The 57,671-nt window shown below is 65.2% G+C and carries 52 protein-coding genes and 1 pseudogene (1 of these 53 running past the window's edge); 23 read left to right on the forward strand and 30 right to left on the reverse strand.

Going from position 1 to position 57,671, the window contains the following annotated elements:
* The 4 genes and pseudogenes from CH291_RS27105 to phoU all read left to right on the forward strand — a co-directional run.
* A pseudogene (locus tag CH291_RS27105) lies at positions 1-151 on the forward strand (acyl-ACP desaturase); the annotation flags it as partial.
* 136 nt (positions 152-287) lie between these two features.
* The gene (gene dusB, locus CH291_RS03930) at positions 288-1,427 is read left to right on the forward strand and encodes a tRNA dihydrouridine synthase DusB (protein WP_068049864.1); all 1,140 of its coding nucleotides are present in this window, start codon (positions 288-290) and stop codon (positions 1,425-1,427) included.
* Positions 1,428-1,545: 118 nt separating this feature from the next.
* On the forward strand, positions 1,546-3,486 hold the full coding sequence (locus tag CH291_RS03935) for an LCP family protein (RefSeq protein ID WP_094639311.1): 1,941 nt from the start codon (positions 1,546-1,548) through the stop codon (positions 3,484-3,486).
* Between the two features lie 66 nt (positions 3,487-3,552).
* A complete protein-coding gene (gene phoU / locus CH291_RS03940) occupies positions 3,553-4,227 on the forward strand; it encodes a phosphate signaling complex protein PhoU (RefSeq protein WP_094639310.1) in 675 nt (224 codons plus the stop codon).
* A 137-nt stretch (positions 4,228-4,364) separates the two neighbouring features.
* Here phoU and pstB read toward each other — a convergent pair whose 3' ends face one another.
* From pstB to CH291_RS03970, 6 genes are all read right to left on the reverse strand, one after another.
* On the reverse strand, positions 4,365-5,141 hold the full coding sequence (gene pstB, locus CH291_RS03945) for a phosphate ABC transporter ATP-binding protein PstB (protein ID WP_032395896.1): 777 nt from the start codon (positions 5,139-5,141) through the stop codon (positions 4,365-4,367).
* A 37-nt stretch (positions 5,142-5,178) separates the two neighbouring features.
* Entirely contained in the window at positions 5,179-6,087 is a 909-nt protein-coding gene (gene pstA / locus CH291_RS03950; protein ID WP_068049866.1) for a phosphate ABC transporter permease PstA, read from the reverse strand.
* 3 nt (positions 6,088-6,090) lie between these two features.
* Positions 6,091-7,128, reverse strand: coding sequence for a phosphate ABC transporter permease subunit PstC (gene pstC / locus CH291_RS03955; protein ID WP_094639308.1), 1,038 nt, complete (start codon positions 7,126-7,128; stop codon positions 6,091-6,093).
* A gap of 87 nt (positions 7,129-7,215) precedes the next feature.
* On the reverse strand, positions 7,216-8,313 hold the full coding sequence (gene pstS, locus CH291_RS03960) for a phosphate ABC transporter substrate-binding protein PstS (RefSeq protein ID WP_094639307.1): 1,098 nt from the start codon (positions 8,311-8,313) through the stop codon (positions 7,216-7,218).
* 201 nt (positions 8,314-8,514) lie between these two features.
* Positions 8,515-9,420, reverse strand: a complete 906-nt coding sequence (mshD, locus tag CH291_RS03965) for a mycothiol synthase (RefSeq protein ID WP_094686784.1) — start codon at positions 9,418-9,420, stop codon at positions 8,515-8,517.
* Positions 9,421-10,182: a winged helix-turn-helix transcriptional regulator gene (locus tag CH291_RS03970; protein WP_068049874.1), complete on the reverse strand. Its 762-nt coding sequence runs from the start codon at positions 10,180-10,182 to the stop codon at positions 9,421-9,423.
* Positions 10,183-10,312: 130 nt separating this feature from the next.
* Here CH291_RS03970 and CH291_RS03975 point away from each other — a divergent pair, with 130 nt between their 5' ends.
* From CH291_RS03975 to CH291_RS03995, 5 genes are all read left to right on the forward strand, one after another.
* Positions 10,313-11,092 carry an LmeA family phospholipid-binding protein gene (locus tag CH291_RS03975; RefSeq protein WP_094686863.1) on the forward strand — a complete coding sequence of 260 codons (780 nt, stop codon included), beginning with the start codon at positions 10,313-10,315 and terminating at the stop codon, positions 11,090-11,092.
* A complete protein-coding gene (locus tag CH291_RS03980) occupies positions 11,089-11,508 on the forward strand; it encodes a thioredoxin family protein (protein ID WP_068049876.1) in 420 nt (139 codons plus the stop codon). The genes CH291_RS03975 and CH291_RS03980 overlap by 4 nt, the downstream gene beginning before the upstream one ends.
* Positions 11,509-11,760: 252 nt before the next feature.
* Complete coding sequence (locus CH291_RS03985; protein WP_068049878.1) at positions 11,761-12,249, forward strand: DUF4395 domain-containing protein; 489 nt, start codon at positions 11,761-11,763, stop codon at positions 12,247-12,249.
* 74 nt (positions 12,250-12,323) lie between these two features.
* Positions 12,324-13,160, forward strand: a complete 837-nt coding sequence (locus CH291_RS03990) for a sulfurtransferase (protein ID WP_068049880.1) — start codon at positions 12,324-12,326, stop codon at positions 13,158-13,160.
* Between the two features lies 1 nt (position 13,161).
* Entirely contained in the window at positions 13,162-13,467 is a 306-nt protein-coding gene (locus CH291_RS03995; protein ID WP_037194601.1) for a DUF1416 domain-containing protein, read from the forward strand.
* Between the two features lie 78 nt (positions 13,468-13,545).
* On the opposite strand, the gene CH291_RS04000 is transcribed toward CH291_RS03995, so the two are convergent.
* Positions 13,546-15,096 (reverse strand): cutinase family protein, encoded by a 1,551-nt coding sequence (locus CH291_RS04000; RefSeq protein WP_094686785.1) that lies wholly within the window; start codon positions 15,094-15,096, stop codon positions 13,546-13,548.
* Between the two features lie 405 nt (positions 15,097-15,501).
* On the opposite strand from CH291_RS04000, the gene CH291_RS04005 reads away from it, so the two are divergent.
* A complete protein-coding gene (locus CH291_RS04005; protein ID WP_068049905.1) occupies positions 15,502-16,122 on the forward strand; it encodes an FABP family protein in 621 nt (206 codons plus the stop codon).
* Between the two features lie 196 nt (positions 16,123-16,318).
* Here the strand turns inward: CH291_RS04005 and CH291_RS04010 are convergent, their stop codons facing one another.
* The 6 genes from CH291_RS04010 to CH291_RS04035 all read right to left on the reverse strand — a co-directional run bounded on the left by CH291_RS04010 (position 16,319) and on the right by CH291_RS04035 (position 24,520).
* The gene (locus CH291_RS04010) at positions 16,319-17,905 is read right to left on the reverse strand and encodes an amino acid ABC transporter ATP-binding/permease protein (RefSeq protein ID WP_082898824.1); all 1,587 of its coding nucleotides are present in this window, start codon (positions 17,903-17,905) and stop codon (positions 16,319-16,321) included.
* The gene (gene cydD / locus CH291_RS04015; protein WP_068049886.1) at positions 17,898-19,598 is read right to left on the reverse strand and encodes a thiol reductant ABC exporter subunit CydD; all 1,701 of its coding nucleotides are present in this window, start codon (positions 19,596-19,598) and stop codon (positions 17,898-17,900) included. The genes CH291_RS04010 and cydD overlap by 8 nt, the downstream gene beginning before the upstream one ends.
* Positions 19,595-20,632 carry a cytochrome d ubiquinol oxidase subunit II gene (cydB, locus tag CH291_RS04020; RefSeq protein ID WP_068049888.1) on the reverse strand — a complete coding sequence of 346 codons (1,038 nt, stop codon included), beginning with the start codon at positions 20,630-20,632 and terminating at the stop codon, positions 19,595-19,597. The genes cydD and cydB overlap by 4 nt, the downstream gene beginning before the upstream one ends.
* Positions 20,633-20,641: 9 nt before the next feature.
* A complete protein-coding gene (locus CH291_RS04025) occupies positions 20,642-22,189 on the reverse strand; it encodes a cytochrome ubiquinol oxidase subunit I (protein ID WP_094686786.1) in 1,548 nt (515 codons plus the stop codon).
* Between the two features lie 131 nt (positions 22,190-22,320).
* A complete protein-coding gene (locus tag CH291_RS04030) occupies positions 22,321-23,187 on the reverse strand; it encodes an aminodeoxychorismate lyase (protein WP_094686787.1) in 867 nt (288 codons plus the stop codon).
* A 34-nt stretch (positions 23,188-23,221) separates the two neighbouring features.
* Entirely contained in the window at positions 23,222-24,520 is a 1,299-nt protein-coding gene (locus CH291_RS04035) for a dicarboxylate/amino acid:cation symporter (protein ID WP_068049893.1), read from the reverse strand.
* A gap of 102 nt (positions 24,521-24,622) precedes the next feature.
* On the opposite strand from CH291_RS04035, the gene ygfZ reads away from it, so the two are divergent.
* The 3 genes from ygfZ (at position 24,623) to CH291_RS04050 (ending at position 26,849) form a co-directional block, all read left to right on the forward strand.
* Complete coding sequence (ygfZ, locus tag CH291_RS04040; RefSeq protein ID WP_068049896.1) at positions 24,623-25,753, forward strand: CAF17-like 4Fe-4S cluster assembly/insertion protein YgfZ; 1,131 nt, start codon at positions 24,623-24,625, stop codon at positions 25,751-25,753.
* Positions 25,750-26,385 carry an MOSC domain-containing protein gene (locus CH291_RS04045; protein ID WP_068049899.1) on the forward strand — a complete coding sequence of 212 codons (636 nt, stop codon included), beginning with the start codon at positions 25,750-25,752 and terminating at the stop codon, positions 26,383-26,385. Before ygfZ ends, CH291_RS04045 begins: the two co-directional genes overlap by 4 nt.
* A gap of 272 nt (positions 26,386-26,657) precedes the next feature.
* Positions 26,658-26,849 carry a DUF3073 domain-containing protein gene (locus tag CH291_RS04050; protein WP_082898823.1) on the forward strand — a complete coding sequence of 64 codons (192 nt, stop codon included), beginning with the start codon at positions 26,658-26,660 and terminating at the stop codon, positions 26,847-26,849.
* Between the two features lie 73 nt (positions 26,850-26,922).
* Here the strand turns inward: CH291_RS04050 and purM are convergent, their stop codons facing one another.
* The 10 genes from purM to purL form a co-directional block, all read right to left on the reverse strand.
* Complete coding sequence (purM, locus tag CH291_RS04055) at positions 26,923-28,023, reverse strand: phosphoribosylformylglycinamidine cyclo-ligase (protein WP_032376541.1); 1,101 nt, start codon at positions 28,021-28,023, stop codon at positions 26,923-26,925.
* A gap of 92 nt (positions 28,024-28,115) precedes the next feature.
* Positions 28,116-29,786: an ABC transporter ATP-binding protein gene (locus tag CH291_RS04060; RefSeq protein ID WP_094639296.1), complete on the reverse strand. Its 1,671-nt coding sequence runs from the start codon at positions 29,784-29,786 to the stop codon at positions 28,116-28,118.
* Positions 29,783-30,751, reverse strand: coding sequence for an ABC transporter permease (locus CH291_RS04065; RefSeq protein ID WP_094639295.1), 969 nt, complete (start codon positions 30,749-30,751; stop codon positions 29,783-29,785). Before CH291_RS04065 ends, CH291_RS04060 begins: the two co-directional genes overlap by 4 nt.
* Positions 30,751-31,791 carry an ABC transporter permease gene (locus CH291_RS04070; protein WP_176460326.1) on the reverse strand — a complete coding sequence of 347 codons (1,041 nt, stop codon included), beginning with the start codon at positions 31,789-31,791 and terminating at the stop codon, positions 30,751-30,753. Before CH291_RS04070 ends, CH291_RS04065 begins: the two co-directional genes overlap by 1 nt.
* A 56-nt stretch (positions 31,792-31,847) precedes the next feature.
* Positions 31,848-33,533, reverse strand: coding sequence for an ABC transporter substrate-binding protein (locus tag CH291_RS04075; protein WP_094639293.1), 1,686 nt, complete (start codon positions 33,531-33,533; stop codon positions 31,848-31,850).
* A gap of 116 nt (positions 33,534-33,649) precedes the next feature.
* A complete protein-coding gene (gene purF, locus CH291_RS04080; protein ID WP_068283319.1) occupies positions 33,650-35,212 on the reverse strand; it encodes an amidophosphoribosyltransferase in 1,563 nt (520 codons plus the stop codon).
* A gap of 126 nt (positions 35,213-35,338) precedes the next feature.
* The gene (locus CH291_RS04085; RefSeq protein WP_094668891.1) at positions 35,339-35,725 is read right to left on the reverse strand and encodes a sterol carrier family protein; all 387 of its coding nucleotides are present in this window, start codon (positions 35,723-35,725) and stop codon (positions 35,339-35,341) included.
* 5 nt (positions 35,726-35,730) lie between these two features.
* Entirely contained in the window at positions 35,731-36,318 is a 588-nt protein-coding gene (locus CH291_RS04090; RefSeq protein ID WP_094686788.1) for a CPBP family intramembrane glutamic endopeptidase, read from the reverse strand.
* Positions 36,315-38,042 (reverse strand): alpha/beta hydrolase, encoded by a 1,728-nt coding sequence (locus CH291_RS04095; RefSeq protein WP_256980738.1) that lies wholly within the window; start codon positions 38,040-38,042, stop codon positions 36,315-36,317. The genes CH291_RS04090 and CH291_RS04095 overlap by 4 nt, the downstream gene beginning before the upstream one ends.
* Before the next feature lie 83 nt (positions 38,043-38,125).
* Positions 38,126-40,417, reverse strand: coding sequence for a phosphoribosylformylglycinamidine synthase subunit PurL (gene purL / locus CH291_RS04100; RefSeq protein ID WP_094686790.1), 2,292 nt, complete (start codon positions 40,415-40,417; stop codon positions 38,126-38,128).
* A gap of 113 nt (positions 40,418-40,530) precedes the next feature.
* Here purL and CH291_RS04105 point away from each other — a divergent pair, with 113 nt between their 5' ends.
* Positions 40,531-41,295: a nucleoside phosphorylase gene (locus CH291_RS04105; RefSeq protein ID WP_256980722.1), complete on the forward strand. Its 765-nt coding sequence runs from the start codon at positions 40,531-40,533 to the stop codon at positions 41,293-41,295.
* 221 nt (positions 41,296-41,516) lie between these two features.
* On the opposite strand, the gene CH291_RS04110 is transcribed toward CH291_RS04105, so the two are convergent.
* Entirely contained in the window at positions 41,517-42,824 is a 1,308-nt protein-coding gene (locus tag CH291_RS04110) for a M18 family aminopeptidase (RefSeq protein WP_094686791.1), read from the reverse strand.
* A gap of 58 nt (positions 42,825-42,882) precedes the next feature.
* Here CH291_RS04110 and CH291_RS04115 point away from each other — a divergent pair, with 58 nt between their 5' ends.
* Entirely contained in the window at positions 42,883-43,779 is an 897-nt protein-coding gene (locus CH291_RS04115; protein ID WP_068049926.1) for a hypothetical protein, read from the forward strand.
* A gap of 124 nt (positions 43,780-43,903) precedes the next feature.
* Here CH291_RS04115 and CH291_RS04120 read toward each other — a convergent pair whose 3' ends face one another.
* The 3 genes from CH291_RS04120 to purS are packed head-to-tail and all read right to left on the reverse strand — an operon-like array spanning position 43,904 to position 45,216.
* Positions 43,904-44,254: a VOC family protein gene (locus CH291_RS04120; RefSeq protein ID WP_094639288.1), complete on the reverse strand. Its 351-nt coding sequence runs from the start codon at positions 44,252-44,254 to the stop codon at positions 43,904-43,906.
* 36 nt (positions 44,255-44,290) lie between these two features.
* On the reverse strand, positions 44,291-44,968 hold the full coding sequence (purQ, locus tag CH291_RS04125) for a phosphoribosylformylglycinamidine synthase subunit PurQ (protein ID WP_094639287.1): 678 nt from the start codon (positions 44,966-44,968) through the stop codon (positions 44,291-44,293).
* The gene (gene purS, locus CH291_RS04130) at positions 44,965-45,216 is read right to left on the reverse strand and encodes a phosphoribosylformylglycinamidine synthase subunit PurS (RefSeq protein ID WP_094686792.1); all 252 of its coding nucleotides are present in this window, start codon (positions 45,214-45,216) and stop codon (positions 44,965-44,967) included. The genes purQ and purS overlap by 4 nt, the downstream gene beginning before the upstream one ends.
* Positions 45,217-45,312: 96 nt before the next feature.
* On the opposite strand from purS, the gene CH291_RS04135 reads away from it, so the two are divergent.
* Positions 45,313-45,951 carry an MBL fold metallo-hydrolase gene (locus tag CH291_RS04135; RefSeq protein WP_068049930.1) on the forward strand — a complete coding sequence of 213 codons (639 nt, stop codon included), beginning with the start codon at positions 45,313-45,315 and terminating at the stop codon, positions 45,949-45,951.
* On the opposite strand, the gene CH291_RS04140 is transcribed toward CH291_RS04135, so the two are convergent.
* Positions 45,948-46,622 carry an LppP/LprE family lipoprotein gene (locus CH291_RS04140; protein ID WP_094686865.1) on the reverse strand — a complete coding sequence of 225 codons (675 nt, stop codon included), beginning with the start codon at positions 46,620-46,622 and terminating at the stop codon, positions 45,948-45,950. The two genes, CH291_RS04135 and CH291_RS04140, sit on opposite strands and share 4 nt — an antisense overlap.
* Before the next feature lie 183 nt (positions 46,623-46,805).
* A complete protein-coding gene (gene thiM / locus CH291_RS04145) occupies positions 46,806-47,609 on the reverse strand; it encodes a hydroxyethylthiazole kinase (protein WP_179276437.1) in 804 nt (267 codons plus the stop codon).
* Positions 47,610-47,651: 42 nt separating this feature from the next.
* Here thiM and CH291_RS04150 point away from each other — a divergent pair, with 42 nt between their 5' ends.
* Positions 47,652-48,470 (forward strand): DeoR/GlpR family DNA-binding transcription regulator, encoded by an 819-nt coding sequence (locus tag CH291_RS04150; RefSeq protein WP_179276438.1) that lies wholly within the window; start codon positions 47,652-47,654, stop codon positions 48,468-48,470.
* Here CH291_RS04150 and CH291_RS04155 read toward each other — a convergent pair.
* The gene (locus tag CH291_RS04155) at positions 48,434-50,002 is read right to left on the reverse strand and encodes an FGGY-family carbohydrate kinase (protein WP_179276439.1); all 1,569 of its coding nucleotides are present in this window, start codon (positions 50,000-50,002) and stop codon (positions 48,434-48,436) included. The genes CH291_RS04150 and CH291_RS04155 overlap by 37 nt on opposite strands.
* A 406-nt stretch (positions 50,003-50,408) precedes the next feature.
* Between CH291_RS04155 and CH291_RS04160 the strand changes: the two genes are divergently transcribed.
* From CH291_RS04160 to CH291_RS04185, 6 genes are all read left to right on the forward strand, one after another.
* Positions 50,409-51,368 carry a hypothetical protein gene (locus CH291_RS04160; RefSeq protein ID WP_068049935.1) on the forward strand — a complete coding sequence of 320 codons (960 nt, stop codon included), beginning with the start codon at positions 50,409-50,411 and terminating at the stop codon, positions 51,366-51,368.
* 88 nt (positions 51,369-51,456) lie between these two features.
* Entirely contained in the window at positions 51,457-52,956 is a 1,500-nt protein-coding gene (gene glpK / locus CH291_RS04165) for a glycerol kinase GlpK (RefSeq protein ID WP_068049937.1), read from the forward strand.
* Positions 52,953-53,810: an HAD-IIA family hydrolase gene (locus CH291_RS04170; RefSeq protein WP_094686866.1), complete on the forward strand. Its 858-nt coding sequence runs from the start codon at positions 52,953-52,955 to the stop codon at positions 53,808-53,810. Before glpK ends, CH291_RS04170 begins: the two co-directional genes overlap by 4 nt.
* Positions 53,807-55,207, forward strand: a complete 1,401-nt coding sequence (locus tag CH291_RS04175) for an iron-containing alcohol dehydrogenase (protein ID WP_094686796.1) — start codon at positions 53,807-53,809, stop codon at positions 55,205-55,207. The genes CH291_RS04170 and CH291_RS04175 overlap by 4 nt, the downstream gene beginning before the upstream one ends.
* Positions 55,208-55,267: 60 nt before the next feature.
* Positions 55,268-57,028 (forward strand): thiamine pyrophosphate-binding protein, encoded by a 1,761-nt coding sequence (locus CH291_RS04180; protein ID WP_094686797.1) that lies wholly within the window; start codon positions 55,268-55,270, stop codon positions 57,026-57,028.
* A 50-nt stretch (positions 57,029-57,078) separates the two neighbouring features.
* Positions 57,079-57,671: the 5' end (the start) of a glycerol-3-phosphate dehydrogenase/oxidase gene (locus CH291_RS04185; RefSeq protein WP_094686798.1), read on the forward strand. 1,090 nt of this gene lie beyond the right edge of the window; only the first 593 of its 1,683 coding nucleotides appear in the window; the start codon lies at positions 57,079-57,081; its stop codon lies off the right edge, out of view.

The raw sequence follows: 57,671 nt of genomic DNA on the forward strand, positions 1-57,671 counted from the left end.
GCGCAACGACTTCACCGCACGCGGTGAGAACAAGCGCGAAGAACTCGCCGCATTCCTCGAAGACCTCGAGCGGCAGGCCACCAAGTTCGAGGAGATGCGCGATCGGTCCCTCGCCCGCGAACGCGCGAAGGCCGAAGCACGCGCGTCGTAAGCTCAGATCGGCTGGTGTGCCCGGTACCGACTTCGGTGCCGGGCACCACTGTTTTCCGGGATCTGTCTTCCGACCGCTGTCCCCGGCCCACCGATGTCACCATGATCACGTTCCCTCCGTTCCAAAGGCTTCCCTCATGACACTGCAGATCGGCTCGCTGGAGTTGCGCAGCCCCGTCGTCCTCGCACCGATGGCCGGCGTCACCAATGTGGCGTTCCGCACCCTGTGCCGGGAGCAGGAGCTGGAGCGGGCCGGCAGTACCTCGGGTCTGTACGTCTGCGAGATGGTCACAGCGCGAGCGCTCGTCGAACGGCAGCCGGCCACTATGCACATGACGACGTTCGGCCCGACCGAAACTCCACGGTCGCTGCAGCTCTACACCGTCGATCCGGACACCACGTACGCCGCCGCGAAAATGATCGTCGACGACGATCTGGCTGACCACATAGACATGAACTTCGGCTGCCCGGTTCCGAAAGTCACCCGAAAAGGCGGCGGTGCCGCACTGCCCTACAAGCGAAACCTGTTCGGCCGCATAGTCGCGGCTGCCGTCAAGGCCACCGAGGGCACCGACATTCCCGTCACCGTCAAGTTCCGCGTCGGCATCGACGAGAACCACCACACTCATCTCGATGCAGGACGAATCGCCGCAGGCGAGGGCGCAGCGGCGGTGGCCCTGCACGCCCGAACCGCCTCGCAGCGTTACTCCGGAACCGCCGACTGGAACGAGATCGCTCGACTCAAGGAACATGTCTCCGGCATCCCGGTCCTGGGCAACGGCGACATCTTCTCCGCGTCCGACGCGGTCCGCATGATGGCGGAGACGGGCTGCGACGGCGTCGTCGTCGGGCGTGGTTGCCTCGGTAGGCCCTGGCTGTTCGCCGAACTCAGCGCCCGCCTCAACGGTCGACCCGAACCAACTCCACCCACCCTCGGCGAGGTGGCCACCATCATCGCTCGGCATGCCGAGTTGCTCGCCGAGCATCACGGCGAGAAGAAGGGCCTGCGAGAGCTGCGCAAGCACGTCTCCTGGTACCTGCGCGGATTCCCGGCCGGATCCGACCTTCGAGTCTCGATGGCATTGGTCTCGACCTTGACCGAGCTGGACGACCTTCTGGCGCAACTCGATCCGACCGTTCCGTTTCCCAAGGACGCCGAGGGCCCCCGTGGTCGACAGGGCTCACCCGGCGCGGTGTCGCTGCCCGACGGTTGGCTCGACGATCCCGAGGACGTCTGCGTGCCCGCCGGTGCCGACCTGATGCACTCCGGCGGCTGATTTGCAGCTGACCAGCCGCCGACCTCGCACGAGTGGACCATGCCGCTCGAGTCAGTACTATGGCTGGGATCGCCGAGCAGGCGGCGTGTGCGTGTGATGGAAGGCCAGGTTCGAATTCGTGGGAGACGATCGAGAGTCGGGCCCGTCTGTGCCCGAGGGTCGCGCCCCATGGGAGCGACCGCTGTCCTCAATCAGACAAACCGGCTCAATCGGACGGTCGGGGCAGCGCCCACCTCATTCCGAGCAGCCTGCAACACCGGACGAGGAGCAACCGCCGCAGCCCGGGGACAGTGGCAGGCTCGGCAAACGATCGCCGCGTAACGCCGACACCGTCTCGGTCGCCGAGTTGGTGGACAAGATGTCCCGCTCGGGATCGACGCGGCGGGTGCCGGACGACCGTCCCGAGGTCGAAGAGCCGACCGAGGTCATCGCCCCCATCACCGATTCCACTCCCCCGCCTGCCCGAGCAGTACCGCCGACTCCGCCGCCGCACGCGGCACCGGAACCGGTGGGTGCGCCCGCAACGGATCGCCCGGCTCTGACACGGTTGGCAATGAGCCGGGTGCGTCGACGCCGTCGGGTGCGGATGATCGGCCGAAGCCTGGTCTCTCTCGTCGCGATCCTGGCGGTGGCCCTGACCGGAGTGGTGTGGGGATATCTCCGCAACACCGATCAGGGATTTCTCCAGGTCGCCGCACTCGATCCCGATTCGACCGACGTCGTCGACGCCGAAGGCCAATACGGCGACGAGACGTACCTGATCGTGGGCACCGACACCCGCACCGGGGCCAGCGGCGAGGTGGGTGCCGGCACCGTCGCCGACGCCGAGGGAGCCCGTTCGGACACGGTCATGCTCGTCAACATCCCGGCCGACCGCAGCCGCGTCGTCGCCGTCTCGTTTCCCCGTGATCTCGATGTGACGCGGCCGGAATGCGAGCAGTTCGACAACGACACCAATACCTACACCGGAGAGATGTTCCCCGAGGCATACGGCGACAAGCTCAACGCCACCTATGCTCTCGGCGGCCCCAAGTGTCTGGTCAAGACCATCCAGAAGATCTCCGGCCTGCGTATCGGACACTTCGTCGGGATGGACTTCGCCGGATTCGAGTCCATGGTCGACGAGGTCGGTGGCGTCGAGGTCTGCACCGCGCAGCCGCTGATCGACTACGAACTGGGTGACGTCCTCCCCAACGTCGGAACACAGCGCATCGACGGCCGCACCGCACTGAACTACGTTCGAGCGCGCAACGTCGAGTCCGAGGGCAACGGCGACTACGGCCGCATCAAGCGACAGCAGCGTTTCCTGTCGTCGCTTCTGAGGTCCGCGCTCTCGAACAACGTGCTGCTCGATCCCGGCAAGCTCAACGGATTCGTCAACGCGTTCACCTCGGACACCTTCGTGGAGAACGTCAAGACTCAGGACCTGGTGACGCTGGGGCGCTCGCTGCAGAACGTGGACGCCGGTGCGGTGACCTTCCTGACCATTCCCACCACCGGCACCAACGACTACGGCAACGAGATCCCCAACGACGACGCGATCGGTGCGATCTTCCAGGCCATCATCGACGACGCTCCGTTGCCCGGTGAGGAACGCGCGGAGCCGGTGACACCCGAAGAGCCCGCACCTGCCGCCGTACCCGACGCGCCGCTGTTGGCCGTCGATCCGGCAACCGTCTCCCTGCAGGTGTCCAACGCATCCGACATCGCCGGGATGGCTCAGACGGCATCCGACGAACTCGCGGTCTACGGATTCCAGATCCTGACGGTCGGCAACTTCTCGGGCACCGCGGCCCAGACCGTGGTGCGCTACTCCCAGGATCAGGAGGCGGCTGCGGCGACCGTCGCGTCGGCGATACCCGGCGCGGCCATCGAGCTGGCACCGAGCCTGAACAACGTCGTCGAGGTGGTGCTCGGCTCGAACTATCCCGGATACACCCAGTTCCCGACGGCATTCGGCACCCAAATCGATCCCACTCAGGTCGAGGGCACCACCCAGAGTGCGCCCCTTCCGGAGGATCTCTCGTACACCAACGCCGCTGACGACACGTGCGCCTGAGTTCATTCATGCTCCGTTAACCCTCGGGACAGGGAACTGGTCGGTGTGACCCACTAAACTTCGCTCATGCGCGTCGCCTACAACGAACAGATGAACGAGCTTGCTGATCTCCTCGGAGAGATGGCGAGCCTGGCTGGTGCGGCCATGGAAAAGGCCACGCAGTCCCTCCTTCAAGCAGACCTGGTACTCGCCGAGCAGGTCATTTCCGAACACGACAGGATCACCGAGCTCAGTGCGGTGTGCGAGGAGAAGGCCTTCACCCTTCTCGCCCTGCAGGCTCCGGTCGCAGGCGACCTCCGTTCGGTGGTGGCCGGCATCCAGATCGTCGCCGACATCGATCGCATGGGCGCACTCGCACTGCACGTCGCCAAGATCACTCGTCGCAGGCACCCGAACCATGCTCTCCCCGAGGTCGTCAACGGGTACTTCGCCGAGATGGGTCGCCTCGCCGTTCAGATCGGCGCGTCGGCCCGTGAGGTCCTCGAGACCCGCGATCCCGAGCGCGCTGCGAAGCTGCAGGAGGAGGACGAGGCGATGGACGATCTGCACCGTCACCTCTTCACGGTGCTGATGGACCGCGAGTGGAGCCACGGCGTCGCTGCTGCGGTGGACGTGACTCTGCTCGGACGCTTCTACGAGCGCTTCGCCGATCACGCTGTCGAGGTCGGCCGTCGAGTGATCTTCCTGGTGACCGGTGAGCTACCCGTCGACCTGAGCCACAACAACATCCCCACTTCGTAGTACCCACCCTCGCCGAGACCGAGTGGCGCTGCGCTGCAGCGCTACTCGGCTTTCTCGTCGGAACAACGAGCGCAGACACGCACGAAAGAACCCCCGCCGAGCTTTCGCTCGACGGGGGTTCTCGCGTTCGTGTGTGGTTATCCGAAGCGGCCGGAGATGTAGTCCTCGGTGGCCTTCTGCGTCGGATTGGAGAAGATCTTCTCGGTGTCGTCGATCTCGATGAGCTTGCCGGGCTTGCCGGTCGCCTCGAGGTTGAAGAAGCCGGTCTGATCGCTCACCCGTGCGGCCTGCTGCATGTTGTGCGTGACGATCACGATCGTGAAGTCCTGCTTGAGTTCCTGGATCAGATCCTCGATGGCGAGAGTGGAGATGGGGTCGAGAGCCGAGCAGGGCTCGTCCATCAGCAGAACGTCGGGCGAGACGGCGATCGCACGAGCGATGCACAGACGCTGCTGCTGTCCGCCGGAGAGGCCGCCTCCGGGCTTGTCGAGGCGGTCCTTGACCTCGTTCCAGAGGTTGGCACCCTTGAGCGAGCGCTCGGCGATCTCGTCGAGTTCCTTCTTGCCGCGGCCGCCCTGCAACTTCAGGCCGGCGACGACGTTGTCGCGGATCGACATCGTCGGGAAGGGGTTGGGGCGCTGGAAGACCATGCCGATGGTGCGGCGCACACCCACCGGGTCGACGCCACTGCCGTAGATGTCCTCGCCGTCGAGCAGCACGGAACCTTCGACGCGTGCACCGGGGGTCACCTCGTGCATGCGGTTGAGCGAACGCAGGACGGTCGACTTACCGCAGCCGGACGGTCCGATGAACGCGGTGACGCTGCGCGGCGGTACGGCCAGAGTGACGTCGGAGACGGCATGGAACTTGCCGTAGTAGATGTTGACGTCCTTGAGATCGAGACGCTTTGCCATGTTCTTCGTTCCTTAGGATTCGCTGGAGTCGGGTGGGTCAGAAGTTCTTGGGCGAGAAGAACTTCGAGACCAACTTCGCGCCGATGTTGAGTATTGCGACGATCAGGATCAGCGTCAGGGCTGCTCCCCACATGCGCTCAGCGGTGAGCACGCCGGTTCCTGCTTTCTGCAGGTCGACCATCATGAGCGGCAGAGACGTCTGCGGCCCCTCGAAAATGTTGAAGTTGATGGCGGTGGCAGATCCCACCAGGATCAGCACGGGTGCCGTCTCACCCATCACGCGGGCCAGGGCGAGCATGATGCCGGTGACGATGCCGGACAGTGCCGTGGGGATGACGATCTTGGCGATTGTCTTCCACTTCGGCACGCCGAGCGCGTAGGAAGCCTCGCGCAGATCCTGAGGAACGATGCGCAGCATTTCCTCGGCCGAGCGCACGATCACGGGGATCATCAGCAGCACGAGGGCGAATGCGACCGCCACACCGGATCGCTGGAATCCGAAGGTGGCGATCCACAGCGCGTAGATGAACAGGGCCGCGACGATGGACGGCACACCGGTGAGGATGTCGACCATGAAGGTGGTGACTCGGGCCAGGCGCGTGCCCACGCCGTACTCGACGAGGTAGATGGCGACGAAGATGCCGATCGGGATGGAGATGACGGCGCAGAACAGTCCTTGCAGGAGCGTTCCGACGATGGCGTGGTACGCACCGCCACCTGCGATGAACTGGGTGACGCCGGCCTGCGAGTTCTGCCACCAGGTGGGCGACACGACTGCGGACAGTCCGCGGGAGATCACCGTGTAGAGCACCCAGATCAACGGAACGAGAGCCACCAGCACCGAGAGGCTGACGAGGATCGTCGCCGACAGGTTGGACGCCTTACGCCGAGCGCTGACGCCCTGGAAGGTGGGTTCCTTTACGGGCTTGTCCATGGTTGCGGTCATGGGTCAGTCCTTCTTTCCGGCGATGGCGGCGCGAGCACCGGCGTTGACGACGAAGGTCAGGACGAAGAGCACCAGACCCGCGGCGATGTAGGCACCGGCTTGGAGCGGGTTGTTGAACTCGCCCGCGGCCAGCGCGATCTTCGTGGCGAAGGTGGAACCGCCGTCGAACAACGTTCCGCCGAAGGTCGACTGGGTACTGCGAATGATGATGTAGAGCGCGATGGTCTCACCGAGAGCGCGGCCGAGGCCGAGCATGGAGCCGCTGACGTAACCGGACTTTCCGAACGGAATGACCGTGGTGCGCACGACCTCCCAGCGAGTGGCCCCGAGCGCGAGAGCGGCTTCGATCTGCCCCTTCGGCGTCTGCATGAACACCTCGCGGGTCACGGCAGCGATGATCGGCAGGATCATAACGGCGAGCACGATGCCGCCGGTGAAGATGGTGCCGCCGCCGGCGATGGAGACCGACCCGGTACCGAAGAGCGGGAACCAACCCAGGTTGGTGTTGAGCCACTCGGCGAACGGGCTGATCACCGGCGCGAGGACGTACAGGCCCCAGAGACCGAAGACGATCGACGGGACTGCGGCCAGCAGGTCGATGACGTAACCGAGCGGTCCCGCCACTCGCTTGGGCGCGTAGTTCGTCAGATAGATGGCGATGCCGAGGGCGACAGGCATCGCGAGGACCAGCGCGAACAGGGACACCGTGACGGTGACCAGGAACAGATCGAGAACACCGAACACCATGGCCGAGGTGTTGGTCGTGTCCCAGGCACCGTTGTAGGTCAGGAAGTTGACCGTGTTGTTCGACAGTGAGGGGATCGCGCGCCAGATCAGGAAGATGCCGACAGCGGCGATCAGGGCGATGATGAAGATACCCGAGCCCGTGGCGAGGCCGGAGAAGATCCTGTCACCGGGGCGGGTGACGGTCCCCGATTTCTTCTTGTCTGACAATTGTGGTTCTTCCGGTTTGTGCGCGGCACCCGCGGAGGGCACAGAAGCCGCGGAGGGGACGCCGGTCATCGAGTGGGTGTCGCTCATACCGCTCACTGTCTCGTGTGGAGGTCGAGGACGGTCCTGCTTCGACTCGCGTTGCCGCGAGCCGAAGCAGGATTACGTCTCATTTAATCAGGCGATTGCTTCGATGGCGGTGATCAGACGCTCCTTGAAGCGGTCCGGCAGCGGCACGTAGCCGGCTTCCTCGAGGCCCTGCTGGCCCTCGTTCGCGGCGCTGAGCAGGAACGACTTGACTGCTGCCGAGGTGTCGGCGTCGTAGCCCGCCGAGCAGACGATCTCGTAGGTGGCGAGCACCAACGGGTAGCTGTCGGCCTCGTTGCTGGCGTACAGCGTGTCGAGGTCGAGCACCAGGTCGTTGCCTTCACCGGAGAAGGTCACGGCGTCGATGGCGGCGGCAGCACTCTCGGTGCTCAGCTCGACCGGGCCATTGCCGAAGTCGATGTTCGCGGCGCTGAGGCCTTCCTGCTCGACGAAGCCGAACTCGACGTACGTGATCGAGCCGGGAGTCCCGGACACGGCCTGGGCGACGCCCGAGGAGCCGTTGGCACCTTCGCCGACGCCGCCGGCCCAGTCGGAGCTGTGATCGAGGGTCCATGCCTCCGGGGCAGCGTCGGACAGGAAGCGCTGGAAGTTGTCGCTGGTGCCCGAGGAATCGGAGCGGTAGACCGGGGTGACCGGGGTGGACGGCAGGTCGACGCCTTCGTTGAGGGCGGCGATCGCGGGATCGTTCCAGGTGGTGATCTGGCCGGTGAACATCCGTGCGGTGACATCGGGTGTGAGCACCAGGCTGTCGACGCCGTCGAGGTTGTAGGCCACTGCGACGGGCCCGAAGACCAGCGGCAGGTTCCATGCCGGGTTGCTGTCGCAGCGGGTGGCCGCCTCGGCTGCCTGCTCGTCCTTGATCGCGGAGTCGGAGCCGGCGAAGTCGACCAGACCGGCGACGAACTGCGTACGACCGTTGCCCGAGCCACTGGTGGTGTACTCGACGGACTTGCCCGAGCAGACGCTCGAGTAGACCGAGGTGAAGTTGGACATCGCGTTCTGCTGAGCAGACGATCCTTCGCCTGTGAGCGGAGACTTGCCCTCGCACGAGGCGGAAGAATCGTCCGCGCCGACGGTTTCGACGTTCGCGTCGCTACCGCATGCGGTCAGCAACATGGCGCTGATGGCCACTGCACTCATGAGAGCACCGTTGCGCTTGAGGTTCACCTGTTTCCTCCGAGGAATCTTGGGCCGTGTCCACGGCTCGGACCTGATCGGCCGCGCTGTGACTGTGTGGGTGCCGGCTCGAAAGAAACCTCGCACCAGGCGGCGTAGGTTGCCGCCCATGGAGAAAGGTAGGGGCAGGTGGTAGACGTTTACCCCCGCGTGGGTGAACGGGAGATGAACACCGCAGTCTGAAATGTCCGTTCAGACGCTGCGAGCGTATGCGGCATCCACGTGGTAGTTCTCGAAGCCCAGCTTGCTGTAGGTGTGCACGGCAGCGGTGTTGTCGGCCTCGACGTACAGCATGATCTGGCCGAGTTCTCTGCTATGCAGATAGTGCAGGCCGGCCAGCGTGAGCACTCGACCGAGACCACGACCCTGCGACTGCGGATCGATACCGACCACATAGACCTCACCGATGGCCGGTTCCACACCCTCGGCCGGGTGGACCTTCGTCCAGTGGAAGCCGAGGAGGCGGTCGCTGCCCTCCTCGAAGGCCAGGAAGAGGCCCGCCGGATCGAACCACGATTCGTCGCGGCGCGAGGCGATGTCGCGATCGGTCCAGCCACCCTGTTCGGGGTGCCAGGAGAAGGCCGCATTGTTGACCCGCAGCAGCTCGGCATCGTCCTGATGCCCACGATACGTTCGAAGTGAAATACCTTCCGGCACAACTACATCCGGAAGATCGGGATGCGCGGACGCGCGACGCATCTGCAGCAGCTCGCGAACCACCTGCAACCCGAGCCGCGCCGCGACCGACTGCGCCGCCGGCAGGTTGCCGTGCGCCCAGATACGGGTACCAGAGCCGATTTCGAGTGCGCGAGAAACCAATTCGCGTCCCACTCCGTGACCGCGGAACGGAGGATCGACGACGGCCTCGGCCATCCCGTCGGCGATTCCGACGTAGCCGACGACACGATCACCTTCGGTGGAGACCAGACGAACGACGTCGTCACCTCGGTCGACAGCCTTCACGGCCTGCTCGGACAAAGGCGCAGTGCCGTCGACTTCCGTTGCACGGGAGAGGATCTGATGAATCTCGTAGGAAACGCGCGAAGACGGTGCGTCGCCGTCGATGGGGTGGACGTCGAACGCAGAATCCGAATTCATCTACGAGAGAGTACTCTCTTGCTCGAACTCGAAATCCGCATCGTCGGAATCCCCGCCGGCAGCGTCCGAGACCACCGGTCCGCCCTTTGCGTTGCGCGCGGGTCGAACCGCCTTGTATCCCACGTTGCGCACCGTTCCGATGAGCGACTCGTACTCGGTACCGAGCTTGGCGCGCAGGCGTCGAACATGGACGTCGACGGTGCGCGTGCCACCGAAGAAGTCGTAGCCCCACACCTCCTGCAGGAGCTGGGCGCGAGTGAAGACCCGACCCGCATGCTGAGCCAGGTACTTCAGCAGCTCGAATTCCTTGTATGTGAGGTCGAGCGGACGACCTCGCAGCCGCGCGGTGTAAGTACCTTCGTCGATGACCAGTTCGCCGAGCGTGATCTTGCCCGAGGTCTCCGGGCTGGCAACCCCTCCACTACGGCCGACCAGCAACCGCAGCCGAGCGTCGAGCTCTGCGGGGCCGGTACCGGGGAGCAGAATGTCGTCGAGACCCCAGTCGGAATTCACCGCGACGAGCCCACCCTCGGTGAGCACCGCGACGACGGGGATGGCCGATCCGGTACTTCCCAACAGGCGACACAGACCACGAGCGGCGGCCAGGTCCGTACGAGCGTCGACCAGTGCGATGTCCGCCGAGCCGGCTTCGAGCAGCGAGGACACCTCGGTGGGTACCGGGCGTACGTGATGCGCCAGGAGAGCGAGGGACGGCAGAACGCCCTCCGGATTGGGATCGGAGGTCAGTAGTAGGAGCTCCACTGCGTCTCCATTCTTACTGCTGGCCGGTCCAGTCCAGGCTGGACTTGAGTGATCGTCAAGGACACAGACTAGCTTGTCCGTACAACCGGCCGAAGAGGGCAGTGCGCGATTCGTCGGTCACAATGGACCCGTGCGCACACTTCTCATCGGACTCGCCAGCCTGCTGGCCCTCACCCTCGTGGTGGATTTCGGCGCTGCGGCCTACTCGGAGTATCGAGTCTCCCGCGCGATCCGCGCCGGCGGTGAGCTCACCTCGGACCCTCAGGTGATCGTGCACGGTTTCCCGTTCCTCACCCAGGCCGCGGACGGGCGCTACCAGAACATCGAGATCCGCGCGCAGGACGTGCCGACCGAGTACGTCGGCTCGACGACGATCGAGGCCAATCTCCGCGGCGTGCACATCGAGTTGTCCGACTTGATCGACAACAACGTGCGGGCGATTCCCGTGGACGAGCTCGACGGCCGCGTACGGATCGAGGCCACGGACCTCGGCCGGTTCCTCGGCATCGTCGACCTGCAGGTTTCCGCGCCCCCGGCCGACAAGTCGGACGGCACCGGCGGCTCCGGCGGATCGGGCATGACCACTACCGGGGGCGTCGTGCTGACCGGAACGGTTCCGGTCGGCCCGCTCGAGACGACGGTGAGCGTGCAGGCCGACCTGTTGCTCGAAGGTGACGGCGTCGCCATCGTGGCGTCGGACTTCTATTTCGGCCCGGAGGGCCAGGCGGACTTCTCGATCCCCGATTTCGCCAAGCCCACGGTTCTCGGACTGTTCACCAAGACCATCGAGCGTCAGAGCCTGCCCTTCGGGCTCGTCCCGACCGACGTCTGTGCGGAGGGCTCGCAGATCGTCGTCGAAGGATCGGGCGAGAACGTGACCATCGACCTCAACGAAATCGAAAAGCCGTGACAGGGATCACAGTTCTCGTCGTCGTGGCGATCCTTGCCGTCGCTACCGGATTGTTCCTCCGCAGCCGATCGGGTGCCGTCCGGGCGGTGCGTGAGCCCGACACCGAGACCGACGAGCTGTACCCACTCCTGCTCGACGCGGGTGCCACGACCGACTCTGCGACCGTCCTGCACTTCTCGGCCGACTGGTGCGGACCGTGCGCAGCCGTGCGACGTGTCGTCCAGCAGGTGCTCGACGACCGGAGCGATGCCCGCGAACTCGAACTCGACATCGACGCTCATCCGATCCTCGCTCGCGAACTGGGCGTGCTGTCACTGCCCACCACTTTCGTACTCGACACCCGATTGCAACGGCGCTCCAGAATCGCGGGTGTGCCGTCCGCTGCGGCGCTGCGGTCCGCACTCGACGCTCTCTGACCACGCTTCTTCGGACCGGCGGTAGGACGCGCCGCTGGTAGCGGGTACGATGCTCTTCGTGTTCTCCTGCCGCGAGCTGATGCTCACCAGTCGTCGCACAGTCGATCTGTGCCGACTGGGCGGTTGTTGCTGTCGCTGCTGCTGATTTCCTTCTGCCGCCACGCCCATGCGTGATGACGGCTCGATGATCGAAATCCATGTCCGAGCACTGCCGATGCGGCGTGCCCCGACCTCGCACAGGAGTACTTCTCGATGTCGACACCCGACACCCGGACCACCACCCCCACTGCCACGATCGACCAGGTGGACGTTCGTGGTCCACGCTTCGCGGCGTGGATCACCACCGCCGTTCTGGTCGTCGTTCTCCTCCTGACCACGTTCTCGGTCCCCGCGGCGGCAATCCTGCTCGGGCTACAGGCGATCGTGTTCGGAATCGGAGCCGTCCGCGGACCCAAGCGCAGTCCGTACGGCACGATCTACGCGACATTCGTCGCACCGCGGCTCTCCCCCACCAGCGAACGAGAGCCGGTGGCACCGTTGAAGTTCGCTCAACTGGTGGGCTTCGTGTTCGCCGCCGTGGGAGTCCTCGGCTTCGCGATCGGCGCTCCCGTCGTCGGAACCGTGGCGGCAGGCTTCGCGTTGTTCGCGGCCTTCCTCAACGCCGCGTTCGCGGTCTGCCTCGGCTGCATGATCTACCCCCTCGCCTCGCGGCTGCGCACCACCTCGCACACCGCATCCTGAACAGGGTCGCTTGAGCAGGCTGCAGTCCTGTCTCGACCTTCACCGATCCATAGAGAAAGACCGAAAGGAACACCATGGCTCGCTCCGACGTCCTGGTCTCTGCCGACTGGGCCGAGCAGAACCTGAACGCACCGAAGACCGTCTTCGTCGAGGTCGACGAGGACGCAAGCGCCTACGACGGCGGACACATCGAAGGTGCGGTCAAGCTCGACTGGCGCAAGGACCTGCAGGACCCGGTTCGCCGCGACTTCCTCAATCAGGAACAGTTCTCGGACCTGCTGTCGGCCAAGGGCATCAGCAACGACGACACCATCGTGCTGTACGGCGGAAACAACAACTGGTTCGCCGCCTACGCCTACTGGTACTTCAAGCTGTACGGCCACAAGGACGTCAAGCTCATCGACGGTGGACGCAAGAAGTGGGAACTCGACGGCCGCGCGCTGTCCAAGGACGTCGTCAGCCGTGAGACCACGCAGTACCGCGCCGAGGCACCCGACCTGTCGATCCGCGCGTTCCGCGACGAGGTAATCGACGCCATCGGCAACAAGAACCTGATCGACGTGCGTTCGCCCGACGAGTTCTCGGGCAAGATCCTCGCCCCGGCTCACCTTCCGCAGGAGCAGGCGCAGCAGCGTGGCCACGTGCCGTCCGCGATCAACATCCCGTGGAGCACCACCGCCAACGAGGACGGCACGTTCAAGTCCGACGAAGCGCTCGAAGAGCTGTACAAGACCAAGGGCTACGACGACAGCAAGGCCACCATCGCCTACTGCCGCATCGGTGAGCGTTCGAGCCACACCTGGTTCGTCCTCAAGGAGCTCCTCGGCAAGGAAGACGTCAAGAACTACGACGGCAGCTGGGTCGAGTACGGCTCTCTCGTCGGAGCACCCATCGAGCTGGAGGTTCACTGATATGTGTGGAGCACCCGTACAAGGCCAGACCATCCCCGCAGGTGTCGACGTCGAGAAGGAAACGGTCATCACCGGCCGCGTCCTCGCCGGCGACGGTGAGCCCGTAGCAGGCGCATTCGTGCGGCTGCTCGACGGCAGCGGCGAATTCACCGCTGAGGTCGTCGCGTCGGGCACCGGAGACTTCCGGTTCTTCGCCGCTCCCGGACAGTGGACGCTGCGTGCCCTGTCGGCATCGGGCAACGGCGACACCGTGATCGCTCCCGAAGGCGCAGGCGTGCACTCGGCGAACGTCACCGTCGGAGTCTGATCCGACCCGCTCGCTTCGAACGAGAAGAACCCCGCACCTGCTCGCAGGTGCGGGGTTCTTTCGGCTCGGTGGAGGCTTCTAGTTCGGGACGGGCACCGAGGCGGCGGGATCGGGAACCGTCGAATACTGCGGCGGGAACATCCCTTCCGGTACCGGAATGCCCTGCGATTCGAGGAACGCTCCGAGATCGCTCACCTGCGTGACCGTTCCGGGCTCCGGCAGCAGGCGGGGTTCGGGTGCGGTCTCCGGGGCGGGGGCTTCAGGTGCCGCCGTCTGCGGTGCGTTCTTCTTCTCGCGTTCGGTGCGCGCAAGGTCGGTGATCCACGCGACCATCTTCTCGCTCTCCCACTCGTACCCGTCGTTGGGGTCGTTGTACCAGTACGACAGGTGCTGTAGGAAGCCGAGCGCCAGATAGGGCCCGAGCACGACGTCGGCGATGCCCTTGTTGTTCTCCTCGAACCCGGTGGCCTCGGCACGGAGCTTGGCTTCCACGGTCTCGGCACCGGGCCCCATCGCCCAGTTGAGATCGGCGAGGAGCTGCTCCGGTGTCAATGCGTCCACCGCCTGCTGATCTGCGACGGTGTAATCCACGTCAGCCACCCTCACCAGGACCTGCAGCAGAGTCTCGTCGGAGGTGAACCATGATTTGTCGGTGGCGATATCGACGATCGCGCGCGAAGCAATGGTCGTCACTGCGCGCGCGAAGTCGGACACGGTCTGTACCGGGTTGAGGACGGTCAGCCGCATCTGCGAGATGACCTCGAGGGCGAGCTGGAGAAGTTCGATGTCGTCCGGAGCGTCGCATGCCAGATCCCACGGTCGGCACGACCAGGTGACCTTGTCGGTCAGCGTTCCGTAATCCCGCGGCGACTGGTCCATGAAGCCACCGAGCGATTCACCCGGCTCGTCACCGAAATTCGGCACACCGGCCGGGCGGTAGGGCGAACCGACCATGATCACGCCTGCGATGTCGTCGCCGTTGACCAGGGCACTCGAGTCACGCGCGCCGATCTCGGTGGACAAACGATCGAGTACTTCGCCGCCGACGCTGTATCCGAGGAGTACGAACTTGGTTCGATCTCCACACTTGACCTTGTACTCGTCCATCAGACGATTGGTCGTTGCGACACCTTCCACGATCGACTCGTGGTAGGTCGGCACGTCGTCCAGAACGTCGAAGCCGTACGTCGAGGCGTACGGGACGTAGAGCCAGCCGACGGTACCCGGGCTGTCGGCGTTCGCCTCACCGACCGGGACCGTCACGTTCCCGACCCAGTTCGACGCGACCGTGGACGCCTGCTCGGCCAGAGGGTTGCGGTCCGACGCCGAGTCGGTGGCACCGGACACCGCCAGCACCAGCACATCGGGGCAGTCCTGCGCGTAGTTGTTGGGGTCGATGTCCGGGCCCTGCGACGACCCGAAGTCGGAGGAACCCGCGTCGGCGGAACCGGAGTCCGATGATCCCGACTCTGCCGATCCCGATTCTGCCGATCCCGATTCTGCCGATCCCGAGTCCGGAGCGGCGAGTGCGGCTGCGGGAGCGGCCAGCGCCAACGCCAGGGTCACCACCGCCGACCTGATCAACAACGGACCGAACGACGATGTCAGAGCCCGTTTACGACGCAGCATTGTTGCGGAGACCTCCCCAGCCTTCGTGACAGAACACAGTGAACAACATCGGAAACTCACCCTCGAGCGCCCGACGCCCCCCGAAGAAGGTACCTGCTCGACAGGATTTCTCCACCGCTATGAGTGATCCAGCGCACTCGAGGCCCCGAATTCGGTTGGATGTCACCAAGGACACAGGCGGTATTCGGGCCGCTGTCCTCGACGACGATCGCTGCGGGTTAAACTCGCACTCGTGGTCATCTTCTTCGAGCTACTTCTCGTTCTTGCGGCAGTAGCCATCATCGCGTTCTCGCTCTACGTCGTCTACCGACTGGTCAACGACGAGTCGTGACAGAACCGGTTGCGGGGCAACCCGGCAGAGCTGACGAGGGGCTCGACACCCCCGTCACCAGTGGCGACGAAGCAATAGCGGCTGCCGAACAGAAGTTCGCCGACGCGTCGACGCGGAACGTTCCGGTCCTGCCGGACATCCCGCACCCCGACGACACGGCCAATCTTCGCCTCGGCCCCGATCTGCACCCGTCGATGCTCGCTCTGCTGCCGCTCGTCGGCGTGTGGCGTGGCGAGGGCGAGGGCCACGACCCCGAGTCGGGTACCGACTATCCCTTCGGTCAGCAGATCGTCGTCACTCACGACGGCGGTAGCTACCTGAGCTGGGAATCGCGTTCGTGGCGACTCGACTCCGACGGCAACTTCGCACATCCCGACCTCCGCGAAACCGGATTCTGGCGGATGAGCGGAGGCCACGGGCTCAAGGGTTCCGAGGACGAAGAGCTCGTCGAACTGCTGCTGACCCACAGCACCGGAGTCGTCGAACTGTATTACGGCCACGCCCTGACCAAGTCGTCCTGGGAACTGGCCACCGATGTCGTCATCCGTAGCACTTCGGGTGCGTTGGTCGGCGGGGCAAAGCGGCTCTACGGCATCGTCGAAGGCGGGGACCTCGCATACGTCGAGGAACGCGTCGTCGCCGACGGCCCACTGGCACCGCGGTTGTCCGCGCGCCTGTCTCGCTACATCGGCTGAGACACAACCACTTCGGTACCCACAGCGAACGGCCCCCGAGCCATACCTGATGTCAGGTCCCGACCGGACAGGTCGGGGGCTCGGGGGCCGGGTAGCTGCCTGGGATTCGCTTGCCGCTCGCGCGGTCTTCGCAGTGAATCCGTCAGCGATTGCGGCTAGCTGACAGCCACCTCACGCGTCCTAGAGTTCATCAACTTCAGACCACCTCCTCTCTCGTGTACTTCACAACGTACGCCCGAGTTTCCGAGTCGGCAAAGAGTTTTTTCCCACGATTCGAGCCGAGGTCGATCACCTGGTCGGCGTCGGTGTTCTCCGGCAGTTGATGAGTGACGACCACCACGATTCGATCGGCTCCGAACAGGCCGTCGTCGGTGGTGAGCAACTCTCGCAGTAGCTGTTCACCGGAGATTCGGTCGAGATGTTCGGTCGGCTCGTCCAGCAGCACGATCGGGGCCGTACTGAGCACAGCGCGAGCCAACAGCAGTCTGCGCCGTTCTCCGCCCGAGACGGCCTGCGCACCGCCGACCAGGGTGGTGTGAACCCCGAGGGGCTGCGCGTCGAGCCATGGGCCAAGGCCCACGCGTCGCAGCGCATCCGATGCCTGTGCTTCGTCGACATCGCCGCGCACCACACGTAGGTTCTCCAGAATCGAGGTGTCGAACAGATGCGCGTCCTCGGCGAACAGCGCTGCGTCCGAACCGCATTCCTCGGCGAACTCCCGCAGCATCGTGGACTTGCCCGATCCGCTGGGCCCGATGAGTGCGCTCCGCGCATGTGCACGGAAGTTCGTAGCAGGGGTCGAGTTTCTACTCACATGCGGCGGAGCCGCATCCAGCATCGCCATGACTCGAGTGGCCGCGATTCGTCCACGCATCAGGGCGATTGCCGCCCCGGGGAGTGCCGCGGTCGCCTCGAAGGCGGCGAGCGGAACCAGCACGATGATCGCCAGAGCCATCGGAGTCATGCCACCTGCGGTACCTCCGGTCGGTCCGTACAGCCCGATGCCGACGAGAAAGGACCCGATCACCGATGCACCGATCGACAACGGAACGGCGGCATCGGCCAGCGCCGACGGTCGCGCCGCCCGGTCGCGGGCAGTGACCGAATCCTGCGCTGCGCCGCGGGCTTCGGCGAGGGTCGCGTCGAGGCGCCCTGCGACCCGCAGTTCCGCGGCGTGGTCGAGTGCTCGGACGGCGGTCTCGGCGAACCGCGCGTCGGCGTCGGCTCCGGCCTCCTCGGCGATCCTCGCCGACCGCGCCGCCAGAATCGGTGCGCCCACCCCGGCGATCAGCAACGACACCGCCAGGATCGACGCAGCAGCAGGTGCGATACCGGCGAGCAGTCCCACGGCTGCGAGCATCATCACGACGCTGACACAGATGGGGACGATCGCACGTATGACAACGTCGCCGAGCACGTCGACGTCCGCCCCGGTGCGAGCCAGTACGTCACCGCGCCGCAGAGCGAGCGCGCCGTGTCCGTTCGCCAGCTGCTCGTAGATCCTCGTGCGCGCTGCCGTCGTACCGCGTAGGGCCGCGTCGTGCGTGGTCAATCGTTCGAGGTAGCGGAACACACCTCGCGAGATGCCCAGCGCCCGAACGGCTACCACTGCGACGGTCAGGTCCATCACCGGAGGCATCTGCCAGGCTCGGGTGATCAACCATGCCGACAGTGCGGCGAGAGCCAGTGCGCTGCCGAGTGTTGCCACGCCGGCCGCCACCGCCAGTGCCACCCTGCGCGGGGAGAGCTCGAACAGTGCCAGTGCGCGTCGTAGGTCAGACATGATCGAACTCCGGTACCACCGGCGAACTGCTTCGCACCTCGACGACGCGATCGGCGGCGTGCAGCACCGCGCGCCGGTGACCGACCATCACCACGGTGACGCCTCGGTCGGCTGCATCTCGAATGGCGTGCAGCACGGTCTGTTCACTCGCCGCGTCCAGGTGCGCCGTCGGCTCGTCCAGTACCATCACCGTCGCGTCGGAGACGAAGGTTCGGGTCAGGGCCAGGCGTTGCAGTTCGCCGAGGGACAGACCCACTCCGCCCTGCCCGACGCGAGTGTTCCAGCCGTTCGGGTGCTCTCGGAGTACGGCGTCGAATCCCGAAGCGCGGCAGGCTGCGTCCAGTGCATCGGCGTCGGGCACACCGTGGAGGGTGACGTTCTCGTACAGCGTGCCGGGAAGCAGCACCGGCCGCTGCGGGAGCCAGGCGATCTGAGCCCACCACCGGTCGAGATCGAGATCGACCACGGGCACCCCGCCGACGAGTACCGCACCGCTCGTGGGCGACGTGAGCCCCAGAACGGCTTGCAGCGCAGTCGATTTACCCGAGCCGTTGGGGCCGGTCAGTACCGTGATGGTGCCCGTTCGGCACAGCGCACTCAGTCCGGCCGGAGCGTTACCGTCCCGGCTCGCGACGGTGAGTCCGACGAGTTCGATGTCCGCGGTTGTCGCGTTCACGGTCCGGCCACCGGTCGGCTGTGTCGTACGCCGGTCCAGGACCCGGAAGGCTCGCTCCGCGGCCTCGACGCCGTCCTCTGCTGCGTGGAACTGGGTCCCCACGGCGCGCAGCGGGAAGTACACCTCGGGGGCGAGGATCAACGCGATGATGCCCGCTTCGAGCGTCATCTCCCCGAAGACCAAGCGCAAGCCGATGCCGACGGCCACCAGTGCGACACACAGGGTCGCGAGCAACTCCAGCACCATCGACGAGAGGAAGGCAACCTTCAACGCGCGCATCGTGGTTCGTCGATGGGCGTCGCCCAGTGCGCGGATGCGAGCGGCCGGGCCGTGTTCGCGGCGCAGCGCGCGCAAGGTCGGCAGACCGGCCAGTAGATCGAGCAACTGCGCAGACAACCGGGTCATCGTGGTGAGCGTCGCCGCGGCTCGGCCCTTGGTCAGCAACCCGATCAGAATCATGAAGATCGGGATGAGCGGCAGGGTCACCGCGATGACCACAGCCGAGGTCACGTCCTGAGTGACGATGACGACCAGAACGAGCGGAGTGACGATGACCGCGGACACCAGCGCCGGCAGGTATCCGGTCAGGTAGGCGCGCAGACCCCCGATGGCTCGGGTGACGACGACGGTCAACTCCTCCCGTTCGCGGTCGAGCTCTCGGGGCTCGAAACGGGTTGCTGCCGTGAGTACCTCGACTTCGAGCTCGGCCACCACACGCGACGCCGACCGGTGCGCATAGCGGGACTGGGCTCCGGTGGCGAGCACACGGACGGCCATTGCGCCCGCCAGCACGGCCAGTTCCGTCGTCCAGGCGGACAACGACCGTGCCGTCGGGTCGGTGATGACGCCTGCCAGTACGCGGCCGATCGCAAGCGCGCCGACGATGATGCACAGGGTGACGACGGTCGACAGAGCGACAGTGACGACCAGGTAGCCCCGCGCCGATCGGGAGTACTTCCACAGTCGCGGATCTACGGGCCCCTTCGCCCGTCCCCGCGGCGCAGCGGGCGCGGTCACGATTTCACCGTCAGTCCGATCGAATCCGGAATCTGGGCACTCGAAATGCGCTGGCGGAAGACCCAGTACGTCCAGGCCTGATATCCGAGAACGACAGGGGCGGCGAAGGCTGCAGCCCACGTCATGACCTTCAACGTGTACGGGCTCGACGACGCGTTCGCGATGGTGAGATCGAACGCGGCATCCGTAGTGGACGGCATGACATTGGGGAACAGCGAGGCGAACAACAGCACCACGACGGCAACGATGGCAACGCTGGTGAAGACGAATGCCCAGCCTTCACGCACTTTCGCCGTCAGCGCGACGACGAGAAGCAGTGCGACAGCGGCCACCGCGACGAGTAGCCACGTCCAGGTCTTGCCGTGCGCGAGTTGGGTCCACAGGGCGAAGGTGCCGCCGACGAGAACTGCCGGAACCGACAGGCGCGCCGCAATTTTCACGGAATCCTCGTGCACGTCCCCGGAAGTCTTGAGCGCGATGAACACCGCGCCGTGCAGGGCGAACACCAACGCCATGGTGGCACCGCCGAGCAGAGCGTACGGGTTGAGCAGATCGAAGAAGCCTGCGGTGACCTTCTTGTTCTCGTCGATCGCGACGCCGCGCACGATGTTGGCGAACGCGACGCCCCACAGCACCGCCGGAACCCACGAGCCGATGCCGATGCCGATGTCGCAGCGCCGACGCCACACCGGGTCGTCGATCTTGCCGCGCCATTCGATGGCGCAGATACGCAGGATCAGCGCCACCAGGATGAGCAGCAGCGGCAGGTAGAAGCCCGAGAACAACGTGGCGTACCACTCCGGGAAGGCCGCGAACAGTGCGCCACCTGCGGTGATGAGCCACACCTCGTTGCCGTCCCAGACCGGGCCGATCGTGTTCAGAACCGCACGCCTGCGCTTCTCCCCCGTGGCGGCGTCGGGATGCCTGCCCAGGATCGGCATGAGCATGCCGACGCCGAAGTCGAAACCTTCGAGCACGAAGTAGCCGACGAAGAAGAAGGCGATGACGAAGAACCAGAATTCGGGTAGTGACATGGTTTTCCCCTAGTACGCGAACGAGAGCTGTTTGGGCTCTTCGTCTTCCGATTCCGGTGGATCGACGTGCGGATGCGCGTCGTGGTCGAGAGGCCCTTCGATGACATAGCGACGAAGAAGGAAGAACCAGACACCACCGAGGGCGGCGTACAGCAGTGTGAACGTCACCAGCGAGGCGAGAACGAGGCCGACGGGATGGTCGGACACGCCCTGGTCCACGGTCAGCCGTATCTGATCGACTCCCGAGAGGTTCGGCGCGACAACCCATGGCTGACGGCCCATTTCGGTGAAGATCCAGCCCGCACTGTTGGCGAGGAACGGCGTCGGAATCGCCAGCAGCGACAACCACGAGAACCACTTGTGGTCGGGAATCCGGCCACCCCGGGTGACCCACAGACCCGCGATGGCGAGCAGGGCCGAGCCGGCGGCCAGTCCGATCATCATTCGGAACGCCCAGTAGGTGACGAACAGGTTCGGCTTGTAGTTTCCGGGGCCGAACTGCTGCTCGTACTGCTCCTGCAGTTGGTTGACGCCCTGCACGGTGGCACCGAAGTCGTTCTCCGCCAGGAACGAGGTGAGTCCGGGAATCGCGATGAGGTGAATCACGGATTCGCAGTTGTTGTGGGTGCCCACGGTCAGGAGCGAGAAGCTGGCCCCGGTCTCGGTGTCGCACAACGATTCTGCGGAGGCCATCTTCATGGGCTGCTGCTCGAACATGAGCTTGCCCTGAATGTCTCCGGTGATGGCGAGCGCACCGCCGGCAACGATCATGACGATGAAGGACATTCGTGCTGCGGATCTGAACATCGAACGCGAGTCCGTGGCCGGGAGCGGAGCCTGCAGAGTGGTGACCCCAGCGGCCGGGTGCGGAGCCTGCGGTGCGAGTCCGTTTTCGGACAGCGGAGCGAACTCAGCCTGCTTCCTGCGAGCCTCACGCACCATCCACCAACCGGAGATGCCGGCGACGAAGGTCGCGGCGGTGAGGAATGCTCCTGCGACGGCGTGCGGAAAGGCCGCCAGCGCAGTGTTGTTGGTGAGCAGTGCCCAGATGTCCGTGAGTTCGGCGCGGCCGGTCTCTTCGTTGTAGATCGCGCCGACGGGATGCTGCATCCAGGAGTTGGCTGCGATGATGAAGAAGGCGGAGGCGTTGACACCGATGGCGACGAGCCAAATGGTCGCCAGGTGAACGAGTTTCGGGAGTCGGCTCCAGCCGAATATCCACAGGCCGAGGAACGTGGACTCGAGGAAGAACGCGACCAATCCCTCGAGCGCGAGGGGTGCACCGAACACGTCACCGACGAACCGTGAGTATTCGCTCCAGTTCATGCCGAATTGGAATTCCTGGACGATTCCGGTCGCGACGCCGAGGGCGAAGTTGATGAGGAACAGTTTGCCGAAGAACTTGGTCAGCCGATACCAGGAGTCCTTCCCTGTGATCACCCACATGGTCTGCATGGCGGCCACCATCGGCGCGAGGCCGATCGTGAGAGGTACGAGAATGAAGTGGTAAACGGTGGTGATACCGAACTGCCACCGCGAGACATCCAACGCGTCCATCGATACTCCGAACTCTCACACCCGAGCTGTGACGGGCAACACCGCAGGTCAGGGCGTTGGCCCGCGACAAACTCGAATGTACTACTACGGTTAGTAGTAGGGAAGAGTCTTTCGGCAGGGTCGTTGGACTCCTATCGAGTTTCGACCGCCTCCACGGCCGTGTCGACCATCGTCGAAACGTCACCGGCAAGCCTCCGAGTGCCCAGGGGAACGCCGTTCATCGCCGTGACCCGAGCCGCGAGGGTGACGCTCGAGACAAGCCAAACGCCATCTGCGGCAATGAGATCCGCGGGATACAGGTGCCCGTGTTCGCATGTCCAACCAGCGGACTCGGCCACGGCGAACAACCCGGCGACCGTGGTTCCGGCCAGGATGCCTTGTTCGACGGACGGTGTGACGAGAGTCTTACCGCGCGCGAGCACCACCGTCGAGCGTGGACCTTCGAGCACCCGCCCCTCGCTGCTGAGGTAGATCACGTCGTCGACACCCTGCGTTGCGGCATGTCGCAGCGCGGCCATGTTGGTCGCATACGACAACGTCTTGGCCCCCGCGAGCTGCCACGGCGCTCCCGACGAGAAGTCCACCGAGTAGCCGCGATCGAGCGTGATCACCGACACCCCGTCGGTGCGCGCTGCCCGCACTCGCTCGGGCAGCGGCCCCACCGTCACGTATGCGGTGGGGCAACCACCGCCCTCCCGTCCGCGGCTGAGGACCACGCGAAGAACCGCCTCGTCCTCCGACTCCTGCGCCCACAGACCCACGGACTGTTCCACGACCGCGCGCCACCGGTCGAGATCGGGGACGGGTAGGTCCAGCGCCTTCGCCGACGCCACCAGCCGGGCCAGATGCAACTCGACCGCACAGGCCGCGCCCCCGCGCACGAGCAGCGTCTCGAAGACCCCGTCGCCGCGCACCGCGGCCAGGTCGTCGGCGAACAACAACGGCCGATTCGCGTCGTGCACTCGGCCGTCCAACGTCACCACTACCGACTCCGACATGCCCGCCACCTTAGAGGGGAGCGGACGCGTTCGATCAATCCGCTCGGTCGGCCGTTGCCAGCGCGTCGGCGTACTCGTCGAGGTCGAGATCCTCGGCGACGACGACCTTGGTGCCGTTGTAGACCTCGCGGTCGATCTCGTCGTCGGCGTTGGCGACGAGCATCGCGACGAACGTGTCTCCGTTCACGTTGAGGAAGGTACGGAAGATCCCGGCGAACCAGTCCACGGCGATCAGCAGGCCGACGGCCTCGAAGGGAAGGTCGAGCGAGGTCGCGAGGAACATAGCGACGACGGGGAATCCGCCGGGCACGGTGATGGTGCCCATGTTCAGCAGAACCGCCAGGCCCATGCCCAGCACGATCTGCCCGAGACTCAGGTCGATGTTGCCTGCCTGCGCGAGGAACATCACCACGATCATGTAGTTGAGCACGGCACCGTAGGACCCCATCGTCAACCCGATCGACAGCGTGAAGTTGGCGACCTTCTGACTGACGCCGACCTTCTCGACGGTGTTGCGCAGCACCGTCGGGAACGTGACGGCCGAGCTCGTCGTCGTCACCGCGACGGCCGTCTGTTCGGTGAGCTTGCTGGGCAGCTTCCACGGGTTCAATCGGGTCCGCATCGTCACGACCACGACGAAGAGTGCGAACAGAATCAGCACCCCGAGCAGCGTCGTACCGAGGTAGCTCAGCGCGGTGGACACCACGGAGAATCCGACGTCTCCGGCGAGCGCGGCGAGCAGGCAGAACACACCGACCGGGGCGATGACCATGACGAGCCGGATCATCGTCAGGACGATCTGCTGAATCTGGTCCATGAACGAGAGCACCTGGGTGTTGCCGGTCTTGGTGATGTGACTGCGCAGCGCGATACCGAAGAGCAGCGAGAAGACGATGATCGGCACCATCGTCGCCGTCGACATGGCGTCGAACACGTTGGTGCTGACGAAGTTCAGCAGCGTGTCCTGCCAGCCGAGCGCCTCGCTCGCCGACTCCTCGAGCGCCGGATCGAGCTGCTGGGTGAACACCATGCCCGCGCCCGGCCGAATGATGGTGCTCAGCACCCAGGCCAGCACAGCGGCGACGACCGAGAACCCGATCATCCACTTGAAGGTGCGAAACGCGATCTTGCCGGTTCCCGCCCCCGCCATCGACCCGGTGGCCACGATGACCGAAGCCATCACCAGCGGGACGATCGACATCTGGATCAGTCGGATGAACAGATCACCGATGAACTTCAGGTTCGCGGCCCACTCGCCGACCACCAACCCGAACACGATGCCGCCGATCGCGGCGAGGCCGATCTGCGCGGCCGGATGCGCCAGTTTCTTCATGGGTCGACACGCTAGGTCCGTGTCGTCGCGGTGCCGTGTCGTCGCCGTTTCGAGGGTGTAAAGGGACCGGTCACCGAGTTGCTGCGCCGACGGGCTCCTACTATGGGGGATGTGTCCGACACAGTCACGATCAGCCCGAGTCCACTCCTGACACTCCCCGGCGCAGTGCCCTCCCCCGACGACAGCGTCGATGCCGGGGTGGCCTGGCACTACGGCAATCCGTTCGGCGAGCAACGCGACGCGGTCAGCGGCGCTGCCGTCATCGACCGTTCCCATCGTTTCGTTCTGGCCATCGGCGGAGACGAACGTCTGAGTTGGTTGAACACGATCTCGAGCCAACTCGTCTCCAACCTGCCCGACGGCAGCTCGGCCGAGAATCTGAGCCTGGATGTCAACGGCCGCATCGAGCATCACTTCGTCCAGACCGACCTGGCCGGCGTCACGTACATCGACACCGAGCGCTCGGCCGGACCGGATCTGCTGTCGTTCCTGAAGAAGATGGTGTTCTGGGCCAAGGCCGAACCCCGTGAGGCCGACGAACTCGCCGTTCTCACCGTCCTCGGATCCGACGCGGCATCGGTGCTCGAGAAGGCCGGCCTGCCGGCTCCGAGCGAGGTCTACGGTGCGTCGCCGATCGACGGCGGCGGTTTCGTGCGGCGGATGCCCTGGCCCGGCGCGAATTCGTACGACGTGGTGATCCCCCGCGCGAGTCTGAGCGAGTGGTTCCTCCGACTGCGCGACGCCGGGGCCGCCCCGGCCGGAACCTGGGCGTTCGACGCGTTGCGGGTGGAATCGTTGCGTCCGCGGGTGGGCGTGGACACCGACGAGAAGACCATTCCGCACGAGGTTCGCTGGATCGGCAGCGCAGCCGAGTTCGGCGCGGTGCATCTGGAGAAGGGCTGCTACCGCGGGCAGGAGACGGTCTCGCGCGTGCACAATCTCGGTCGCCCGCCCCGGCACCTGGTGCTGCTGCATCTCGACGGCTCTGCGGACGGTCGGCCCGGCACGGGCGATCCGGTGACCGCAGGCGGACGCTCGGTGGGCCGTCTGGGCACCGTCATCGACCACTTCGAGCTGGGGCCGATCGCATTGGCCCTTCTCAAACGAACGATTCCGGTCGACACTGCCCTCGAGGCGGGGCCGTGTGCCGCGTCGATCGATCCGGACTCGATCCCGTCGTACGACGACGTCCAGGCCGGCCGCGCTGCGGTCGACCGCCTACGCGGCCGGTGACCGGGAGGGTCCTGGCGGTCTGCGTCGTGCACGCCGATGTTCCGTTCGGACGCCGAGCGGTGGTCGACAGTGGTATCGACAAGCGGCCCGTCGACGGGCAGGTGGACGTGCACGAGCTCGGCATCGGCGGTGATCACTGTCGGGACACGAAATTCCACGGCGGACTCGATCAGGCCGTGTACGCCTACGACGAGGTCGAGGCGCAGCACTGGGCCGACGAGCTGGGGGTGCCGGTTCCACCGGGTCGTCTCGGGGAGAACCTCCGCACCGAGGGTGTACCGGTGACCGACGCGGTGATCGGGTCGCGGTGGCGCATCGGCACGGTCGCCTTGGAGGTGACGATCGCCCGCAAGCCCTGCGCGACGTTCGCACGGTGGATGGACCAGCCGAGATGGATCCGTCGCTTCGCGGACCGAGGTGATGTGGGTGCGTACTTCCGAGTTCTCGAACCCGGGGTCTTCGGCGGCGGTGACACGGTGACGGTGGAGTCGGTACCCCAACACGGGGTGACGGTTCGCGACCTGTTCCGAGGAACCGACGCAACCGCGATGTCCACTTTGCTCGATCAGCCCGATTTGGCACCGAAGGTCTACCGCGATGCGGCTGCGGCACTGAAATCGTTGCGCAACTGACCCCTGAGTGCGTCGCTCCCCATGACGCGCAGCACGTAGTTCTCGTGTCGCGAAACGGAGATAGTTTGCCTGTGCACGGATTTCTGCAGGTACAGGCTGCGTCGACCCATTTTCCGGGCGTGTCGCGCCCGTTCGCCCGGCACCGACACGTGGTGCCGTCTGCGCATCGCGGCGATTCGCGCGCTAGAGTGTGTCCCAGGAAGAAATACCAACTCTAACGGGGCCGCCAAATTTCCCCAGGCCGCCCCGAAAGTCCGCGAGGGGGCACCGCCATGGGCCGAGGCAGGGCTAAGGCAAAGCAGACAAAGGTCGCTCGTGAGCTCAAGTACAGCTCGCCTATTACGGACTTGGAGAGACTGCAGCAAGAGCTCTCCGGTGGTTCGTCGAACTCGCATCGTGGCGGCGTCGACTCGGACGCGCCTTCCCGAGTCGAAGAAGACGAGTACGAGGACTGGCGACGCTAGTACTGAGCACGACAACGACTGAGGGGGAGCCGCGATGCGGCTCCCCCTCACTTGTTTGCCCGTCCTCGGGCGATCAGAACCTCGGGTGGTTACCCAGCAGCAGCGCACGCTCGTCGGCGACGTCCTTACCGGTCGCCTTCTTCACCGTACCCAGCGTCCAGCAGTCGATGTGGCGTGCGGTCAGCACGGCGAGTGCGCGGTCGACGTCCTCGGGTGCCACGATGGCGACCATGCCGACTCCCATGTTGAACGTCTGCTCCATCTCGGCCCGCTCGACGCGTCCGCGCTGAGCGATCAGCGAGAAGATCGGGGCAGGGCTCCACGTGGTGCGGTCGAGTTCGGCGACCAGGCCCTCGGGCATCACCCGTGAGAGGTTGTTCGCCAATCCGCCGCCGGTGACGTGGCAGAACGTGCGCACGTCGGTTTCGGCCGCGAGCGCGAGGCAGTCCTTGGCGTAGATCTTGGTCGGTTCGAGCAGCTCCTCGCCGAGGGTGCGGCCGAACTCCTCGACGTGTCCGCCGAGATCCATGTGGTTGATCTCCAGCAGCACCTTGCGCGCGAGGGAGTAGCCGTTGGAGTGCAGACCCGACGATCCCATGCCGATGACGACGTCACCGGGACGCACCCGCTCGGGTCCGAGGATCGAATCAGCCTCTACGACGCCGATGCCGGTGGCCGAGAGGTCGTAATCGCCGTCGGCCATCAGTCCCGGATGCTCGGCCGTCTCGCCGCCGAGCAGTGCGCAGCCGGCGATGATGCAGCCTTCTGCGATGCCCTTGACCAGTTCCGCGACCTGCTCGGGAACCACTCGGCCCACGGCGATGTAATCCTGCAGGAACAGTGGCTCGGCACCACAGACGACGAGGTCGTCGACGACCATTGCGACCAGGTCGAGGCCCAGGGTGTCGTGCTTGCCGAGCGCCTGCGCCACGGCCACCTTGGTGCCGACGCCGTCGGTCGAGGCGGCCAGGACGGGCTCGCGGTAGTCGCCCTTGAGCGCGAAGAGGCCGGCGAAACCGCCGAGACCGCCCATGACCTCGGGCCTGCTGGCCTTCTTGGCGAGCGGCGCGAACAGTTGCACTGCTCGATCTCCTGCGGCGATGTCGACCCCGGCCGCCGCGTAGGAGGCACCGCCCGAGTGAGTTGCGCTCGTGGGTTGGGATTCCTCGGTCATTCGGCTCCAGCCTGTGTACTCGATCATGTGAGCGCCCGTGACGGCACAGATAGCGCCCTAACGGTACCGGAGTGCCCGGTGGCGAGAAGAATTCACGTGTGCAGGCGCTTGCCCGGGATCGCCGCCAACAGCTTCTTGGTGTAGTCGGCCTCCGGCGATCGCAGGATCTTCCACGGTGTTCCCTCTTCCACGATTGCCCCGTTGCGCAGCACCACCACGCGATGCGCGACGCGGTCGACCACCGCGAGGTCGTGACTGATGAACAGGCAGGCGAAGCCGAATTCCTGCTGCAGTGCCTCGAACAGATCGAGCACGGCTGCCTGCACCGACACGTCCAGAGCGCTGGTCGGCTCGTCCGCGACCACCAGATCAGGTCCCAGCACCAGTGCCCGCGCCAGGCTGACGCGTTGCCGCTGCCCACCGGAGAGCTCGTGGGGGTAGCGCTTGTCGGTGCCCGACGGCAGTTGCACGGCGTCGAGCAACTCGGTCGTCCTCGCCGCGATCGCGTCCTTTGAGCCGTACTTGTGCACGATCATCGGTTCGGCGATGCATTGCCCGACGGTCAGTCGGGGGTTCAGTGATGCGGACGGGTCCTGGAAGACGAAGCCGAATCGCTTACGTAACGGCTTCAGCTTGCGTTCGCTCACGCCTGCGATGTTCTGCCCCATCACCGTCACGCTGCCGCTGGTCGGCTTCTGCAGTGCTGCAACACATCTGCCGATCGTGGACTTGCCCGAGCCGGATTCGCCCACCAGCCCCAGGGTTTCGCCGCGGTGGATGGTGAGCGAGACGTCGTCGACCGCCCGGAACGCAGGTGAGCCGACGCCGCCGGAGAACTGCACCACCAAACGCGAGACGTCGAGTACCGGTTCTCCCGAGGTGTCTACCGTCTTGTCGGACTCCACGGCGGCGAGGGTCGGCACCGCGGCCAGCAGCTTCTTGGTGTAGTCGTCGGCGGGTGCGTCGAAGAGTTGCGCCACCGGAGCTTCCTCGACGACGCGGCCGTTCTGCATGACGACGACGCGGTCGGCCAGGTCGGACACGACGCCCATGCTGTGGGTGATGAGCACGATGGCGCAGCCGAGCCGATCCTTGAGATCACGGAGCAGGTCCAGGATTTCGGCCTGCACCGTGACGTCGAGAGCGGTGGTCGGCTCGTCGGCGATGATGACCTTCGCCTCGCACGAGATGGCGATCGCGATCATGACGCGTTGCTTCTGCCCACCCGAGAGCTCGTGCGGGTAGTACGAGAAGCGCTGCTCGGGATTGGGCAGACCCACCATCGTCAACAGCTCGACGGCCCGAATCTTGGCATCCTTCGCCGACATTCGCTTACCGTCGTCACTTCGGGTCGTTCCGCCGGCTCCACTCCTGGCGCGTGTGTGCGCCCGCAGCGCCTCCACTATTTGATAGCCGATGGTGAACAGCGGATCGAGGGCGCTGCCCGGTTCCTGGAACACCATCGAAATCTTGTTGCCGCGCAACTGCGCCCACGCCTTGTTGCTCAGCGTCGTCACGTCCTGGCCACCGAGTACCACGTGTCCTTCGACGCGTGCGGTGTCGGGGAGCAGGCCGATGGCGGATCGGACGCTGACGGACTTGCCCGATCCGGACTCCCCCACCACGGCCAGTACTTCGCCGGGGAACACCTCGAACGAGACCTCGGTGACGGCATCGACTTCGCCGGCGTCGGTGAGGAACGTGACGGACAACGACTTCACCGACAATGCGGACTCGCGTGGAGTTGCAACACTCGATGTCATACCTTCACCGCCTTCTTGAACTTCTTGCGGGTACGCAGCAGCGGATTGAGTGTCTCGCTTGCGCTTTCGCCCACCATGGTCAGGCCGAGCACCACCAACACGATGCCCAGGCCAGGGAACACCGACGTCCACCAGATGCCGTTGGAGATATCGGGCAGCGCCTTGTTGATGTCGTATCCCCACTCCGAGGCGGAGGTGGGCTCGATGCCGAATCCGAGGAAACCGAGTCCGGCGAGGGTCAGGATGGCCTCGGCACCGTTGAGGGTGATGATGACCGGCAGTGTCTGCACCACATTGGCGAGGATGTGGCGGAACAGGATTCGCGGAGTGCCGGCACCGGTGACCCGGGCGGCGTCGACGTACGGTTCGGTCTTGACCGCCACCGTGGCGTTGCGCACGACGCGGAAGTACTGCGGGACGAAGATGGCCGTGATGGCGATGGCTGCGGATGCGATGCCACCGAAGCTCGACGACTGGCCGCCTGCGACGACGATCGAGATGACCACCGCGAGAAGCAGCGAGGGGAACGCGTACATCGCGTCCATGAACAGCACGAGCACGCGGTCGAACCAACGGCCGATGTAGCCCGAGGCGAGGCCGAGCGGAACACCGATGATGAGCGAGAGAATCAACGACGACGCGATCACCATCAATGCCGTTCGGGCACCGTAGATCACGCGCGAGAACACGTCCTCACCGCGAACCGAGGTGCCGAACCAGTGCTGCGCGGACGGGGCTGCCTGTCGGGCGAAATCCTGCCCGGCGTCGCTGGTCTGCGAGAACCCGTACGGCGCGAGAAGCGGGGCGAACACTGCGGCGATCACGAACGCCACCATCAGCGCCAACCCGACGATCAAGGTGACGCGTTGCAACCCCGACGTGGACTTGACGAATGCGACGCCGGGAAATCCTCGACGGTGCGGACGGGTGGGAGGGACGTCGGACAGCACGACTTCGGTGCTCATCAGAACCTCACTCTCGGGTCGATGAGTGCGACGATCGCGTCGGTGACGAAGCTGACGACGGCGACCACGACGGCCAGGAACGTCACGATGCCCTGCACCGCAACGAAATCGCGTTGCTGGAGGTACCGGGCGAGTTCGTAGCCCAGGCCCTGCCACTCGAAGGTCGTCTCGGTCAGTACCGCACCGCCCAGGAGTACGGCGATCTGCAGGCCGATGACGGTGACGATGGGAATCATAGCGTTGCGGAACGCATGTCGTCGCGTCACCGTGCCCTCGCTCAATCCGCGAGCGCGCGCAGCGTCGACGAACGGTGCCTGCAACGTCTGAATCAGGTTGACGCGCACCAGCCTCAGGAACACTCCGGCCGTCAACAGACCCAGGGCGAGTGCGGGCAGCACGGCATGCTCGAGCACGTCCACGATGTAGCTCGGCTCGCCGTACAGGAACGAGTCGACGATCAGAATGTTGGTCTTGGGCGAGACGTTCTGCAGTGCCAGTTCCACATTGGTGCTGGCACGACCGGCGACGGGCAGCCAGCCGAGCTTGACTGCGAACAGCAGCTTGAGCAACATGCCGACGAAGAACACCGGAGCCGCGTACGCCAGGATCGCGAAGATCCGCAGTGAGGCGTCGCCGAATCGGTCCCGATGGGTGGCGGCGAAGAATCCGAGCGGGATGCCGACCGCGAAGGCGACCAACAGTGCCCAGAACGCCAATTCCAGTGTGGCAGCACCGTTGACGAGCAGGACGTCACTGATCGCGCGGTTGTCGGTGGCGGAGCGGCCGAAATCGCCGCGCAACAGTCCGGTCAGGTACTCCCAGTACTGCGTCAGAATGGGTCGGTCGTAGCCGGCCTCGGCCTTGCGCTGGGCGATCTGTTCGGCAGGTAGGCGACCACCGAGGGCCGCGGTGATCGGATCACCGATCACCCGCATCAGAAAGAACACGACGGTGACGAGAATCCAGGCAGTCGGAATGATCAGCAGAAATCTGACCCCGAGATAACGGGCGAGCGCGCCGTACCGTGACGGCGCGCTCACCTGCTGTGCTTGCTTCTCGCCCTCTACCGTCGTGCTGTCGGTAGTGGGCACGCCGGTCAGCCCTTGGCGAGAGTGACGAATCGGAACTTGAACGAGGCGTCGAGAGTCTCGTCCACGCCGCTGATCTCGTCGGTGGCGACGGCGATCTGCTTGCCCTCCAACAACGGAAGCGTCGGCAGGTAGTTCGTCGCGAGCTCGGTCTGAATCTGACCGATGATCTGCATCCGCGCATTCTCGTCGGCGGTCGTGCGCTCGAGATCGAGCAGTGACGTGATGGCCGGGCTCTCGAAGTGCGACTGCAGGAAGTTGTCCGGTCCGAAGAACGGCGTCAGGTAGTTGTCGGCGTCGGGGTAGTCCGGGAACCAGCCCAGCTGGTACACCGGGTAGGCGTCGGCGACGCGTTCCTTGGTGTACGTGCTCCACTCGGTGGACTGCAGGTTCACGTTGAACAGGCCCGTCGCGTCGAGCTGGCTCTTGATCGCGGCGTATTCCTCGCTCGAGCTCGAACCGTAGTGGTCCGGGTTGTACTGCAAGTTGAGCTGCACCGGGGTGGCAACGCCTGCGGCAGAAAGGAATCCGGCTGCTTCGTCGCGGTTCGGGGTGGTGCCGTAGACGTCGCCGTACGCGGTGTTCGCACCGGCCAGGCCTGTGGGTACGACGGAGTACAGCGGGGTGTAGGTGCCCTTGTAGACGCCGTCGGACAGCGCCTGGCGATCCACCGAGGCCGCAATTGCCTTGCGCACGGCCAGCTTCTGATCAGGGGTGTCACCGGGCATCGTGTTCATGTTGAAGACCATGTAGCGCGATTCACCGCCGGGTCCCTCGTGCACCGTCAGACCGTCGACGCTGCCGAGCGATTCGACATCCGTCGGGGTCAGCGATCGCCATGCGACGTCGATGGCCTTGTTCTGCACGTCGAGCTTGAGGTTGTCGGAGCTGGTGTAGTACTTCGCGTTGATCGACGAGGTCTTCGGGGTTCCGAGGATGCCCTTGTAGTCGCCGTTCGCGGTGAAGCTGACGAGGGAGTTCTTGGCGTAGCTCGCGATGGAGTACGGGCCGGCGAACGGGGTGCCCGCCACGATGGCGTCGTCGTCGAGAATCGAATCTGCCGGGAACACGGTCTGGTCGACGATCGGGCCCGCCGGTGTCGCCAGAATCTGCGGGAACGTCTGATCGTTCGCGGCCTTGAGCGTGAACTCGACGGTCTTCTCGTCCGGAGTCGCGATGCTGTCGAGGTTCGTCAGCAACGACGCGGGTCCGTTGGGATCGTTGATGGCGACGATGCGATCGAAGGAGAACTTCACGCTCTCGCTCGTCAGCGGGTTGCCGTTCGCGAACGTCAGATCGTCCTTCAGCGTGCACGTGTAGACGGTCGGCTCGGCGAAATCGCAGCTCTCGGCGACATCGGGCTCGAGCTCGGAGCTACCGGGCGCGAAATTCATCAGGAAGGGATACGTCTGGTTCATGACCATGAACGAGCCGTTGTCGTACGAGCCCGCCGGGTCGAGTGACGTCACCTGGTCGGTGGTGCCGACGGTGATGGTGTCGCCACTGCCCTCACCGGAGCCACCGGCTTCGTCGGTGCGGCCCGAGCCGCAGGCTGCCGCAGTCAATGCGAGTACCGACAGTGCTGCCACTGCAGCAAATTTCTTGCCGTGTTTGCGTCCCGCTGTACCGGGTGCAGCGGTCTTCGATGCCGCGCTGTAGCGCTGCATGCGTCCGTCGTCGGGCGACAGGGTCATCTGAAAGCCTCTATCCAATCGGTGTGTCCTATGTAACTGAAAGGACAGTACCGACGGACTGTTTCCAATATGTGGCATTGAGAAAACCCTGCTGTTCCCTCGCAGGAACGCCCTGCTCAGGGACGACTCAGAGCACTCACGTTCGCGTCGTTGTCCACCGGCTGCCCGGCGGCCGAGGCCAGCAGACCCTCGAGAACGTGCTTGCCGAGTGCGTTGTCGGCCGGCAGATCGATCGGATACTTGCCTGTGAAACATGCTGCACACAACCGGGATTCAGGCTGCTCGGAGGCCGCGATCATGCCGTCGATGGAGATGTACCCCAACGAATCGGCACCGATCGCCTGCCGAACACCCTCGAGAATTCCGTCCTCGGAATCGACACCGTTGGCGATCAGCTCTGCGGGAGAAGCGAAGTCGATGCCGTAGAAGCAGGGCCAGCGCACCGGCGGCGACGCGATTCGCACGTGAATCTCCAGCGCACCGGCCTCGCGCAGCATCCTGATCAGGGCGCGCTGGGTATTGCCGCGAACGATCGAATCGTCCACCACCACCAGCCTTTTGCCCCGTATGACCTCTTTGAGAGGATTCAGCTTGAGCCGGATGCCGAGTTGACGAATGGTCTGCGACGGCTGAATGAACGTGCGGCCCACATAGGCGTTCTTCATCAAGCCCTGGCCGTAGGGGATGCCGGAGCCCTGCGCGAAACCGACCGCAGCGGGAGTTCCGCTCTCGGGCACCGGGATGACCAGGTCCCCCTCGGCCGGATGTTCCTTCGCGAGACGACGTCCGATCTCGACACGCGTCGAGTGCACCGAACGACCACCGATGACGCTGTCGGGACGAGCGAGATACACGTACTCGAACACGCACCCCTTGGGCTCGGGAGCCGCGAAGCGTGAGGACCGAACACCGTCGGCATCGATCGCGAGCAGTTCACCGGGCTCGATGTCGCGGACGAACGCGGCACCGACGATGTCGAGTGCCGCAGTCTCGCTGGCAACCACCCAGCCGCGATCGAGGCGGCCGAGGCACAACGGTCGAACGCCGTGCGGATCACGCGCGGCGTAGAGGGTGTGCTCGTCCATGAACGTCAGACAGAAGGCACCCTTGAGCAGAGGCAGCAGTTCCATCGCCGCCTGCTCGATGGTGCAGTCGGCTGCCTTGTGCGCCAGCAGCGCGGTCACCACGTCGGAATCCGACGTGCCGTTGCCCTGCAGTCGGTCGCTGATCAGCCCTGCGTCGCGCGCCTTGGTGGCGAGCTCGGCGAAGTTCACCAGATTCCCGTTGTGGCCGAGTGCAATACCGGTCCCGGCGGTGGTGGTACGGAAGATCGGCTGCGCGTTCTCCCACGTGACCGAACCACTGGTGGAGTAGCGGCAGTGCCCGATGGCGACATGCCCGGGCATCGCACCGAGCGTCTGCTCGTCGAACACCTGGCTGACGAGACCGAGATCCTTGAACACCAACACCTGGGAACCGTCGGACACTGCGATGCCGGCAGCCTCCTGGCCACGGTGCTGCAGCGCATAGAGGCCGTAGTACGAGAGCTTGGCCACATCCTCGCCCGGTGCCCACACTCCGAACACACCGCACTCCTCGCGCGGCTCGTTCTCCGGTTCGTCGAGGGGTTTGCCTAGCAGAAGATTCGGACTGTCGACCGACAAATCGGCGTTGGTCACGGGCATTGCTCCCTTGGGGGACGGGGCGGGGGGCCGTGCCTGAGTCTACGGGCACACGACCGGAGTCAACGCATCGTGTGGACGGGAGATTCCCAGTAGGTGAACCAGTGCCGGAATTGGAGCGAATCACCTGATGGACAACAGTGGCAGCCAGCGACCCACTTCGGCCGCTCTACTGCCCGATGCATCGATCGAACCGTCGGCGAGGGCCTCGGCGAAATCCCGGATTCCGGTGACCACCTGCAGCCACGTCAGCGCGTCGGTTTCGACCACGTTCGGCGGTGTCCCCCGGGTGTGACGCGGCCCCACGATGCACTGCACCGCGACGAACGGCGGTACCCGCACCTCCACCGAGGACCCCGGCGCATTCTGGCCGAGAGTTCTGGCAGTGGTGCGTACCGCGGCGGCAATCTGCGCCCGCGCAGGCTTGTCCGCCTCACCCTTGATCCATTGCTCGACGGCCAGAACGGCCTCGCGTACCTCGGCGGGGCCGACTTCCTTGTGCGGTGGCACTGCGTCTAACTCCTGTCGTCCGCTGCGAGATGCGCCAGCACAGCGCCGCTGGCGTTGAGAAAGTAGTGCAGCAGCGCCGGGGCGAGCACACTGCCGCTGCGGGCTCGAAGCCACGAGAACACCACACCGGCCGCTGCCGTTGCCACCACCGTTCCGACCACGGTGTCACCCGCCGCGCGGGCCGGGTGAATGTGCCAGAGCCCGAAGAAGATCGGCGACAGAGCGGGCGACGCGGCGTCGAGCACACCGCGGAAGAGCAGTTCCTCGGTCAGTACCGTTCCCACCGGGATGCGAAACAGGACCCACTCGGCCAGTTCGTCCTCGGACGGCCGGACGCGGCGTCGCAACGCGGGAATCGCGGCCACGACGGCAGAGCCGAGCACCGGCACCGCCGACGCCGCAGCGCCCCACTTCAGGCCGGCAGCGAAATTGCGCAGGCCCAGCTCTGCTGCGCTCGTTCGAGACAGTGCAGCCACACCGACGGCGAACGACGCGTTGGCCACTGCCCGTCCACGGGCATCGAGACCGAGCGCGGGAAGGAGGTAAGTGCTCCACGCCGTCGTCGCGATTCCGGCCGTCACTGCGGTTCTCACTTCTCGGGACCGTCTCGGCCGGCGAACTGCTCCATGACTCCGCGGACTCGTTCGGTGTCGCGGTCGGTCCACCCCTCGGGCGCGGCGACGGCCACCCAGCCGTCGAGCACGAGGGTTCCGTAGTTGTGGCCGTGTCCGTCGGGAACGCCCGCGGCGTTGGTCAGATCGGCGGCCACCTGCCAGAAGGTCACGACCGGGAACCATCGCATGCTCGGCAGCCGGTCCGGCCCCGGTGGCTCGGACAGCCAGTCGGGACGCTCGAACAGCAGGTCGGGTGACCACCAGACCACCGGATCCGACGCGTGCTGGACGTAGAGGATCCGCGGCTCGTACCAGGGCTGATCCTCTGGCGGGATACCCGACGAGTTGTCGGCGAATCGGACCGTCAGTCCCTCGGAGTAGACCGGCCGCACCTCCGGGCTTCCCGGGTCGCGTCGGCTGACGAACTGACTCCAGATGCGGTTGTTGTTCGGCGGTCCAACCCACAGGACGCCGTCGGTGGTGGCCCGGATGTCGGCCAGACCGTCGAACGCTCCTTCACCCGCCTGGGTACCGAGGCTCTCGCCGTAGACGTAGAACTTCGGGCGCGTGGCCTCCGGTTCCTCCAGCCAGCGGTCGTGCACCTTGTCGATCAGAGCTCTGCCTGCCTGCGCGGCCTTGTCTCCCTCCGCGATGAAGGAGATCCAACTCGGCAGGTACGAGTACTGGGATGCGACGGTGGCGACATCGCCGTCGAACATGAGCTCTTCGGCTTCGATGGCGGTGGGATTGACCCATCCGGTTCCGGTGGTCGGGACGACGACGAGAGCCGCGCGCTGGAATGCCCCGGTGCGTTCGAGTTCGGCGACCACGATGTTCAGTCGCTCGTCCTGGGTCTCTGCCGTTTCCAGGCCTGCGTATGCCCGGATCGGTTCGAGGCTGGGGCGGCCCGTTGCCCGCTCCATCTCGTCGGCCCGTAGTCCGCTGGAGACGAAGTTGCGACCCTCGAATCCGAGGGTGTCCCATGGCGCCAACGAGTTCGGGCTGCCGGAGCGTTCGTCGGCGACGGGTTGTTCTGCGCCGTCCCGGGTTTCGTCGTTCTGCAGACTGAACACGGAGTTGGTGACCTCGGAGACCGCGCGCAGCAGGACACCCTGAACCAGGGCGACGGACAACACGACGAGGACGACGACCCCGAGCGCATTGGCCACTTCGCGCGGCATCTTCACGACGCGGTTGATCTGACGGGCGAGCAGACGAACGAAGTCACGCAACACCCGCCACACCGAGATCAACAGGGCCGCAATGGCGATGCTGAGCGCGCCGGTGCGGAAATACCCCGTCGTGGTGGTTCCCTCCGCGTCCATCAGAGCGGCCAGCTCACGCTGCCATTCCGCCGAGATCGCCAGCATGATCATCGACGCCGCGATCGCGAGGACAGGAACGGCAGCCTTGACGGCCAGCTCGACCTTGCGCGGCAACGGCCACCACGATCGGGACGAGAGCCACCACCGAGTGACGGCCCACCCCACCGCGACGCCGAATGCGTAACCGATGGCCGCGTTGATACCGCCGATGATGCCCTGGAACAGCCATCCACGAGGGAGCAGAGACGGAGTCAACGACCAGCAGAAGAACAACGCGCTGAACGCAATTCCGGTGAAGTCCAGGCGCAGCAGGCCCCAGGCCCACATGACGAACGGATGCTTGGCGGGTGAGGGGACGACGAACTCGACCGAGGGCAGGTGGTACCGATGATGCTGGTCCTGCTCGAGTGTCGCGTCGACCTCGTCGTGGCGCTGCTCCGATGTGCGTCCCCCCACCTCGGTCAGCCGAAGAGTCTGGGAAGAGTGCTCTCGAACGTCTCGCGCAGCTCCGTCATCGGGACGGAGAACTGCCCTTGCACCTCGATCGAATCCGAACCCTCGTCGACGACGCCGATGCGCGCCCACGGCAGACCGCGGGCGGTGCACATGCCGGTGAAGCGAGTTTCTTCCGTGCGCGGTACCGCGACCAGTACGCGGCCCGAGGACTCGGAGAACAGTGTCACGAACGGATCGGCACCCTCGGGAAGGATGATGCGGCAACCGGTTTCACCGGCCAGAGCGGCTTCGACGACGGCCTGAGCGAGGCCGCCCTCGGACAGATCGTGTGCCGCAGAGACCAATCCGTCGCGCGAGGACGAGAGCAGAATGTCTGCCAGCAGTTGCTCGCGGGCGAGATCGACCTTGGGTGGCACGCCGCCGAGGTGATCGTGCTCGACCTGAGCCCAAATGGACCCGTCGAACTCGTCATAGGTCTCGCCGAGCAGGATCAGCGTCTCGCCGGGCTCGAGTCCGAGGCCGGTGGGGATGCGGCGATGCACGTCGTCGATGACGCCGAGTACACCGACGACGGGTGTCGGGAGGATCGGCTCGGCACCGGTCTGGTTGTAGAAGCTGACGTTGCCGCCGGTCACGGGAATGCCGAGGGTGACGCAGCCGTCCGCCAATCCGCGCACGGCCTGCTCGAACTGCCACATGACGCCCGGGTCCTCGGGTGAGCCGAAGTTCAGGCAGTTGGTGACGGCCTTCGGGGTCGCACCGGTGACGGCGACGTTGCGGAACGCCTCGGCCAACGCCAACTGCGCACCCCGATACGGATCGAGTGCGGTGTAGCGACCCGACGCGTCGGTGGCCAAAGCGATTCCGCGACCGGTCTTCTCGTCGATGCGGATGACGCCTGCGTCGGCGTGCTCGGCGAGGACGGTGTTGCCGCGCACGTAGCGGTCGTACTGCTCGGTGATGAAGCGTCGGCTGCACAACTGCGGCGAGCCGATCATCTTCAGCAACGTCGCCTTCAGCTCGTCCCCGGTTTCTGGACGCTGCAGCGACGCAGTCGTGTTCGCGACCAGATCGTCCTGGGTAGCGGGCCGCTGCACGGGACGGTTGTACACCGGGCCCTCGTGCGCGACGGTCTTCGGCGGAACGTCGACGACCGTCTCGCCGTGCCAGGTGATCTGCAGATGTTCACCGTCGGTGACCTCACCGATCACCGTGGCCAGAACGTCCCACTTCTTGCAGACGGCCATGAACGCGTCGACGTTGTCGGGAGTCACCACGGCGCACATGCGCTCCTGGGATTCGCTCGAGAGCACCTCGGCGGGCGTCATGCCGGTGGCGCGCATCGGCACCTTCTCCAGCTCGATGTGCATACCGCCACTGCCCGCTGACGCGAGTTCCGAAGTGGCACAGGACAACCCGGCACCGCCGAGGTCCTGGATGCCGACGACGAGCTTGTTGGAGTACAGCTCGAGGCAGGCCTCGATGAGCACCTTCTCGGTGAACGGATCGCCGACCTGGACTGCCGGAAGCTTCTTGCGGCCCCCGCCGGTCTCGTCGCCGTCGAAGGTCTCCGACGCGAGCACGGACACGCCGCCGATGCCGTCGAGACCGGTGCGTGCGCCGAACAGAATGATCTTGTTGCCCAGGCCCGACGCGAACGCGAGATGCATGTCCTCGACGCGCATGACACCGGCACACAGAGCATTGAGCAGCGGGTTACCGGCGTAGGAGGCGTCGAACACCGTCTCGCCGCCGATGTTGGGGAGGCCGAGGGAGTTTCCGTAGCCACCGACGCCTGCGACGATGCCACTCAGGACGCGGCGCGTATCGGGTGCATCGGCAGCACCGAATCGCAGCTGGTCCATGACGGCGATCGGGCGAGCGCCCATGGCCATGATGTCGCGGACGATGCCGCCGACGCCCGTCGCCGCACCCTGATAGGGCTCGACGTACGACGGGTGATTGTGGCTCTCGACCTTGAACGTGACGGCCCAGCCGTCGCCGACGTCGACGACGCCCGCGTTCTCACCGATACCGGCGAGCATGGGCTTGCGCATCTCGTCGGTGGTGGTCTCACCGAAGTACTTCAGGTGCACCTTCGAGGACTTGTACGAGCAGTGCTCGCTCCACATGACGGAATACATCGCCAACTCGGCGTCGGTGGGCCGACGGCCGAGGATTTCCTTGATGCGGACGTATTCGTCGTCCTTGAGTCCGAGTTCCTTGTACGGCTGCGCTACGTCGGGGGTGGCGACGGCGTTGGAGACAGTGTCTGTGGGTACAGAGCTAGCGGACACGAGGAATAGGTCCCTTCGATGGAGCGAAATGCCAGGGAGAGTCTATCGGGACCGTGCGACATGTACGGCATCGGTCGTGCGGGGTCACTCTTCGGTCGTGCGAACATCACCTGATGGACATCGCGCTGACCGAGAACGATCTGGACGAATCGGGCGTCATCGACCCGTCGATGGTGGCCAAGGGAGTCGACGTACCGCCGAAAGCCGTCGTCTGTTTCTTCTCCGAGGTGATCGAGAGCATCTGCGCGAAAGGCGACGCCCGAGTCGTCTCGATCATGCGCTCCGAGCACGGCGAACATCCCGTCTACGAGATCGAACGGAACGGGGAGAAACTTGCTGTCTTCCACCCCGGCGTCGGCGCTCCGCTGGCAGCGCTGTTCCTCGAAGAGGCCATCGCGATGGGATGCACCCAGTTCGTGGCCGTCGGCGGCGCGGGGGCACTGTCCGACGACCTGGGCATGGGACACGTGATGGTGGTCGACAGCGCCCTGCGTGACGAGGGCACCTCGTTCCACTACCTACCGCCGGGCCGGATCGTCGACGCCGATCCCGCAGGAGTTGCCGTGCTGCAATCCGTGCTCACAGACGCCGGAGTCGACTTCGTCACCGGCCGCTCGTGGACCACCGATGCGCTTTACCGCGAGACCCGTGCGCGCGTTTCCCGCCGCGTCGACGAAGGCTGCCGAACCGTCGACATGGAAGCCTCGGCCTTCTGCGCCGTCGCCCGATTCCGCGGAGTGCGATTCGCGCAACTGCTGTACGCGGGTGACTCCCTCGCCGCCGACTGGGACCACCGCGGCTGGACCAAGGCCACGACAGTGCGCGAACAGTTGTTCTGGCTCGCAGCCGATGCATGCCTGCAACTGAGCCCGATCTAGCCGAGACGCGGGTTGCCGGTTCACTGGGTTGCTGATTCCTATTCACTGGGTTGCTGGTTCTGGTTCACCGGGTCGCTGACTCACCTCCGCCGCCTACCCCCCACACCCGACCCCCGCAAATGCGCGCGCGTTTGCCACACGCGCGCGAAATCGCCCCAGCTCAGGTCACCAATCCGCGAGCACCTGACGAATGCGCGCGCATTTGCGACCGCCGAACGGTCTCAGACTGGGGCCAGGAATGCCGCCAACGCGTCGGCGTAGGACTTCACGTCACTGGCTCCCATCAACTCTCGCGACGAGTGCATGGCCAGCTGCGCTGCGCCGACGTCCACCGTGGACAGGCCGGTGCGCGACGCAGTGATGGGTCCGATGGTCGAGCCGCAGGGCAGATCGGCTCGATGTACGTAGCGCTGCAGAGGAACTCCGGCCTGATCGCAGGCGAGCGCGAAGGCACCGGCACCCGCGGAATCCGTTGCATAACGCAGGTTCTGGTTGACCTTGAGCACCGGTCCCCCACCGAGTTCGATGCGATGCGCGGGCTCGTGCCGGTCCGGGTAGTTGGGATGCGTCGCGTGCGCCATATCGCCCGAGGCACAGATGGATCCGGCCATCGTGCGCAGGAATTCCTCACGGCCGCCGCCGCGTCCGAGCACGATGCGCTCGAGCACGGTGTTCAGCAGATCCGAGAACGCGCCGCGGTCGGACATACTGCCGACTTCCTCGTGGTCGAACAGGGCCAGCACCGGCGTGACAGCGGTCGGATTGTCCACTGCGGCAAGCAAAGCCTGAGTCCCGGCGTAGCAGGTGCCCTGATTGTCCAGACGTGGCGCGCTGACCAGTTCGGACTCGACACCCACAACGGCACTGGGAGCCAGATCGTGCGTCATCAACTCCCAACCCAGTACCGAATGCGGGTCGACGCCTTCTCGCTCCGCTACGTATGCGATGAACGATTGTGGCGAATTGCCCACGCCCCAAATGGCATTGACGTGTCGCTGCGGATCGAGGGTGACGCCCTTGCGATCCTCGGAAAGGTGGATAGCGAGCTGCGGGACTCGCAGAATGGGCTCGTCGACCTTCACCAGAACTTCGCGCACCGCGTTTCCGTCGCGCACACTCAGCCGGCCGGAAATGCCCAGATCGCGATCGAGCCACGAGTTGAGCCAGGCACCGCCGTACGGTTCGAGGCCCACCATCTGCCAGCCCGCGGATTGCAGATCGGGATGTTGCTTCACGCGGAGGTTGGGGCTGTCGGTGTGTCCGCCGACGATACGGAACGGGCCATCAGGAGTGGAGCCTGCGGAACGACCCGAACTACTGCGCTCGGTACTCCAGGCAACCAGTGATCCGCCGCGGATCAGGTAGTAGCGGCCTGCTTCCGTAGGCCAGGTATCGGTCTCGTCGAGCCGTACGAATCCTGCGTCGTCGAGTTGGACGGAGACTGTCCGGCACACGTGGAACGGTGACGGAGAGACGTCGACGAAGTTGCAGAGACCGGTTGCGGAGGCGTGAGTCGACATGGGAACCATTGTGGCAGCCGCCGCGTCGAACACCTCGAGAGCACACACCGACCGGGGGGACGACTTCATGAAATTTCATTCTCTGCCTGATTACGGCGCAGTTCATGCGACCACATTCGCCATCGTGCGGATGAAGACGATCGAAGCATTTCGCAAGCGTGGGGTGGTGGTTCACCGCGAGGATGCGACGACGTTGGCGGTGGGCTCGGGCGTTCGCATGTCACTGAACAATGTGTTCGCCCGGTGCTCCGGGGTGAGTCGATCGGCGTGGGACGGCATCATCGCCGGCTATGTCGACCTCATGATCGAGATGATGCGCGAGGCGGATCCCACGTTCTTCACCGGATTGTCGGACGACGAGTTCTACTCGAGGCTGCGCGAGCGCGTCATCGCTCCGTCCGCCCTGGCGGCTATGGGTGAGTGCGAGTACGAGTATTCCGTCCCGCTACTCGACGTGCCGGGCGCACCGCGACGGGTGCTGAACCTGTCTTCTCCGAATCGCGCTGTGACACTGGCAGATCGGCATCTTGTCGGCCGAGACCTGGACGCCGCCTGGGCCGCCGGCCGAAGGAACACCGCAGCGCTGAAATTCGAGGACGGCCGAGTTCTCAGCAGAAACAGCGTCGACATCGAGGTCCTCAGCGGTGATTCGATCTACCTCGCGTCGAAGGTCGCCGATATGACCACGCTGATCTCCGCGCACCTCGGCGAATGTCTGTACGGCGTATTGTTCGTCGTTCCCAATGCCTACGAGTTCATTTTTCACCGGCCTCGCAACGCCGACGTGGCGCTCGCGGCAGCAGCCGAGCTCGCCGAGCTGGCAGATATGTTCACTCGTGACACGCCTAGCCCACTGTCACGCTCGGTGTTCTTCTGGCGGGACGGCGAGTACTGCGACGTATCGGGCGGGCCCACGGGAGTTTTCGCCGCTACCTTGGCTGAGCTGCCGGCGGCCGCGGCCTGACCGCGGTCACGTGCCGGTAGACCCGCTGTTCGGGCGGCGGGGTGGTGGGCCGTCCCGCAGCAGCATCGCAAAGACGTCCCAGCCGACCACGAGCGTCATCCAAGCTTGGGCGGGCATCCGCCGCTCAGTGCGAACCGGACACGCAGAACGAGTTGCCGTCGGGATCGGTCAGTGTCACCCAGCGAAAGTCGCCCATGGTGTGCTGCGCAATTTCGCTTGCACCCGCCTCGACGAGCCGCGTGACCTCAGCGTCGAGGTCACCGGTGGTCATGTCGAGGTGGACGCGATTCTTGCCTGGCGTCGGGTCGTCGATCTTCTGGAAGGCCATTCGATACGGTGCCGACGCGAGTTCGACGACGTAGAACCAGCCGTCGTTCTCCTCCACGATCGTTCCGTCCGCCTGCGCGGCCCACCAGCGGGCGAGCGGTCCCGGGTCGGTCGTGTCGAACGTGATCATCGCCAAGTTCAGTGTCATGGCGGCACAGTAACCGCGACCACCGACACGTTCGAGTCAGGCGTTGACGATCGTGTCCAGTGCCGAATAGAAGATGCCGAGGCCGTCGTCGCTCGGTCCGGTGAGCGGCTCGGTGGCGTGTTCGGGGTGGGGCATCAAACCGACGACTCGACCGTTGGCCGAGGAGATCCCGGCGATCCCGCGCTGTGATCCGTTCGGGTTGCTTCCGCTGTAACGGAAGACCACCCGGCCCTCACCCTCGAGCTCGTCGAGCACGTTCTGCGGTGCCTGGAATCGACCCTCGGCATTCTTGACCGGAATCAGAATCTCAGCACCGGGCTCGTAACGCGACGACCACGCGGTGTCGGTGTTCTCCACTGCCAGCCACTGATCGCGGCAGACGAAGTGCAGCCCTTCGTTGCGAGTCAGCGCGCCGGGGAGCAGGCCCACTTCGCACAGAACCTGGAATCCGTTGCAGATACCGAGAACCGGCATACCGCCCTCGGCGGCCTTGACGACGGACTCCATCACGGGGGCGAAGCGGGCGATCGCTCCGGCGCGGAGGTAGTCGCCGTAGGAGAATCCGCCGGGGACGACGATGGCGTCGACGTTCTTCAGATCGGCATCGGCATGCCACAGGCTGACGGCTTCTCCTCCGGCGAGGGTGACCGCACGAGAGGCGTCGACGTCGTCGAGAGTCCCGGGGAAGGTGATGACTCCTACGCGGGCGCTCATGCGGCGGGCTCTACCGACACGCGAGTGACTGTCCAGTCCTCGATGACGGTGTTGGCCAGCAGCGATTCCGCGATCTTCTCGAGCTCGGCGTCGTCGACCGTGTCGTCGACCTCGAGTTCGAAACGCTTGCCCTGGCGGACGTCGGACACACCGGAGATGCCAAGACGGCCCAGTGCACCGGCGATCGCCTGACCCTGCGGATCGAGAATCTCGGTCTTGGGCATGACATCGACAACGACTCGGGCCACGAAAGCGCTCCTTGAAATACGTACGGCTGGTTACCGGCAGGTGGGAGTCTACGCAGCCCTGGCGGGAGGCGCGAAACCGCGCTTACTGTGGGGACCATGCGGCTGACACACTTCGGACATTCCTGCGTTCTCGTCGAACTCAACGGCACCACCGTGCTGTTCGATCCCGGCACGTTCTCTCACGGGTTCGAGGGCATCACCGGACTCGACGCGATCCTCGTCACCCATCAGCACCCGGATCACGTCGATCTTCAGCGACTTCCCGCTCTGGTCGAGGCGAATCCGCGTGCGGCACTGCATGCCGATCCGATGACCGCAGGCCAACTCGGCGGCCAGTGGACTCCGGCTCCCGCGGGTCAGGCCTTCACGGTCGGCGGCATCACGGTCACCGGCGTCGGCGGCACCCATGCCGTCATCCATCCCGAACTGCCGGAGATCGACAACACCGGTTACCTGCTCGGCACTCCGGAGAATCCGGGCCAGCTGTTCCACCCGGGCGACTCGCTGTTCGTCCCCGAGCAGCAGGTCGAGGTTCTCGCGCTCCCCGCTGCCGCGCCGTGGTCGAAGCTCTCCGAGACCGTCGAATTCCTGCGAGCAGTGAACCCCAGGATGGCATTCCCCATCCACCAGGCCATCGTCGCGGAGCAGGCCAGGGGCGTCTACTACGGCCGCTTCAAGGAGATGTCCGACGCCGAAATCCGCGAGCTTCCCGAGGAATCGTCCGTCTCGATCTAGCCGGTGACCTCGGGCGGGAGGGTGCCGATCATGGTGACCTGTGTCCCGTCCCAGCGGTAATCGATCGTCACCGGGCCGCCGGTGGGGTTGGCGAACGCGTCGTCACCCACCGGCCAGCGGTAGTCGACCGTGACGGTGTCGGCAGTCTGACCGATCACCGAGGTGAACGAGGTGGGCTCGAGCGTCGCGGTGCCGAGGTAGTCGTAGTTGTGACCTGCGAAGAACAGAATGTGCGTCGGTGATGACGCGGTGCCACCGGCATCGGCACGCACCCAGGTGAAATCGGCGCACTGGTCGCCGATCTGAGTTGCGATCCAGGGCTCGCCTGGGAAGTAGTCCGGCAAGGACGCGACTGCGTCGACCACCCTGGTGGAGTCCAGCCCCAGGCAAATGGGGTACTCCGAACCCGGTGCATGCTGTTCGGCGTCGGGCAGGGAGTTGTTCTCGGGGAGTTCCTCGGTATTCCAGTCGATCGGGCCGTCGGGCGCCACTGCCCCGGTGTCGACTGTCGGCCGGCTCGCCTCGGGCTGCGGCTGGGCGGCCTGGGGCTGGGTGCTCGCCGGGGGCGCTGTAGTAGGCGCGGTGGTGGCCGGCGCTGCGCCCGGTTCGTTCGAGTTCCCGCACGCGACGAGAGCGAACGCACTGATGATGACGAGGAGAAGTCGTTTCATGAAGACCACCTGGTTCGATTTGCCCGACGCCAGGTATGTCCGCTCGCAAACGTGTTCCGTTACATCACGTTTCGGTCAAGGTGCCGTTACATCCAGGCGGTCTGCAATTTTCGCACCACTACGCGCACATTTCGCGACATTTCCGGCGGATAGTGCGGCAGAGTGGAGCGCGAGTTGCACCCGTCAGTCGAGCCGAACCAATTCACGTAGTGCTGACTCGTCGACCGTGTCGAGGCCGTCGAGGAACGCGGCGGCGAAGGACCCCGGCCGCAATGTCGACCGCGCAGCGATCTCCGACGCCACCGCGACATGCGCGTGCGCCGCGACGGCACCGATCAAAGCACTCGGTGACACCGCGCAGTAGGCAGCCGTCAGCGCACCGAGCGCACATCCGGTCGCGGTAACCCGCTGCAGCAGTGCACTTCCGCCGCCGACCTTCACCATGACATCCGGGCCGAGAATGTGATCGGTCTCCCCCGATGCCGCCACCACGTCCGCTCGATCCAACAAAGATCTCGCCGCATCGACCGAATCCGCCACCTGCGCAGACGAATCCACTCCTCGCGATCCGCCGTCCGCACCTGCCAGCCCCATGATCTCCGACGCATTGGCGCGAATGACGCTGGGCCGGTTGGCAAGTAGCTCGACGGCCACCTGGGTGCGCCACGGCAGACCACCTGCTCCCACCGGATCGAGAACCCACGGCTTCCCCGCTGCCCTCGCTGCGGCCGACGCCAGGTGAGCGCTTTCGACCTGCGCGGCCGTCGGAGTCCCGAGATTGACCAGGACCGCGTCGGCGATCTCGGCGAAGCCGGCCGCTTCCTCGGGGTTGTCCACCATCGCCGGAGCGGCACCCGCGGCCAACAGCGCGTTCGCGACGAACTGCACCGACACGGTGTTGGTCAGACACTGAACCAGCGGATTACGTTCACGTAGAAGTCGATGTGCGTGGGCGACGTCGTCCAGGGTCACGCTAGAAGCACTCATCGATCCGAGTCTACGACCGCGGTCGACGGATACGATGCCCTGGTGGCCACACTCCTCAAGCCCGAGCGGCACTTCCGAATCCTCGAGCTACTGCGCACGACGGGCAAGATTCTGTCTTCCGAACTCGCCGTCACGTTCGACGTCTCCGAGGACACCATTCGCCGGGATCTGGACGAGCTCGGAGCGGAAGGAAAATTGAAGCGTGTGCACGGCGGAGCGCTGGTGGTGTCCACGTTGCGCCAGGACTACCGGGATCGGCGAGGCCAGGAGGCGTCGGCCAAGTCGCTCGTCGCCCGTGCTGCCGCAAGCCTGCTACAGGACGGCCAGGTGATTCTCATCGACGGCGGTACGACGGCAATCGAGGTGACGAAGCAGCTCGACCCCCAACTTCGCGCAACGTTCGTCACACACAGCCCGTCCACCGCGGTGAACCTCGCGGAACATCCCCACTGCGAGGTCGTCGTGGTCGGGGGTCGCCTCCTGAAGAACGCCATGGTGACAGTGGGCGCGCAGACTCTCAAGACCTACGAGTCGATCAATGCCGATGTCGCGATCCTCGGCATTCTGGGTATCAACGTCGACTCCGGTGTCACTCATTTCGAGTACGAGGAAGCACAGATCAAACGTGCGATGATCGAGGGGGCCCACCGATCGATCGTCCTGTGCACCAGCGACAAGCTGGGCTATTCCGGCGCATTCCAGGTCGCTCCGCTCTCGGCGATCACCACGCTTGCGGTCGAGCCCGGCCTCGATCCCGCACTCCTGCGGCAGTATCGCGACAGCGGCGTCGAGTGCATCTCCGTCGACGACATCGAACAGGGCGGTCAGGCATCCGCTGCTACGACGGACCGGGCGCAATAGCGATCGTCGACCGAATACCCTCTGCTCCAGACCGCAGCCAGTGCCGTGGTCGTTGCACGATGGCGCGCGTATCGAACAGCCATCACCGCCACCTGCTGCGGATCGGGTTCGTAGGATCGCAGCGTAGGCGTGAATGCCGATGCAGCGGAGGCGAATTCCGGAAACATCCCGATTCCCACCGCAGCTGTGATCGCAGCGCCACGGACCCCGATTTCCCCTCGGTCGGCGACGTCCACGCGCAGTCCGAGAACGTCGGCGAATATCTGCGGCCAGATCGGGCTGAGCGAGGCACCCCCCGACATCCGGACGACGCCCGGCCGAGCTGCGTCCTCGCCCTCGAGGAGCGACTCGATATCCGCTCTGTGCGCGTAGGCGATTCCCTCGTACACAGCCAGCGCCGCCTCGTCGAACCCGTCCTCGGCAACCGCCCCGAGCAGACCGGCCGGCGCGCCCCCGGGTCCACCGAACAGATACGGGAAGAACATCATGTCGCCCAATCGATCTCGGGCATACGCGCGAGTCACGGCCTCGTCGCACATCCGATAGAGGTCTCCCCCTCGGCTCCTGGCGTCGTCTGCCGGTCCGCCGAACAGCGAGCGACAACACCATTCGAGGTTGCTCGCCGACGTGATCCCGCCTTCGCTCGCGAGATACACCTCCCCCGTGACGTACCGGCACTGGAGCAACGGGGGCCTGCTGGTTCTGGGGCGTCGATGCAGCGTTTGATCGATTCCGAATGTTCCTGCGACAACGGACATGTGGCTCCTGTCGAGCACCCGTGAGGCGACAGCGCACGCGGCGACGTCGACCACTCCCCGAATTACAGGGGTGCCCACCGCGAATCCGGTCAGTTCGGCGGCCACGGCGGTGACCACGCCGACCTTCTCTGCGCCCGGCCCGATACTCGGCAACACGGCGCGCCACTGCGAGAGTCCGAGCAAGTCGAGTGCGTCCTCCGACCATGAATTTCGCTCGATGTCGCACAAGCCGGTCAGCCCGGCATCGGTGTGATCGGTGGACATGTCCCCGCACAATCGAGACCTGATGAAGTCCTTGCAGGCAAGGACGCGATGCACCCTGGGCAGCATCGACGGCTCGTGCTCGTCGAACCATCTCAACAACGCCGCGGTCTGTCCGCTCCACCCTCGCTGCGACACCATGTGCGCAACCCGTGCTGCCGTGACCTCGTCCAGTGCAGATGCGGGTTCGAGTTCGGTCCTGACATCGGTCGAGAGGATGCCGTTCCCGAGCGCCGCGCCGTGCTCGTCGACCAGCCACAACCCGCTGCCGTAGCCGGTGACCGATATCGCGGCGATGTCGCGCGGACCGATGCCCGACGAGCGGAGCAGGGCCTGCGCCGCGGAGCACACGGCACCGAACAGTGCATCGGGATCCTGTTCACGCCTGCCGCCGCTGGACGTCGAGTGCGGGCTTCGTTCCTTCGATGCGGCCAATTCGTGCCCGTTCGCGCCGAACAGCCCCGCTTTGACGAAGGTTCCGCCGGCGTCGATGCCGACAGTGTATTGCTCCATGACCACCATCCCGGCTGCGGATTAATGCAGCTCTTGCGATCCCATGCGGAGGGCTACCGCCTCAGGACTAGATGACAAGGATCACACAGGTTCACCAAGTTGCCTAGTGAAATGGGGTTTGAAGTCGCAGATATTACCGCCCGGTAGATGTTGACTGCCACTCCAGCGTGAGTTAACTTCGTCACTAAGCCGCACAAACCGGCATAAACACGAAGACAGTTCCTCTCAACCCGGCGCCGCTCGAACACGAGCTCCCTCGGTCACCGTCCCCGCCTGGTGCGGCCGATGGCTTTCGAAGAGGTTTCGCCCCGCATTCCCACCCGTCACCTCGGGCCAGGAGTGGACGGGCTCCACCACGAGGACCCGTGAACGGGCACCTCACCGTCTCGAACAAAGGACTCTTGCCGTGGATCTTCAACTGGTCGCGTACATCGCTGCATTCGGCGGTGGGTTGGTCGGCGCTGCCCTCGGTGGACTGTTCGTCTTCAGTCTCTGCGGCATCTTCTGCATCGTCGGCGTGGTGGCAGCGCTGGCCGGTTCCGACTACGACTTCCTGGGGCAGCTGGCATTCGGGCCCTTTCTCGGCCCCCAGGTGGCGTTCGTCGGGGCGGTTGCGGCGGCGGCATACGCCAAACGCACCGGCAAGCTGGACGACGGCAAGAACATTCTCTCGCCGCTGGTCGGCCTCGGTAGCAGCAGCGTGCTGCTCGTCGGCGGCGCGTTCGGAGTTCTCGGATTCGCGCTCGAAAAGGCTCTCAAATCCGCCGTGAGCATCGACTCGACGATTACCTCGGCGGTGGTGCTCACCGATACTGTCGCCCTCACGGTCGTGATTCTTGCTGCGGCAACGCGCCTTTCGTTCGGACGCACCGGACTGGTGGCATCGAACCGAGGTGGCCCGGGCGCACAGATCGCCACCCGGTGGCACCCGACCGCGACGCAGGCCTGGCTACCGTTCCAATCGCACCGGCTGCAGGTTGGCACCGTCGCTGTCGGCTTCGGACTGGCTGCGGGCTGGCTGATCGTCAGCCTTCCGGAGTCGGCCCGAGCACTGGGCCCCATCCTGCTCTTCGGATTCAGTGCCACGACACTCCTGCTGCTGCAGATCGGCCTGTCCGGTCCGGTATCGCATCACATCACGTTGCCCGCCGGCTTGGCCGCCGTCGCCGTTCTCTCCGCAGGTGCGCCCAGCACGATCGCACTGCTGGCGGCCGTCGGAGTGGGATTGTTCAGCGCTTTTCTCGCCGAGCTCAGCTCCCGCATCTTCCACACGCTCGGAGACAGCCACTTCGACCCTCCAGCGTGCGCCATCGCCGTCACGACATCGCTGATCGTCGGCACCCAACTGATATTCGGACAAATCTGAACCGGCCCATCGGCCCCACAGCGGTAACTCGATCTCACCCGAAACACCAACCCCATCTCGCCACGACACGACGGAAAGAGCGTCAGCCATGACTCAGTACATTCTCGGAATCGACGAAGGCACCACCAGCGCAAGAACTCTCATCTTCGACGAGAAGTGCGAGGTCCGCGCGGTAGCGCAACGCGAAATCACTCAGATCTATCCGAACTCGGGCTGGATCGAACACGATCCGCTCGAAATCCTCACCGCACAGCTGGAAACGATGCGCGAGGCACTGCGGAGCGCCGATCTCGAACCGACCGACATCACCGCGATCGCACTGACGAACCAACGGGAAACGGCCGTGGTGTGGGACAAGGAGACCGGGCGACCGATCCACAACGCGGTGGTCTGGGCGTCGCGCCAGAGCAACGGCGTGATCGAGCGGTGGCGGGAACGTGGACTGGACCCCGTCATTCGCGAGCGCACCGGCCTGAACTCGGACGCCTACTACTCCGCGTCCAAGATCGCCTGGATTCTCGAGACCGTGCCGGGAGCGCACGAGCGGGCGGAGAAGGGGGAACTGTTGGCCGGCACCATCGACACCTGGCTGATCTGGAACCTCACCGGACGGTGCGCCCATGTCACCGACTACTCCAACGCCTCGCGAACGATGATGTTCAACATCCACACCCGTGAATGGGATCAGGATCTGCTCGACGCCTACGGCATTCCGCGCTGCATGCTCGCGAAGGTCGTCTCCTCGGACACGATCGTCGGCGACGCCGGTGCCACGTTCGGGGCACCGATTCCCATCGCGTCCAACATGGGCGATCAGCAAGCCGGGCTCTTCGGGCAGGTCTGCTTCCGAGCCGGTCAGGCCAAGATGACGTACGGAACAGCAGGGGTCCTGACGATCAACTGCGGCGACACCCCGCAGATGGTCGAGGGCGCAACGACATCCGTCGCCTGGGGTGTCGGTGACGATGTCCGCTACGAGAACGAGGGCGTGCTGTTCAGCATGGGCAAGACCATGCAGTGGCTGCGCGACGACATGAAACTCATTCACGGAGCTGCGGATTGCGAATGGTACGGAGGTCAGGTGGCCAGCACCGACGGTGTGTACCTGGTTCCCGCCTTCACCGGACTCGCCGCACCGACCTGGGATCCCTACGCCCGTGCCTGCATCGTCGGAATGAGCAGCTCCACCAACAGATTGCACATCATCCGCGCAGCCGTCGAATCCATGGTCTTCCAAACCCGCGATGTCGTGGACGCGATCACCGCGAACGGTCAGGTCACGTTGCCCGAGCTGCGGGTCGACGGCGGCGCGGTGAACAACAACATGCTCTGCCAACTCCAGGCCGATATCCTCGGCATCCCCGTGATCCGGCCCGCCATCACCGAAGCCACTGCGCTGGGGGCGACGCTGATGGCCGGATTGAGCACCGGGGTATGGGAATCCCTCGACGAAATCGAGGCACTGTGGTCGGTGGACCGCACCTTCGAGCCCAAGATGGACCGCACCAAAGCCGAGGAGATGTACGCGGGCTGGATCGAGGCAGTCGAACTCTCCAAGGGTTGGGCCCGCAAGGTGACGACCCGATGACGCCGACTTCGACACTCACACAGTCGATTCTGCACAGACCGACACAGCTGTTCGAGTCCTACGTCTTCGACCTCGACGGCACGCTCTATCTCGGCGACGAACTGCTGCCCGGTGCAGCGCACCTGATCGAAGCGCTCCGCGACCATGGTCGTCGAGTCGTGTTCTGCAGCAACAACCCCACCCGTGCGCCACAGCAATACGCCGACAAGCTCACATCGCTCGGCATACCGGCGCAGGTGTCCGACGTGATCACCACGTCGATGACGACGGTGCGGTGGTTGGCCGAGAATGCCTCGAAAGGCAAGATCTTCGTCATCGGTGAACAGCCGCTGAAGGACTCGATCTCGGCGGCCGGTCTCGAACTGAGCGAGGATCCACGGGAGATCGACGTCGTGGTCGCGAGCTACGACCGCGGATTCGACTACCGCAAACTCAAGATCGCCTTCGAGGCACTCTCCGTCTACCGTCGCGCGATTCTCGTCTCCTCCAACCCTGACCGGTTCTGTCCTCTCCCAGGAGGATTCGGCGATCCGGACGCGGCGGCCGTCACGGCAGCCATCGAGGCGAGCGCAGGAGTGGTCGCCGTTGCGCAGATGGGCAAACCCAGCTCGTTCATGTTCGAGACCATCAGCGCGCTCACCGGGATCGATCCGGCCACCACGCTCGTCGTCGGCGACCGGCTCACCACCGACATCGCCATGGGGGTGAACGCCGGCACCTCGACGGCTCTCGTGCTCACCGGCGAATCGACTCTCGACGATGTCGACCGGGCAGAGCCAGAGGGTCGGCCCACGTACATCGTCGAATCGGTCGATGATCTGCTGCCTGTTCGATCGGCTCGGAGCGCAGGATGAGCCGGCCGCAGACCGTCGGCGCGACGACGGACACAGCGCGTTATCTCGCGCAGATCGGCATCGACCACGCCGCGTCGACGCTCCGCACGCTCGTCAGTGCTCCGGGGGCGTTGGCGGAGTTGAACTCTGTTCTGGCAGAACTCGATGCATCGGGTACGGCGGTGATCCTGCACGACGGCACACCGATCTCGGTGGGTTCACGCGACGTCCTCGCCGAGATCGAGAGCACTGTTTCCCGACACTTCACGGCCGAGGTGTCGGTCCCGAACCACCGGCACGGGACGGTGGTTCTCGACGAAACAACGGTGGACGGTTCCACCGCCGCCAGCGCGGGGTGTGCGGTCATCGTGGCCGTCGGCGGTGGCACCATCGTGGACCTCGGCAAGGTGCTCTCCCATCGGCATGGCGTTCCCCTCGTGGTGATCCAGACATGTGCGTCGGTGAACGGCTTCTCCGATCCACTGTCGGTGCTGGTCCGCAGCGGCACCAAGAGCACGGTTCCCACCGCCTGGCCCGTCGCGTTGATCATCGACCACGACGTGGTCGCCCACGCACCGGCCGCGCTGACCCGAGCAGGATTCGGAGATGCGGCCGCGATCTGGTGCGCGCCTGCCGACTGGTATCTGGCGTGCACTCTGGGCATGGACACCGAGTTCGACTCCGACGTTCTCGCCGTCATCGGTGCAGCGGCGGAGCGGCTTCGAGATGCACCGTCGCTGACGGAGCTGGATCTCGGTGCCCTCCTCGATACCCTCACCTATGGGGGGCTCGGCATCGGCGTCACCGGTACGACGGCCGTGGTGTCGGGCTGCGAACATCTGATCAGCCACCTGATCGACATGGCGGCAGTGGCCCGAGGTACCGACCACGACCTGCACGGCGCTCAGGTGGGTGTTGCCGCGGTGATGTCAGCGGCGTTGTGGGAGAGTGCAATCGAATCCTTCGATGCTCTCGCCATCGACGTCGACGACGCGGTCACACCGATACCGGACCTCGAGTCCTCGGTCATCGGGGCATGGGAATCGATCGACCCCTCGGGCAGGGTCGGAGCCGCCTGTGCCCGCAATGTGGCGACCAAGATGGACAGATGGTCGAGCGCGCGCAGTGAACTCGACGATTTCGTGGCGAACTGGCCCGACCACCGCCGCGCGTTGGTTGCCCTTCTCCGACCCGCAGCCGACATCGCTGCCGATCTGGCAGCCATCGGCGCACCGACCAGGTTCTCGCAGCTGACACCGCCAGTCGACCGCGAGACTGTTCGGTGGATCATGCGCACACTTCCGCTCATGCGAGATCGGTTCACGCTCTGCGACGCGCTGCTCGTATCCGGCCGCTGGACAGACGAATTCATCGACCGCGTACTCGACCGCGCCGCCGAGTCCGGCGGCGGACTCTAACCGAAGACCATTCCCTCTACGCACCAACAACTCTCGACCCGACAACAAGGAGCGTGTCTCATGCCACACGGTGGCGATCTCGTCGCAGAAATTCTGCGCAAGCACGGAGTGACACAGGTGTTCGGACAGCCCGGCGGCCAGACGGCTGCGTTCTACCAGGGTCTGTCGAACAGGAAAGACATGTCCCATCTCGGCTGCCGTGACGAGCGATCCGCGGCCTACGCCGCCGACGCCTATGCACGAGTGAGCGGTAAGCCGGGAATCGTCGACGTGACCGTCGGCCCCGGCACGACGAAGCTTCCCGACGGACTCATCGAGAGCATGAACGCCTCGGTGCCCATCGTTGCCATCGTCGGCGAACTCCCACGGTCCTGGGTTCCGCTGCGCGACGGTGGCGTCGGTTCCCAGGGGTTCGATCAGATGCCGTTCCTGCAGACCATGACCAAGCAGTCCTGGCTGGCACCGGACCTGGAGACAGTCCCCGATCTGGTGCGAGCGGCGTTCCGCACTGCCACCACCGGCAAGCCCGGCCCGACGGCCGTGGTGATTCCACACGATGTGCTGGACGAGGAGTGGGAAGAAACAGATCTCCAGGTAGAGGAAAGATTCAACTCCGCACCTGCGTACCGAAGCAGGCCCTCCGACGACGAACTGCGCACCGCCGCAGCGTTGATCGCCAAGGCCGAGCGTCCGTACATCATTGCCGGTGGCGGCGTTCTGGGTTCGGGAGCAACCGCGGAGCTCGCCGAGTTCGCCACTCGCGTCGGCGCCGCAGTGGGCACCAGCTTCACCGGCAAGGGCTCGGTCACCGAGACCGAAAGCTACTCGGTGGGCGTACTGAACCCTCTCGGATCACAGGCCGCGCGTGAGCTGGCCGGCGAGGCCGATCTCATCATCTGGTTGGGATCCAAAGTGGGACAGAACACGTCGCTGAACTGGGCCCTGCCCCGTCCTGAGCAGATGACCATCCAGGTCGACGTCGACGGCAGTCAACTCGGCCGAACCTTCGGGCCTTCGTCCGGACTGCTGGGCGATGTCAAGGCCACCCTCGAAGCGCTCGTCCCGCTGGTGGAACCCAAGTCGGTTCCGGAGTGGCAGAAGCGAATTGCGGAGTCGAAGATTGCCGCATGGGCATCGACCGAACCACTGAGACTGAGTGAGGCGAGCCCGGTCATGCCGCCGAGGGCCATGACCGAACTGGCCAAGCATCTGCGGCCCCACGACATCGTCGTCTCCGACGCCAGCTTCAGCGCCGGTTGGATATCGAACTATCTGAAGAACCCGGTGCCGGGACGCAACTTCCTGTTCGCACGCGGACAGGGCGGGCTCGGCTACTCGACCCCGGCGTCGATGGGTGCCGCGAAAGCCCGCCCCGAAGCGCGCATCGTCACCGTCTCGGGCGACGGCGGATTCAGTTACTCGGTAGGCGAATTGGCCACCCAGGCCGCCCACGGCATGAACATCGTGCACGTCGTCCTCAACAACGGAACCTGGGGATGGCTCCGCATGTGGGAGCACCTCCACTACGAGGGTCTGCGCTACTCCGTGGACCTGGAGAGTGAAAAGGCCAGCACCTCGTACGCCGCGGCGGCGGCAGGTCTGGGAATGCAGGGAATTCTGGTCACCTCGGCCGACGAGCTGGCCAACGCATTCGACAAGGCCTTCAGCACCGAAGGACCCACCGTCGTCGAGATCAGAATCGATCCCGACGCGACGCCGATCGACAGCTACACCCGCCGATTGGCGTCGGGCAAATTCTATCCACGCCCGGGAACGGTCTACCAGGCTCGCCCGTGGCAGCAGTCTGCGGGCCGAAAGTAACTGCACAGCAACAGGTCCACAGACCGAGCGGAACGACGAGAAGGACAGACATGAGTAACACCACACGACTGGATCTCGACGAGGTGGCCGCGCACGAGTACGACCTCGTCGTGATCGGTGCGGGCATCAACGGGGCGGCGATCGCCCGCGAGGCCGCACTGCAGGGCACCCGAACCCTCCTGATCGACAAGGGAGATTTCGGGGGCGGCACGTCCAGTTGGTCGAGCAGGTTGATGCACGGCGGACTTCGCTACCTCGAATTCATGGAGTTCGCATTGGTGCACGAGTCACTGCGCGACCGGGAAGCACTGTTCGACATTGCTTCTCATCTGGTCAAGCCGTTGCCGTTCGTCGTTCCGCTCTACGGCCACAACCACAAACCGGGTTGGATGATGCGGGTCGGCATGGCCATGTACGACGCCTTGTCCTGGAACAAGTCGGTGCCTCGACACCGCAGATTGAACAAGAAGGCGATGGCCGTCGAACTCGGAGGTCTGGATACCTCGTCACTCGCGGGTGGTCTGCACTACTACGACGGCCAGGTCGAGTTCGCCGAGCGATTGGTCGTCGAGAATGTGCTCGACGCGGCGCGTCACGGTGCTACAGTGCGTAACCACACCCAGGCAATTGCGTTGACCACACA

Origin of the sequence: Rhodococcus sp. 14-1411-2a (assembly GCF_002259485.1) — a bacterium.
GTDB lineage: Bacteria > Actinomycetota > Actinomycetes > Mycobacteriales > Mycobacteriaceae > Rhodococcoides.

Bases quoted from the DNA above. Each gene is read 5' to 3' on its own strand.
- dusB (WP_068049864.1), top strand. From the start codon at position 288: ATGACACTGCAGATCGGCTCGCTGGAGTTGCGCAGCCCCGTCGTCCTC.
- phoU (WP_094639310.1), top strand. From the start codon at position 3,553: ATGCGCGTCGCCTACAACGAACAGATGAACGAGCTTGCTGATCTCCTC.
- pstB (WP_032395896.1), bottom strand. From the start codon at position 5,141: ATGGCAAAGCGTCTCGATCTCAAGGACGTCAACATCTACTACGGCAAG.
- pstA (WP_068049866.1), bottom strand. From the start codon at position 6,087: ATGACCGCAACCATGGACAAGCCCGTAAAGGAACCCACCTTCCAGGGC.
- pstC (WP_094639308.1), bottom strand. From the start codon at position 7,128: ATGAGCGACACCCACTCGATGACCGGCGTCCCCTCCGCGGCTTCTGTG.
- mshD (WP_094686784.1), bottom strand. From the start codon at position 9,420: ATGAATTCGGATTCTGCGTTCGACGTCCACCCCATCGACGGCGACGCA.
- CH291_RS03985 (WP_068049878.1), top strand. From the start codon at position 11,761: ATGTCGACACCCGACACCCGGACCACCACCCCCACTGCCACGATCGAC.
- CH291_RS03990 (WP_068049880.1), top strand. From the start codon at position 12,324: ATGGCTCGCTCCGACGTCCTGGTCTCTGCCGACTGGGCCGAGCAGAAC.
- CH291_RS03995 (WP_037194601.1), top strand. From the start codon at position 13,162: ATGTGTGGAGCACCCGTACAAGGCCAGACCATCCCCGCAGGTGTCGAC.
- CH291_RS04000 (WP_094686785.1), bottom strand. From the start codon at position 15,096: ATGCTGCGTCGTAAACGGGCTCTGACATCGTCGTTCGGTCCGTTGTTG.
- CH291_RS04010 (WP_082898824.1), bottom strand. From the start codon at position 17,905: ATGTCTGACCTACGACGCGCACTGGCACTGTTCGAGCTCTCCCCGCGC.
- cydB (WP_068049888.1), bottom strand. From the start codon at position 20,632: ATGTCACTACCCGAATTCTGGTTCTTCGTCATCGCCTTCTTCTTCGTC.
- CH291_RS04025 (WP_094686786.1), bottom strand. From the start codon at position 22,189: ATGGACGCGTTGGATGTCTCGCGGTGGCAGTTCGGTATCACCACCGTT.
- CH291_RS04030 (WP_094686787.1), bottom strand. From the start codon at position 23,187: ATGTCGGAGTCGGTAGTGGTGACGTTGGACGGCCGAGTGCACGACGCG.
- CH291_RS04035 (WP_068049893.1), bottom strand. From the start codon at position 24,520: ATGAAGAAACTGGCGCATCCGGCCGCGCAGATCGGCCTCGCCGCGATC.
- ygfZ (WP_068049896.1), top strand. From the start codon at position 24,623: ATGGGGGATGTGTCCGACACAGTCACGATCAGCCCGAGTCCACTCCTG.
- CH291_RS04050 (WP_082898823.1), top strand. From the start codon at position 26,658: ATGGGCCGAGGCAGGGCTAAGGCAAAGCAGACAAAGGTCGCTCGTGAG.
- purM (WP_032376541.1), bottom strand. From the start codon at position 28,023: ATGACCGAGGAATCCCAACCCACGAGCGCAACTCACTCGGGCGGTGCC.
- CH291_RS04060 (WP_094639296.1), bottom strand. From the start codon at position 29,786: ATGACATCGAGTGTTGCAACTCCACGCGAGTCCGCATTGTCGGTGAAG.
- CH291_RS04065 (WP_094639295.1), bottom strand. From the start codon at position 30,751: ATGAGCACCGAAGTCGTGCTGTCCGACGTCCCTCCCACCCGTCCGCAC.
- CH291_RS04075 (WP_094639293.1), bottom strand. From the start codon at position 33,533: ATGACCCTGTCGCCCGACGACGGACGCATGCAGCGCTACAGCGCGGCA.
- CH291_RS04105 (WP_256980722.1), top strand. From the start codon at position 40,531: ATGGACATCGCGCTGACCGAGAACGATCTGGACGAATCGGGCGTCATC.
- CH291_RS04110 (WP_094686791.1), bottom strand. From the start codon at position 42,824: ATGGTTCCCATGTCGACTCACGCCTCCGCAACCGGTCTCTGCAACTTC.
- CH291_RS04115 (WP_068049926.1), top strand. From the start codon at position 42,883: ATGAAATTTCATTCTCTGCCTGATTACGGCGCAGTTCATGCGACCACA.
- CH291_RS04120 (WP_094639288.1), bottom strand. From the start codon at position 44,254: ATGACACTGAACTTGGCGATGATCACGTTCGACACGACCGACCCGGGA.
- purQ (WP_094639287.1), bottom strand. From the start codon at position 44,968: ATGAGCGCCCGCGTAGGAGTCATCACCTTCCCCGGGACTCTCGACGAC.
- CH291_RS04135 (WP_068049930.1), top strand. From the start codon at position 45,313: ATGCGGCTGACACACTTCGGACATTCCTGCGTTCTCGTCGAACTCAAC.
- CH291_RS04140 (WP_094686865.1), bottom strand. From the start codon at position 46,622: ATGAAACGACTTCTCCTCGTCATCATCAGTGCGTTCGCTCTCGTCGCG.
- thiM (WP_179276437.1), bottom strand. From the start codon at position 47,609: ATGAGTGCTTCTAGCGTGACCCTGGACGACGTCGCCCACGCACATCGA.
- CH291_RS04155 (WP_179276439.1), bottom strand. From the start codon at position 50,002: ATGGAGCAATACACTGTCGGCATCGACGCCGGCGGAACCTTCGTCAAA.
- glpK (WP_068049937.1), top strand. From the start codon at position 51,457: ATGACTCAGTACATTCTCGGAATCGACGAAGGCACCACCAGCGCAAGA.
- CH291_RS04170 (WP_094686866.1), top strand. From the start codon at position 52,953: ATGACGCCGACTTCGACACTCACACAGTCGATTCTGCACAGACCGACA.
- CH291_RS04175 (WP_094686796.1), top strand. From the start codon at position 53,807: ATGAGCCGGCCGCAGACCGTCGGCGCGACGACGGACACAGCGCGTTAT.
- CH291_RS04180 (WP_094686797.1), top strand. From the start codon at position 55,268: ATGCCACACGGTGGCGATCTCGTCGCAGAAATTCTGCGCAAGCACGGA.